Annotated in this window: 50 protein-coding genes and 1 pseudogene; 29 read left to right on the top strand and 22 right to left on the bottom strand. The window is 75.7% G+C overall.

Features of this window, described 5'->3' with window-relative positions:
* The 6 genes from ACRYMY_RS12590 to ACRYMY_RS12565 form a co-directional block, all read left to right on the top strand.
* Window positions 1–463: alpha-L-arabinofuranosidase C-terminal domain-containing protein (locus ACRYMY_RS12590; protein WP_432547596.1), on the top strand; the 463-nt coding region annotated here is incomplete at its 5' end.
* 109 nt (window positions 464–572) lie between these two features.
* Entirely contained in the window at window positions 573–1,886 is a 1,314-nt protein-coding gene (locus tag ACRYMY_RS12585; RefSeq protein ID WP_432547595.1) for an ABC transporter substrate-binding protein, read from the top strand.
* Window positions 1,886–2,836, top strand: coding sequence for a carbohydrate ABC transporter permease (locus tag ACRYMY_RS12580; RefSeq protein ID WP_432547594.1), 951 nt, complete (start codon window positions 1,886–1,888; stop codon window positions 2,834–2,836). Before ACRYMY_RS12585 ends, ACRYMY_RS12580 begins: the two co-directional genes overlap by 1 nt.
* 2 nt (window positions 2,837–2,838) lie before the next feature.
* Window positions 2,839–3,732 (top strand): carbohydrate ABC transporter permease, encoded by an 894-nt coding sequence (locus ACRYMY_RS12575; protein ID WP_432547593.1) that lies wholly within the window; start codon window positions 2,839–2,841, stop codon window positions 3,730–3,732.
* Between the two features lie 55 nt (window positions 3,733–3,787).
* On the top strand, window positions 3,788–4,651 hold the full coding sequence (locus ACRYMY_RS12570) for a phytanoyl-CoA dioxygenase family protein (protein ID WP_432547592.1): 864 nt from the start codon (window positions 3,788–3,790) through the stop codon (window positions 4,649–4,651).
* Complete coding sequence (locus tag ACRYMY_RS12565) at window positions 4,648–5,502, top strand: alpha/beta hydrolase (protein ID WP_432547591.1); 855 nt, start codon at window positions 4,648–4,650, stop codon at window positions 5,500–5,502. The genes ACRYMY_RS12570 and ACRYMY_RS12565 overlap by 4 nt, the downstream gene beginning before the upstream one ends.
* Window positions 5,503–5,682: 180 nt before the next feature.
* Here ACRYMY_RS12565 and ACRYMY_RS12560 read toward each other — a convergent pair whose 3' ends face one another.
* Entirely contained in the window at window positions 5,683–6,165 is a 483-nt protein-coding gene (locus ACRYMY_RS12560) for a MarR family winged helix-turn-helix transcriptional regulator (protein WP_432547590.1), read from the bottom strand.
* 128 nt (window positions 6,166–6,293) lie between these two features.
* On the opposite strand from ACRYMY_RS12560, the gene ACRYMY_RS12555 reads away from it, so the two are divergent.
* Complete coding sequence (locus tag ACRYMY_RS12555; protein ID WP_432547589.1) at window positions 6,294–7,235, top strand: alpha/beta hydrolase; 942 nt, start codon at window positions 6,294–6,296, stop codon at window positions 7,233–7,235.
* A 3-nt stretch (window positions 7,236–7,238) separates the two neighbouring features.
* On the opposite strand, the gene ACRYMY_RS12550 is transcribed toward ACRYMY_RS12555, so the two are convergent.
* Window positions 7,239–8,732, bottom strand: coding sequence for an NAD-dependent succinate-semialdehyde dehydrogenase (locus ACRYMY_RS12550; protein ID WP_432547588.1), 1,494 nt, complete (start codon window positions 8,730–8,732; stop codon window positions 7,239–7,241).
* Entirely contained in the window at window positions 8,729–10,153 is a 1,425-nt protein-coding gene (gabT, locus tag ACRYMY_RS12545; protein ID WP_432547587.1) for a 4-aminobutyrate--2-oxoglutarate transaminase, read from the bottom strand. The genes ACRYMY_RS12550 and gabT overlap by 4 nt, the downstream gene beginning before the upstream one ends.
* Before the next feature lie 116 nt (window positions 10,154–10,269).
* Here gabT and ACRYMY_RS12540 point away from each other — a divergent pair, with 116 nt between their 5' ends.
* The 3 genes from ACRYMY_RS12540 (at window position 10,270) to ACRYMY_RS12530 (ending at window position 13,591) form a co-directional block, all read left to right on the top strand.
* Window positions 10,270–11,715 (top strand): PucR family transcriptional regulator, encoded by a 1,446-nt coding sequence (locus tag ACRYMY_RS12540; protein ID WP_432547586.1) that lies wholly within the window; start codon window positions 10,270–10,272, stop codon window positions 11,713–11,715.
* Window positions 11,716–11,890: 175 nt separating this feature from the next.
* Window positions 11,891–12,895 carry an agmatine deiminase family protein gene (locus ACRYMY_RS12535; RefSeq protein WP_432547600.1) on the top strand — a complete coding sequence of 335 codons (1,005 nt, stop codon included), beginning with the start codon at window positions 11,891–11,893 and terminating at the stop codon, window positions 12,893–12,895.
* A gap of 12 nt (window positions 12,896–12,907) precedes the next feature.
* Window positions 12,908–13,591 carry a TetR/AcrR family transcriptional regulator C-terminal domain-containing protein gene (locus tag ACRYMY_RS12530; RefSeq protein WP_432547585.1) on the top strand — a complete coding sequence of 228 codons (684 nt, stop codon included), beginning with the start codon at window positions 12,908–12,910 and terminating at the stop codon, window positions 13,589–13,591.
* Here the strand turns inward: ACRYMY_RS12530 and ACRYMY_RS12525 are convergent.
* From ACRYMY_RS12525 to ACRYMY_RS12510, 4 genes are read right to left on the bottom strand one after another with little or no spacing between them, the layout of a single operon-like run.
* On the bottom strand, window positions 13,569–15,005 hold the full coding sequence (locus tag ACRYMY_RS12525) for an aminobutyraldehyde dehydrogenase (protein ID WP_432547584.1): 1,437 nt from the start codon (window positions 15,003–15,005) through the stop codon (window positions 13,569–13,571). The two genes, ACRYMY_RS12530 and ACRYMY_RS12525, sit on opposite strands and share 23 nt — an antisense overlap.
* Complete coding sequence (locus ACRYMY_RS12520; RefSeq protein ID WP_432547583.1) at window positions 15,002–16,612, bottom strand: APC family permease; 1,611 nt, start codon at window positions 16,610–16,612, stop codon at window positions 15,002–15,004. The genes ACRYMY_RS12525 and ACRYMY_RS12520 overlap by 4 nt, the downstream gene beginning before the upstream one ends.
* On the bottom strand, window positions 16,609–17,457 hold the full coding sequence (locus ACRYMY_RS12515; protein ID WP_432547582.1) for a universal stress protein: 849 nt from the start codon (window positions 17,455–17,457) through the stop codon (window positions 16,609–16,611). The genes ACRYMY_RS12520 and ACRYMY_RS12515 overlap by 4 nt, the downstream gene beginning before the upstream one ends.
* The gene (locus tag ACRYMY_RS12510; RefSeq protein WP_432547581.1) at window positions 17,454–18,863 is read right to left on the bottom strand and encodes a flavin monoamine oxidase family protein; all 1,410 of its coding nucleotides are present in this window, start codon (window positions 18,861–18,863) and stop codon (window positions 17,454–17,456) included. The genes ACRYMY_RS12515 and ACRYMY_RS12510 overlap by 4 nt, the downstream gene beginning before the upstream one ends.
* Window positions 18,864–19,045: 182 nt before the next feature.
* Between ACRYMY_RS12510 and ACRYMY_RS12505 the strand changes: the two genes are divergently transcribed.
* A complete protein-coding gene (locus ACRYMY_RS12505) occupies window positions 19,046–19,768 on the top strand; it encodes a TetR/AcrR family transcriptional regulator (protein ID WP_432547580.1) in 723 nt (240 codons plus the stop codon).
* A 20-nt stretch (window positions 19,769–19,788) separates the two neighbouring features.
* Window positions 19,789–20,595 carry a TSUP family transporter gene (locus ACRYMY_RS12500; protein ID WP_432547599.1) on the top strand — a complete coding sequence of 269 codons (807 nt, stop codon included), beginning with the start codon at window positions 19,789–19,791 and terminating at the stop codon, window positions 20,593–20,595.
* A 10-nt stretch (window positions 20,596–20,605) separates the two neighbouring features.
* Here ACRYMY_RS12500 and ACRYMY_RS12495 read toward each other — a convergent pair whose 3' ends face one another.
* Window positions 20,606–21,337: a glutamine amidotransferase gene (locus tag ACRYMY_RS12495; RefSeq protein WP_432547579.1), complete on the bottom strand. Its 732-nt coding sequence runs from the start codon at window positions 21,335–21,337 to the stop codon at window positions 20,606–20,608.
* A 62-nt stretch (window positions 21,338–21,399) separates the two neighbouring features.
* Window positions 21,400–21,708, bottom strand: a complete 309-nt coding sequence (locus tag ACRYMY_RS12490) for a DUF86 domain-containing protein (RefSeq protein ID WP_432547578.1) — start codon at window positions 21,706–21,708, stop codon at window positions 21,400–21,402.
* A gap of 319 nt (window positions 21,709–22,027) precedes the next feature.
* Between ACRYMY_RS12490 and ACRYMY_RS12485 the strand changes: the two genes are divergently transcribed.
* The 5 genes and pseudogenes from ACRYMY_RS12485 to ACRYMY_RS12465 form a co-directional block, all read left to right on the top strand.
* Complete coding sequence (locus tag ACRYMY_RS12485; RefSeq protein ID WP_432547577.1) at window positions 22,028–22,432, top strand: TOBE domain-containing protein; 405 nt, start codon at window positions 22,028–22,030, stop codon at window positions 22,430–22,432.
* Between the two features lies 1 nt (window position 22,433).
* Window positions 22,434–23,195: a molybdate ABC transporter substrate-binding protein gene (gene modA / locus ACRYMY_RS12480; protein WP_432547576.1), complete on the top strand. Its 762-nt coding sequence runs from the start codon at window positions 22,434–22,436 to the stop codon at window positions 23,193–23,195.
* Window positions 23,192–24,019, top strand: coding sequence for an ABC transporter permease (locus ACRYMY_RS12475; RefSeq protein WP_432547575.1), 828 nt, complete (start codon window positions 23,192–23,194; stop codon window positions 24,017–24,019). Before modA ends, ACRYMY_RS12475 begins: the two co-directional genes overlap by 4 nt.
* 29 nt (window positions 24,020–24,048) lie before the next feature.
* Window positions 24,049–25,140, top strand: coding sequence for an ABC transporter ATP-binding protein (locus ACRYMY_RS12470; RefSeq protein WP_432547574.1), 1,092 nt, complete (start codon window positions 24,049–24,051; stop codon window positions 25,138–25,140).
* 109 nt (window positions 25,141–25,249) lie between these two features.
* Window positions 25,250–26,350 (top strand): annotated as a pseudogene (locus ACRYMY_RS12465) (S8 family serine peptidase); the annotation flags it as partial.
* 17 nt (window positions 26,351–26,367) lie between these two features.
* Here ACRYMY_RS12465 and ACRYMY_RS12460 read toward each other — a convergent pair.
* Entirely contained in the window at window positions 26,368–26,973 is a 606-nt protein-coding gene (locus ACRYMY_RS12460) for a hypothetical protein (protein ID WP_432547598.1), read from the bottom strand.
* Window positions 26,974–27,171: 198 nt separating this feature from the next.
* Here ACRYMY_RS12460 and ACRYMY_RS12455 point away from each other — a divergent pair, with 198 nt between their 5' ends.
* Window positions 27,172–29,652 (top strand): putative bifunctional diguanylate cyclase/phosphodiesterase, encoded by a 2,481-nt coding sequence (locus ACRYMY_RS12455; protein WP_432547573.1) that lies wholly within the window; start codon window positions 27,172–27,174, stop codon window positions 29,650–29,652.
* A gap of 6 nt (window positions 29,653–29,658) precedes the next feature.
* Here ACRYMY_RS12455 and ACRYMY_RS12450 read toward each other — a convergent pair whose 3' ends face one another.
* Entirely contained in the window at window positions 29,659–30,498 is an 840-nt protein-coding gene (locus ACRYMY_RS12450; RefSeq protein ID WP_432547572.1) for an alpha/beta hydrolase, read from the bottom strand.
* Window positions 30,491–31,159 carry an SGNH/GDSL hydrolase family protein gene (locus ACRYMY_RS12445; protein WP_432547571.1) on the bottom strand — a complete coding sequence of 223 codons (669 nt, stop codon included), beginning with the start codon at window positions 31,157–31,159 and terminating at the stop codon, window positions 30,491–30,493. Before ACRYMY_RS12445 ends, ACRYMY_RS12450 begins: the two co-directional genes overlap by 8 nt.
* Window positions 31,160–31,281: 122 nt before the next feature.
* On the opposite strand from ACRYMY_RS12445, the gene ACRYMY_RS12440 reads away from it, so the two are divergent.
* A complete protein-coding gene (locus tag ACRYMY_RS12440) occupies window positions 31,282–31,674 on the top strand; it encodes a small multi-drug export protein (RefSeq protein WP_432547570.1) in 393 nt (130 codons plus the stop codon).
* Between the two features lie 14 nt (window positions 31,675–31,688).
* Here the strand turns inward: ACRYMY_RS12440 and ACRYMY_RS12435 are convergent, their stop codons facing one another.
* Window positions 31,689–32,027, bottom strand: a complete 339-nt coding sequence (locus tag ACRYMY_RS12435) for a YnfA family protein (RefSeq protein ID WP_432547569.1) — start codon at window positions 32,025–32,027, stop codon at window positions 31,689–31,691.
* Window positions 32,028–32,139: 112 nt separating this feature from the next.
* On the opposite strand from ACRYMY_RS12435, the gene map reads away from it, so the two are divergent.
* Window positions 32,140–32,904, top strand: a complete 765-nt coding sequence (gene map / locus ACRYMY_RS12430) for a type I methionyl aminopeptidase (protein ID WP_432547568.1) — start codon at window positions 32,140–32,142, stop codon at window positions 32,902–32,904.
* Between the two features lie 27 nt (window positions 32,905–32,931).
* Here map and ACRYMY_RS12425 read toward each other — a convergent pair whose 3' ends face one another.
* The gene (locus tag ACRYMY_RS12425; RefSeq protein WP_432547567.1) at window positions 32,932–33,708 is read right to left on the bottom strand and encodes a calcium-binding protein; all 777 of its coding nucleotides are present in this window, start codon (window positions 33,706–33,708) and stop codon (window positions 32,932–32,934) included.
* A gap of 193 nt (window positions 33,709–33,901) precedes the next feature.
* Between ACRYMY_RS12425 and ACRYMY_RS12420 the strand changes: the two genes are divergently transcribed.
* The gene (locus ACRYMY_RS12420) at window positions 33,902–35,374 is read left to right on the top strand and encodes a glycoside hydrolase family protein (protein WP_432547566.1); all 1,473 of its coding nucleotides are present in this window, start codon (window positions 33,902–33,904) and stop codon (window positions 35,372–35,374) included.
* Between the two features lie 28 nt (window positions 35,375–35,402).
* Here ACRYMY_RS12420 and ACRYMY_RS12415 read toward each other — a convergent pair whose 3' ends face one another.
* A complete protein-coding gene (locus ACRYMY_RS12415; protein ID WP_432547565.1) occupies window positions 35,403–37,178 on the bottom strand; it encodes a DUF2334 domain-containing protein in 1,776 nt (591 codons plus the stop codon).
* 471 nt (window positions 37,179–37,649) lie between these two features.
* On the opposite strand from ACRYMY_RS12415, the gene ACRYMY_RS12410 reads away from it, so the two are divergent.
* The 3 genes from ACRYMY_RS12410 to ACRYMY_RS12400 are packed head-to-tail and all read left to right on the top strand — an operon-like array spanning window position 37,650 to window position 40,693.
* A complete protein-coding gene (locus tag ACRYMY_RS12410) occupies window positions 37,650–38,147 on the top strand; it encodes a hypothetical protein (RefSeq protein ID WP_432547564.1) in 498 nt (165 codons plus the stop codon).
* 12 nt (window positions 38,148–38,159) lie between these two features.
* Entirely contained in the window at window positions 38,160–39,410 is a 1,251-nt protein-coding gene (gene wecB / locus ACRYMY_RS12405; RefSeq protein ID WP_432547563.1) for a non-hydrolyzing UDP-N-acetylglucosamine 2-epimerase, read from the top strand.
* Window positions 39,407–40,693, top strand: a complete 1,287-nt coding sequence (locus ACRYMY_RS12400; protein WP_432547562.1) for a glycosyltransferase family 2 protein — start codon at window positions 39,407–39,409, stop codon at window positions 40,691–40,693. The genes wecB and ACRYMY_RS12400 overlap by 4 nt, the downstream gene beginning before the upstream one ends.
* A 39-nt stretch (window positions 40,694–40,732) precedes the next feature.
* Here the strand turns inward: ACRYMY_RS12400 and nrdF are convergent, their stop codons facing one another.
* The 5 genes from nrdF to ACRYMY_RS12375 form a co-directional block, all read right to left on the bottom strand.
* On the bottom strand, window positions 40,733–41,704 hold the full coding sequence (gene nrdF / locus ACRYMY_RS12395; RefSeq protein WP_432547561.1) for a class 1b ribonucleoside-diphosphate reductase subunit beta: 972 nt from the start codon (window positions 41,702–41,704) through the stop codon (window positions 40,733–40,735).
* Window positions 41,705–41,845: 141 nt separating this feature from the next.
* Window positions 41,846–44,014, bottom strand: a complete 2,169-nt coding sequence (nrdE, locus tag ACRYMY_RS12390) for a class 1b ribonucleoside-diphosphate reductase subunit alpha (RefSeq protein WP_432547560.1) — start codon at window positions 44,012–44,014, stop codon at window positions 41,846–41,848.
* Window positions 44,011–44,406: a class Ib ribonucleoside-diphosphate reductase assembly flavoprotein NrdI gene (gene nrdI / locus ACRYMY_RS12385; protein WP_432547559.1), complete on the bottom strand. Its 396-nt coding sequence runs from the start codon at window positions 44,404–44,406 to the stop codon at window positions 44,011–44,013. Before nrdI ends, nrdE begins: the two co-directional genes overlap by 4 nt.
* Window positions 44,403–44,648 carry a glutaredoxin-like protein NrdH gene (gene nrdH / locus ACRYMY_RS12380; RefSeq protein WP_432547558.1) on the bottom strand — a complete coding sequence of 82 codons (246 nt, stop codon included), beginning with the start codon at window positions 44,646–44,648 and terminating at the stop codon, window positions 44,403–44,405. Before nrdH ends, nrdI begins: the two co-directional genes overlap by 4 nt.
* A 421-nt stretch (window positions 44,649–45,069) precedes the next feature.
* A complete protein-coding gene (locus tag ACRYMY_RS12375; RefSeq protein WP_432547557.1) occupies window positions 45,070–45,528 on the bottom strand; it encodes an Lrp/AsnC family transcriptional regulator in 459 nt (152 codons plus the stop codon).
* A gap of 102 nt (window positions 45,529–45,630) precedes the next feature.
* Between ACRYMY_RS12375 and ACRYMY_RS12370 the strand changes: the two genes are divergently transcribed.
* Window positions 45,631–47,388 (top strand): alpha-keto acid decarboxylase family protein, encoded by a 1,758-nt coding sequence (locus ACRYMY_RS12370; protein ID WP_432547556.1) that lies wholly within the window; start codon window positions 45,631–45,633, stop codon window positions 47,386–47,388.
* A 12-nt stretch (window positions 47,389–47,400) separates the two neighbouring features.
* On the opposite strand, the gene ACRYMY_RS12365 is transcribed toward ACRYMY_RS12370, so the two are convergent.
* Together ACRYMY_RS12365 and ACRYMY_RS12360 are read right to left on the bottom strand one after the other, a co-directional pair.
* The gene (locus tag ACRYMY_RS12365) at window positions 47,401–48,183 is read right to left on the bottom strand and encodes a LamG domain-containing protein (RefSeq protein WP_432547555.1); all 783 of its coding nucleotides are present in this window, start codon (window positions 48,181–48,183) and stop codon (window positions 47,401–47,403) included.
* 86 nt (window positions 48,184–48,269) lie between these two features.
* Complete coding sequence (locus ACRYMY_RS12360; RefSeq protein ID WP_432547554.1) at window positions 48,270–48,974, bottom strand: hypothetical protein; 705 nt, start codon at window positions 48,972–48,974, stop codon at window positions 48,270–48,272.
* A gap of 105 nt (window positions 48,975–49,079) precedes the next feature.
* Between ACRYMY_RS12360 and ACRYMY_RS12355 the strand changes: the two genes are divergently transcribed.
* From ACRYMY_RS12355 to ACRYMY_RS12340, 4 genes are all read left to right on the top strand, one after another.
* Window positions 49,080–50,003: an exopolyphosphatase gene (locus ACRYMY_RS12355; protein WP_432547553.1), complete on the top strand. Its 924-nt coding sequence runs from the start codon at window positions 49,080–49,082 to the stop codon at window positions 50,001–50,003.
* Between the two features lie 97 nt (window positions 50,004–50,100).
* The gene (locus ACRYMY_RS12350; RefSeq protein WP_432547552.1) at window positions 50,101–51,441 is read left to right on the top strand and encodes a glucarate dehydratase family protein; all 1,341 of its coding nucleotides are present in this window, start codon (window positions 50,101–50,103) and stop codon (window positions 51,439–51,441) included.
* A 109-nt stretch (window positions 51,442–51,550) separates the two neighbouring features.
* Window positions 51,551–52,465: a 5-dehydro-4-deoxyglucarate dehydratase gene (gene kdgD / locus ACRYMY_RS12345; protein WP_432547551.1), complete on the top strand. Its 915-nt coding sequence runs from the start codon at window positions 51,551–51,553 to the stop codon at window positions 52,463–52,465.
* A gap of 62 nt (window positions 52,466–52,527) precedes the next feature.
* Window positions 52,528–54,093, top strand: a complete 1,566-nt coding sequence (locus tag ACRYMY_RS12340; RefSeq protein WP_432547597.1) for an aldehyde dehydrogenase (NADP(+)) — start codon at window positions 52,528–52,530, stop codon at window positions 54,091–54,093.
* Window positions 54,094–54,257 lie beyond the last annotated feature (164 nt).

Genomic DNA, 54,257 nt, shown 5'->3' with positions numbered 1-54,257 from the left:
CATCGCCCAGACCCTCAACGTGCTGCAGGCGATGATCCTGACCGACGGGGACGCGCTGGTCCTGACGCCCAGCTACCACGTGTTCGCGATGAACAAGGGCCACCACGACGCCGACTCCCTGCCCCTGGCGGTGCGCGGGCAGGTCCCCGTGCAGCGGGTGGGCGAGCAGGAGCTGCAGACCTTCTCCGGCTCGGCCAGCACCAAGGACGGCCGCGTCCTCGTCTCCCTGAGCAACCTGGACGCCGAGGAGCCGCTGGAGGTCCGGATCGACGTGCGCGGCAGCGCCGTCCTCTCCCCCACCGCGCGCCTGCTGGCCGCCGACGACGTCCGCGCCCACAACACCGCGGACGCCACCCCCGTGCAGCCGCGCGACCTCGACGGCCTGCACGTCGACGACGGGCAGCTGCGGCTGACCCTGCCGCCGCACTCCTTCGCCACCGTGAGCTTCGCGACCGGCGCCTGAGCCCCCCGCACGACCGGCACGACCCCGCTCCACCGCACGCCCGACCGCACACCCGGCACCGAGCGCCGTCCTCGCGCTCCGGCACGACTCCCCAAGGGAGGGGACCCACGTGAACGCGCAGTCTCCGCTGTCCTCGAAGATGATCGCCGCGGCCCTGACCCGCCGCCGCATGCTGGCCCTGTCCGCCCTCGCCGGCGGCACCGCCCTGACGGCCACCGCCTGCTCCTCCAGCTCCTCCGGGTCCAGCGACCCCAACAGCTTCACCTTCTGGTCCTTCACGGGCATCAACCAGGGCGACTCGGTCGAGACCTACAAGGAGCTCGCACCCGACATCACCGTCCGCCTCACCGAGGTCGGCAGCACCCAGGAGACCGCGCAGGCCCTCACGACCGCCCTGGCGGGCGGCAACGTGCCGGACCTCGTCCTGATCCAGGCCGGCGACATGCCCAAGTTCATGAAGAACCCCGGCAACTTCACCGACCTGGCCACCCTGGGCGCCGACGAGATCCAGGGCGACTACGTGGACTGGGTGATCGAGCAGGTCATCACCCCCGAGGGGCAGATCATCGGCATCCCCACCGACGTCGGCGGCATGGGCGTGGCCTACCGCATCGACCTCATGGAGGCCGCGGGCCTGCCGACGAACCGCGACGAGGTCAGCGCCCTGTGGCCGACGTGGGAGGACTTCATCGCCACCGGCCAGCGCTACACCGAGGCCACCGGCAACGCCTTCATCGACAACGCCGCCACCACCGTCTTCCTGCAGGCCGTCTCCCAGGGCACGGAGCAGTACTACTCCCGCGACGGCGACCTGGTCTACGAGACCAACCCGACCGTCCGCGAGTCCTTCGACCTCGGTCTGCAGGCCATCGCCGCCGGCATCACCGCCCGCCTGGAGAGCTTCACCGAGGGCTGGAGCGCCGGCATGGCGCAGGGCGCCTTCGCGGCCGTGGCGGCGCCGTCGTGGATGCTCGGCTCCATCCGCTCCAACGCCCCCGACACCGAGGGCATGTGGGACATCGCGACGATCCCCGGTGGCAGCGGCAACTGGGGCGGCAGCTACCTGAGCATCCCGGCACGGGCGGCGAACCCGCAGGCGGCGTGGGACTACATCGCGACGATGCAGTCCCCCGAGCAGCAGCTCCAGCACTTCCTGAACTCCGGCTCCCTGCCCACCACGCCGGAGAACTACGTCAAGCCCGAGCTGATCGAGCTGACCGACCCGTTCTTCAACGACGCCCCCACCGGCCAGATCTTCACCCAGGCCGTCCTCGGCCTCGAGCCCTTCCTCAACGGCGAGTTCAACTCCGAGATCAGCAACGAACTGCTCAACGCCCTCAACGGCGTCGAGAGCGACGGCGCGCCGGCCGACGCCGCCTGGGACACCGCCATCAGCAACATCAAGACGGCGATCGGCGCCTGATGACCGCCACGCTGACGCCGGGGCGGCTGCGCAAGCCGCCCCGGCCCACGGCCACCCGGCCGGTGGAGCGCCGGTGGGAGAAGCTGGCGCCCTACGGCTACGTGGCGCCGTTCTACGTCCTGTTCCTGATCTTCGGCCTCTTCCCGCTGCTGTTCACCTTCTACGTGGCGCTGTTCGACTGGAACCCGATCGGCGAGCAGACCTTCGTCGGGCTGCAGAACTTCCGCGACCTGGCGAACGACCCGCGCTTCTGGAACGCGCTGCGCAACACCTTCAGCATCTGGATCATCTCGACCGTCCCCCAGCTGCTGCTGGCGCTGGTCCTCGCGCAGGTCCTCAACAGCGCCTTCCTGCGCTTCGCCAGCTTCTTCCGCATGGCGATGCTGCTGCCGTACATCACCTCGGTGGCGGCCACGACCATCGTCTTCGCGCAGCTGTTCAACCGCGACTACGGCCTGCTCAACTGGTTCCTGGGCTTCTTCGGCGTCGAGAACATCGACTTCATGTCCACCGCGCTGGGCAGCCACCTGCTCATCTCGGCGATGGTCATCTGGCGCTGGTTCGGCTACAACACGCTGCTCTACCTGGCGTCCCTGCAGGCCGTCCCGCGCGACCTGTACGAGGCGGCGGCCGTGGACGGGGCCGGCCCGGTCAAGCAGTTCTTCCACATCACGCTGCCCTCGCTGCGGCCGGTGATCATCTTCACCGTGATCATGTCGACCATCGGCGGCCTGCAGATCTTCACCGAGCCGCTGCTGCTGTCCAACGGCCTCCTGACGTGCGGCACGGCGCGCCAGTGCCAGACGCTGTCGCTGTTCCTCTTCGAGCAGGGCTTCGGCTCGTTCAAGTTCGGGTACGGCTCGGCCATCGGCGTCGCGCTCTTCGCGATCATCGTCGTGGTCGCGTTCGTCAACTTCGTCCTGTCCAGCCGCGTGGGGAAGAAGGCCTGAGGATGACCATCACCACCGAGCCCCCGCGCAACGGTCCGGCCCCGTCCCGGCCGGCGCGGAAGCCGCGCCGCAAGGGCATCGTCCGCGTCCGCTGGTACACCTACGTCGTCCTCGGCCTGGCGGCCGCGGCGTGCATCTTCCCGATCTACTGGATGTTCGTCGTGTCCTCGGTCGGCTCGGCGGCCGCGACCCAGCTGCCGCCGCGCGTCGTGCCCGGCGGCAACTTCCCCGCCCTGGTCCAGCTCGTCTTCGAGACGGTGCCGTTCCTGCGGTCGCTGTTCAACAGCCTCGTCGTCGCCGCCTTCATCGCGGTCGGGCAGGCGTTCCTGTGCTCGCTGGCCGGCTTCGCCTTCGCGAAGATGACCTTCTGGGGCCGCGACGTCCTCTTCCTCGTCCTCGTGCTGACGATGACCGTGCCGGCGCAGCTGGCCGTCATCCCGCAGTACATGGTCATCTCCCGGCTGGGCTGGGTGGACACGCTGCAGGCCCTCATCGTGCCGGGCCTGGTGAGCGCGTTCGGCATCTTCTGGATGCGCCAGCACATCAGCGCCACCATCAGCGACGAGCTGCTGCAGGCCGCCCGCATGGACGGCTGCAACTCCTGGCAGATCTACGCGCGGATCGCCTTCCCCGTGGTGCGCCCGGCCGCCGCCGTCCTGGGCCTGCTCGGCTTCGTCAACGCCTGGAACGACTTCCTGTGGCCGTTCATCGTGCTGAAGTCCCCCGACATGTACACCGCGCAGATCGCCATCAAGGCGCTGCAGAGCAACCTGTCGGTCGACCTCGGCCTGGCCATGGCCGGCTCCTTCCTGGTGACCGTGCCGCTGCTGGTGCTGTTCGCCTTCTTCGGACGCCAGATGGTGTCCGGCATCATGGACGGCGCGTTCAAGGGCTGACACCATCCTCCCCTCTGACCGCTGTCACCGTCGAGAGCACCTGAGGAGCACCACCGTGAGCCAGACCACCGCAGAGCTGAGCGACGAGCAGGTCGAGCACTTCCTCGACAAGGGCTACGTCGTGCTCGAGGGCTGCTTCGACGCCGAGCGGGCCCGGCCCGTCGTGGAGCGCGCCTGGCAGCGCCTGGGCGTGGACCCCGACGACCCGTCGACGTGGACGCGCCCGCGCGTGCACCTGCCGTCGGAGCAGCACGTGGACGCCGCCGAGTTCGCCCCCCGCGCCTACCGCGCGGCGTGCCAGCTGCTCGGCGGCGAGGAGCGGGTGCGCACGCCCTGGCACTGGTCCGACGGCATCATCGCCAACCTGGGCGTCGGCGCGGACCGCCCCTTCGAGGAGCCGTCGGCGGCCGTGCCCGGCTGGCACAAGGACGGCGACTTCTTCCGCCACTTCCTCGACTCCCCCGAGCAGGGGCTGCTGACGATCGTGCTGTGGACCGACGTGCACTCGCGCGGCGGCGGCACGTTCGTGGCCACCGACTCCGTCGGGGTGGTCGCCCGGTTCCTCGCCGAGCACCCCGAGGGCGTCCTGCCGGACGACCTGCAGCAGACGAAGCTGATCCGGCAGTGCCGGGAGTTCACCGAGCTGACGGGCAAGCAGGGCGACGTGGTGCTGCTGCACCCCTTCGTCCTGCACGCCACGTCGCAGAACGTCCTGCGGGCCCAGCGGCTCATCACCAACCCGCCGCTGAGCCTGCGCGAGCCGATGGACTTCGGCCGGTCCGACCCCTCCCCCGTGGAGCGGGCCGTGCTGCGCGGGCTCGGCGTGGACCGGCTGGACTTCCGGCCCACCGCCCCGCGCGAGGACGTGGTGCCCGAGCGGCTGCTCGCCCACCGCGAGGGCCGGGCGGTCAGCCGGTGAGCGCGGGCGCGCCGGCGGTCCCGGCGCCGTCGCGCGTGGTGCGGCGCCTGGACCCGGTGGTGCTGGGCGAGCCGGACGAGCCGGACGCCGCGGTCGTGTTCGACGACCCGGACCACCCCGGTGAGCGGCTCGTGCGCGGTGTCACCGTCCCGACCCTGACGCCGTTCCTGCCGGCCCCCGGCGCGGGGGACGGCACGGCAGTGGTCGTCGCCCCCGGCGGCGCGCTGCACCTGCTCGCCATCGACAACGAGGGCGAGCACGTCGCCGGGCGCCTGGCCGCCCGCGGCACCGCGGCCTTCGTCCTGCGCTACCGCCTCGTGCCCACCCCCGCGGACGCCGCCGGGTTCGAGGCCGTCCTGCACGCCAACGTCGGCGACCGCGGGCGCATGGCCGAGGTGTCCCGCGAGCGCCGCGCACCCGCTCTGGCCGACGGCGAGGCCGCCCTGCGCGCCGTGCGCGAGCGCGCCGGCGAGTGGGAGGTGGACCCCGCGCGGGTGGGGATGCTCGGCTTCTCCGCCGGGGCGTACGTGTCGCTGGTGACGACGCTGGACACCGCGCCCGGTCGGCGCCCGGCGTTCCTGGCGCCGGTGTACCCCGCCTGGTGGGGCGAGGTCGAGGTGCCCGCGGACGCGCCGCCGCTGTTCCTGGCGTGGGCGGACGACGACGAGCTGGGCGAGACGATCGTCGGTTCCTGCGTGCGCCTGCACGCCGCGTGGCGCCGCGCCGGCCTGCCGGTGGAGGCGCACGCCTACGCCCGCGGCGGCCACGGGTTCGGCGTGCGCGCGGCGGGCCTGCCCTCGGACGCCTGGTTCGACGCGTTCACGCGCTGGACGGCGTCGGTCACCGCTTGAGGGGCTCACCGCCGAGCAGGTCCTCGACGGCCGCGGAGACCGGTTCGCGGCCGTCTCGCCTCCCAGCCACCTGCTGACGATCGACCCGCCCGGCCCGGTGCCGGTGCTCCCGGGCGACGGGTCCACCGCGGGCCGCGACGAGCTGGCGGCCGCGGACGGCGGGAACGGGGCGCGAGGCCGTCAGCGGCCCGTCGTCGCCCTCGTCCGCGCGGCGCCGGCGGCCGGCTCCTGCACGGCGAGCAGGTCCAGCAGGGCGAGCAGCGAGGTCTCCACGACCCGCAGGTCGTCCGCACCGACGGCCCGGCGCCAGAGCTCGCGCAGGTCGTCGAAGGCGGCGCCGCCGACGGCGGACATCTCGTGCCCGCGCGGCGTGACGGTCAGCCGCTTGCGGCGGCCGTCGACGGCGTCGGGCGCGCGCTCGACGTAGCCGAGCTCCTCGAGGGCCTCGACGGTCTTGGCGGCGGCCTGCCGGGACACGCCGAGGGCGCGGGCCAGCGACGAGGCGTCACCCGCGCCCTGGTCGACGGCCCGCAGGGCGAACTCGTGCGTCGCCGTCACACCCGGGTGCCCGGCCGCAGCCAGCTCGGTGACGACCCGGTCGGTCATGGCCTCGAACCCTTCCAGCAGCAGCAGGGCCAGGCGCGCCCCGAGGGAGGTCTCCACCCGGGCAGGGTGCCACGGCGGGTGCCGGGCGGGGCAGCACCGCCGCGCGGTGTTGACAACCTTGTTGCTCATCAGCAGGATGACAACCCGGTTGCCGATCTGCAGCAGCCTCCAGTCCAGGAGGACCCATGACCAGCACGAGCACCTCCCCCGCCGGCGCCACGACCGCCGGGGTCGTGCACCACCGCGTCGCCGTCGGCGGCGGCACGACCCTGCACTGCGTCACCGCCGGCGACCACGGATCGCCGGTCCTGTTCGTCCACGGGTTCCCCGAGACCTGGTGGACGTTCCACGAGCTCATCCCGCTGCTGGCCACCGAGCACCGCGTCGTCGCACCCGACCTGCGGGGTCTGGGCGACTCCGGCGGCGACCCCGGCGCGACGAGCGGCACAGCCGCCGCGGAGGACCTGCACGCGCTCGTCGGGGCGCTGGGCCTCGGGCCGGTGCACGTGCTCGGGCAGGACGTCTCCGGGCCGGTGGTGTTCCGGCTGGCCACCACCCACCCCGAGGACGTCCTGAGCCTCACGGCCGTCGAGACGGCGCTGCCCGGGTTCGGGTTCGAGGCCCTGGCCGACGTCGCCCGCGGCGGCGCCTGGCACGTGGGGGTCATCGCCTCGCCGGGCGCCGCCGAGCTCGTCCTCACCGGCCGCGAGCGCCGCTTCCTCGCCGAGCAGTGGTTCCCCGCGATGACCCGGGTGACCGGCGCTGTCACCGTCGAGGACCTGGAGGAGTTCACCCGGGCCCTCTCGCGGCCCGGTGCGTGGCGCGCGTGGCACGGCCTGTACTCCTCCGCGCTCGCCGAGGGCGAGGAGTTCCGGGCGCTGGTGGCCGACGGGGCGCTGCGGGCCCCGGTCCTGGCCGTCGACGGGGCGAGCGCTCCGCACACGGCCACCACGATGTCGCGCGTGAGCGCCGGCCCCGTCTCCCGCGTCGCCCTCGCGGACGCCGGCCACCACGTCGCCCTGGAGGCACCGGCGGCGCTGGCCGCGGCCGTGTCGACGTTCACCGCCGGCGTCGACGCCCGCCGGTCCGCGGGGGCGGCGGCCGGCGCGCGCGGCACCAGCGCGTGAGACTCACAGCCCGAGGCCGACGTACTTCGTCTCCAGGTACTCCTCGATGCCCTCGGCACCGCCCTCGCGGCCGAAACCGGAGGCCTTCACCCCGCCGAACGGCGCGGCGGCGGTGGAGACGATCCCGGCGTTGAGGCCGACCATGCCGGTGTCCAGCTCGTCGGCCACCCGCAGCCCGCGGCGCAGCGACTCGGTGAACACGTAGGCGACCAGGCCGTGCTCGGTGTCGTTCGCCCGCGCCAGGGCCTCCTCCTCGGTGTCGAAGACGCCCACGGGCGCGACCGGCCCGAACGTCTCCTCGGTGAGCAGCCGCGCGCCGGGCGGGACGTCGGTGAGGACGGTGGGGGCGTAGAACCACCCCCGCTCCCCCACCGGTCCGCCGCCGGTGAGGACGCGGGCGCCGGCGTCCACGGCCTCGCGCACGCGGGCCGCGACGTCGTCGCGGGCGCGGGCGTCGATCAGCGGGCCGACCTCGACGCCCTCCTCGGTGCCGCGGCCCACGGGCATCGCGGCCAGGCGGTCGGCGAGGCGGCGGGTGAACTCCGCCGCGACGCCGCGCTGGACGAGGAACCGGTTGGCCGCCGTGCACGCCTCGCCGGTGTTGCGCATCTTGGCCAGGACCGCGCCCTCCACGGCGGCGTCCAGGTCGGCGTCGTCGAAGACGAGGAACGGCGCGTTGCCGCCCAGCTCCATCGACACCCGCAGCAGCCGGTCGGCGGACTGGCGCACGAGCTGGCGGCCCACCGGGGTGGAGCCGGTGAACGTCAGCTTGCGCAGCCGCGGGTCGGCGACGAGCGGGCCCGTCACCTCCCGCGTGCGGGTGGTGGTGACGACGTTGACCACGCCGTCGGGGACCCCGGCCTCCGCGAGCACCTGCGCCAGCAGCAGCGAGGTGAGGGGCGTCTGGGTGGCGGGCTTGAGGACGACGGTGCAGCCGGCGGCCAGCGCGGGCGCGACCTTGCGGGTGCCCATGGCCAGGGGGAAGTTCCACGGCGTGATGGCCAGCACGGGACCGACGGGCCCCTTGGAGGTCAGCAGCCGCGACCCGCCGGCGGGGTTGTCGGAGTACCGGCCCGCCAGGCGCGGGGCCTCCTCGGAGAACCAGCGCAGGAACTCGGCGCCGTAGGCGACCTCGCCGCGCGCCTGCGCCAGCGGCTTGCCCATCTCCAGCGTCATCAGCAGCGCGAAGTCCTCGGTGCGCGCGACGACGGCCTCGTAGGCGCGGCGCAGCACCTCCGCCCGCTCTCGGGTCGGGGTGCGGGCCCAGCCGCGCTGGGCGGTGGCGGCGGCGGCGAGGGCGTCGGCCCCGTCGGCGGGCTCGGCGTCGGCCACGCTGGTCAGGACCGCGCCCGTGGCGGGGTCCTCCACCTCGACCGTCCGCCCGCTGCCGCGCCAGCGCCCGCCGACGAACAGGCCGGTCGGCACGCGCGAGAGCAGGTCCCGCTCGCGCCGCTCCTGCGCGCCGGAGCCCGCGCGCTGGTCCACCGCTGCGCTCACCGGGCACCCCCGGCCGGCAGGACGTCCTCGCCGAGGTCGGCGAACACCGCCTCCAGCACGTCGAACGCCTCCTCCAGCAGGGCGTCGGGGCACGTCAGCGGCGGCAGGAACCGCAGCACGTTGCCCCACGTGCCGCAGGTGAGGACGACGACGCCGCGGCGCACGGCCTCGCGGGCCACCGCGGCCGCCAGCGCCGGGTGCGGGTCGCGGGTGCCGGGGCGCACCAGCTCGGCGGCGACCATCGCGCCGCGCCCGCGCACGTCGCCCACGCGGGCGTCGCGCGCGGCCAGCCGCTGCAGGCGGGCGGTCAGCAGGTCGCCCACCGCCGTGGCGCGGGCGAGCAGGTCGCCGTCGCGCACCTCCCGCAGCGCGCCGAGGGCGGCCGCGCACGCGGCGGGGTTGCCGCCGTAGGTGCCGCCGAGGCCGCCGGGCACGGGCGCGTCCATGATCTCGGCGCGGCCGGTGAGGGCCGACAGCGGCAGGCCGCCGGCGATGCCCTTGGCGCTGGTGACGAGGTCGGGCACGACGCCCTCGTGCTCGCAGGCGAACATCCTGCCCGTGCGGGCGAAGCCCGTCTGCACCTCGTCGGCGACGAGCACGATGCCGGTCCGGCGCGCCCAGGCGACGATCTCGGGCAAGAACCCGGGCGCGGGCACGACGAACCCGCCCTCGCCCTGCACGGGCTCGACGACCACCGCGGCCACGCGGTGCGCGCCGACCTGCTTCTCGACGTGGTCGATCGCGCGGCGCGCGGCGGCCGGGCCGTCGATCGGGCGGCCGTCGGCGTCGCGGCCCTCGCGGAACGGGTACGACAGCGGCGCCCGGTACACCTCGGGGGCGAAGGGGCCGAACCCGTCCTTGTAGGGGGAGTTCTTGGCCGTCATGGCCATCGTGAGGTTGGTGCGCCCGTGGTAGGCGTGGTCGAAGACGACGACGGCCTGCCGGCCGGTGTGGGCGCGGGCGACCTTGACGGCGTTCTCCACCGCCTCGGCACCGGAGGTGAACAGCGCGGACTTCTTCGCGTGGTCGCCGGGGGTCAGCTCGGCCAGCAGCTCGGCCACCTGCACGTAGGCCTCGTAGGGCGTGACCATGAAGCAGGTGTGGGTGAACCGCTGCACCTGCTCGACGACGGCGTCGACGACCTGCGGGGCGGCGTTGCCGACGGTGGTGACGGCGATGCCGGAACCGAGGTCGACGTAGGAGTTGCCGTCCACGTCGACAACCACGCCGCCGCCCGCGGCGGCCGCGTAGAACGGCGTGCTGGAACCGACGGCCGCGGAGACGACGGCGGAGCGGCGGGCCGCCAGCTCACGCGAGCGCGGGCCGGGGACCTCGGTGACCAGGCGGCGCACCTGCGGCAGCCCGGGACCTCCGGTGGTCGGGGCGGCCGGGGCCGGCGGTGCGGTGGGGGTGCTCGTCACGGGTTCCTCCTCCTCCGGCGCGGTGCGCGGGACCCGCCGACGGTAGGACGGCCCCGCGGGGCGCGGAACCGTCCACTCTGCACACTCGCGGGCGCTCGACGGTGCACACTGGCGCGGTGGTGAGCGTGCGGGACCTGCTGGCCGAGGAGGCGCTGGACCTGCGGCTGCTGGCCGGGGACGCGGACGCGGCGGTGCGCTGGGTGGCCACCAGCGAGCTGGAGGACCCCGCGCCGTTCCTCGAGGGCGGCGAGGTGCTGCTGACGACCGGGTTGCGCGCGGGCCGGGGGCGGCGCGACTGGGCGGCGTGGACGGCGCGGCTGGCGGCCGCGCGCGTGGCGGCGGTCGGGTTCGGCACCGGGCTCAGCCACGCCGCCGTGCCCGGCCCGCTCGTCGCCGCGGCCGGCGAGCACGGCCTGGCGCTGCTGGAGGTGCCCGCCCCGACGCCCTTCATCGCCGTCTCCTCGGCGGTGGCCGAGCTGCTGCGCCGGGCCGACGAGGCCGCGGACGAGGCCGCGCTGCGGGCCGCGCGCGAGCTGGCGCGGGACGCCGGCGCCGGGGACGGCGGTGCGCGCCTGCTGCGCCGGCTGGGGCGCGCGGTCGGCGGGTCCGCGTGGCTGCTGGACGGCGAGGGGGCGGTGCGCACCGGGGAGGGCCCCGTCCCGCCGGAGGCCGCGACGGCCGCGGCCCGGCTGCGCCCGCGGGGTCTGCTGGCCGCCTCGGTCGACTCCTCCCCCGAGCGCACGCTGCTGGTGCGGCCGGTGGGCCTGCGCGGCGCGCCCGGCGCCCACCTGGTGGTGCGCACCGGTCCGCACGTGCCGCGCGCCGTGCACGGCACCGTCGACACGGCGGTGGCCCTGCTGGGGCTGGTGCTCGACGAGGACGCCCGCCGGGCCGCCGCCGACGAGCGCCTGGTCGCGGTGGGCGCCGGACTGCTGCTGGCCGGTGCGGCCGACGCCGCCGGGGCCGTGCTGGCGGCCGCGGGCCGCGAGGTGCCCGTCCGCGCGCTGGTCCTGCGCACCTCCGCGCCGCGACGCCCGCCGGCGCTGCCCGCGGACGCCCTCGCGGTGCCCGCGCCCGACGGAGGGCTGCGCGTGCTCGTCCCCGGCCCGCTGGAACCGGTCGTGGGCGCGCTGCGCCGCAGCGGGTGCCGGGTGGGCGTGGGTCCGGCCGTCGCCCCGGCCGAGCCGGTCGCGCTGACGGCGGCGCTCGCCGACGCGGCCGCCGCGCTGGAGCGCACGGGCCCGGACCGCGCGGTCGTGCGCTGGGACGACCCGGTGCCCGGCGGGCTGGCCGAGGCCCTGGGCAGCCCGGCGCTGCGGGCCTGGGCCGCCGGGGTGCTCGCCCCCCTGTCCGCCCTGGACGACGCCGAGCGCGAGCGCCTGAGCGCGACGCTGCGGACGTTCCTGGTCCACCACGGGCAGCGGCAGCCGACCGCGCAGGCGCTCGGCGTGCACCGCAACACGGTGCGCCAGCGGCTGGCGCGGGTGTCGGCGCTGCTGGGCCGCTCGCTGGAGGACCCCACCGACCGCGCGGAGCTGTGGCTGGCGCTCGCCAACGCCTGACCGCGGCGGGCGGGGCCGCCGCCCGGGCCCGGGTCAGGAGTTCCCGCAGCTGAACCGACAGGTTGTCGGTTACTGTTCGCCGGACCCGCGCGGAACCCCCGGAGTTCCGCGGACCCGTCCCGGAGGTGCCGCCGTGAGCGCGACCACGACCGGGCCGGCGAGCGCACCGGTGCGCATGCCGGCCGAGCACGAACCCCACGCCGGCACCTGGATGGCGTTCCCCCGCCCGAACCCCACGTTCGGCGAGGAGGGCGGTCCGGACCTCGCGCGGGCGCGGCGCGCCTGGAGCGCCGTGGCCGCCGCCGTGGTGCGGTTCGAGCCCGTCACGGTGCTGGTGGACCCGGGTTCGGCGCGGCTCGCGCGCGAACTGCTCGACCCGCGGGTGCGCGTGGTCGAGGTGCCGCTGGACGACGCGTGGCTGCGCGACTCCGGGCCCACCTGGGTGCGCGGTCCGCAGGGCCTGCACGCGGTGGACTGGCGGTTCAACGGCTGGGGCGCGCAGCCGTGGGCGCGCTGGGAGCGCGACGCCCTGGTCGCCGGCGCCGTCGCCGGCCTGGCCGGGACCCCCGTCGTCGCCTCGCCCCTGACGCAGGAGGGCGGCGCGTTCCACGTCGACGGCGAGGGCACCGTCCTGCTGACGGACACCGTGCAGCTGGACCCGGACCGCAACCCCGGCTGGACGCGCGAGCGGGTGGAGGCCGAGGTGCACGCGCGCCTGGGGACGACGACCGCGATCTGGCTGCCGCGCGGGCTGACCGCCGACTACGGCGAGTTCGGCACCCGCGGGCACGTGGACATCGTCGCCGCGTTCGCCGGCCCCGGCCGCGTCCTCGTGCACACCCAGCCCGACCCCGGGCACCCCGACCACGCCGTGACGCAGGAGGTCACCGAGCTGCTGCGGCAGGCGGTCGACGCGCGCGGGCGTCGCCTGGAGGTCGTGGAACTGCTCGCCCCGGAGACGACCGAGGTCGACGGGGAGCTGGTCGACTTCTCCTACGTCAACCACTACGTGGGCAACGGCGTCGTCGTGCTGTGCGGTTTCGACGACCCCCGCGACGAGGACGCGGTGCGCGTCCTGCGCGGCGTGCACCCGGACCGCGAGGTGGTCCAGGTCGACGCGCGCGACGTGTTCGCCTTCGGCGGCGGGATCCACTGCGTCACCCAGCAGCAGCCGGCCTGAGGGGCGGGCACGGTGCCCAGGCCCACCACGGCGCTGCTGTCGCGCCCGCGCATCCTCACCGCGGCGCTGGAGCTCGTCGACACCACCGGCACGTTCACGATGCCCCGGCTGGCGGCGCGGCTCTCGGTCAGCACCTCCTCGCTGTACCACCACGTCCCCGGCGGCCGGGAGGAGGTGGTCGAGGGGCTGCGCGGCCTGCTGTGCGAGGGGGCGATGCCCGCCGGGACGGAACCCGGCGAGGGGTGGCGGGAGTTCGCCGGGCGCTGGGCGCGCGGCTACCGGGCGGCCATGGCCGCGCACCCGCGGGTCGTGCCGCTGCTGACCGCGCAGACGGTCAGCGACCCGGCGACCCTGGCCGGCTACGAGGCGCTCGCGCGGGTCCTGCACGCCGACGGCTTCGCCGACGAGGACCTGCTGCACGCCGTCACCGTGCTCGACTGCCTCGTGCTGGGCTCGGCCCTGGACGCGGGCGCTCCCGTGGACGTCTGGGCCGACGCCGGCGACCCCGCCTCGGCGCTGTCGCGGGCGATCGCCGCCACCCGCGTCCAGCCCGGCGACCGCTCGCAGCGCTCGTTCGAGATCGGGCTGGAGGCCCTCCTGGACGGCCTCGCCCGGTCGCGGGCACCGGGACGGCCCGCCCGCCCCGCGCGCGGCGGGGCGGGCGGGCGGCGCGTCAGGACCCCAGGTCCGCCATGACGTGCTTGACGCGGGTGTAGTCCTCGAACCCGTACACCGACAGGTCCTTGCCGTAGCCGGAGCGCTTGAACCCGCCGTGCGGCATCTCCGCGACCAGCGGGATGTGCGTGTTGATCCACACGCAGCCGAAGTCCAGGGCGGCCGAGACGCGCATGGCGCGCCCGAAGTCCTTCGTCCACACGCTGGAGGCCAGGCCGTAGCGGGTGCCGTTCGCCCAGGCCAGCGCCTGCTCCTCGTCGCTGAAGCGCTGCACGGAGATGACCGGCCCGAACACCTCCTCCTGCACCAGCTCGTCGTCCTGGCGCAGGCCGGACACGACGGTGGGGCGGTAGTAGAACCCCTCGGCCAGGGGGCCGTCGGCGCGCGAGCCGCCCGCGCCGAGGACGGCGTGGTCGGGCAGCCGGTCGACGAACCCGGCGACGCGGGCCAGGTGGGCGGCGCTGTTGACCGGGCCCAGGGCGGCGTCCGGGTCGTCGGGCAGGCCGGGGGTCGTGGCGCGGGCCTGCTCGGCCAGGGCCGCCACGACGTCGTCGTGCACGCGCGGGCCGGCCAGCACGCGCGTGGCGGCCGTGCAGTCCTGCCCGGCGTTGAAGTAGCCGGCCGCGGCGATCGCCTCGGCGGCCGCGGCCACGTCGGCGTCGTCGAACACGATGACGGGCGCCTTGCCGCCCAGCTCCAGGTGCACGCGCTTGACGTCGCGGCTGGCGGAGGCCGCGACCTCCGTACCGGCGCGCACGGACCCGGTGATGGCGACCAGCTCGGGCACGGGGTGCTCCACGAGCGCCCGGCCCGTGTCGCGGTCGCCGCACACGACGTTCAGCACGCCCGGCGGCAGCACCTCGGCAGCCACCTGCGCCAGCAGCACCGTGGAGGCCGGGGTGGTGTCGGAGGGCTTGAGCACGACGGTGTTGCCCGCCGCGATCGCCGGGGCGATCTTCCACACCGCCATCATCAGCGGGTAGTTCCACGGCGTGACCTGCCCGACGACACCGATGGGCTCGCGGCGCACCCAGGAGGTGTGCCCCTCCAGGTACTCCCCCGCCGACCGGCCCTCCAGGACGCGGGCGGCGCCGGCGAAGAACCGCAGCTGGTCCACGGCCGGCGGCAGCTCCTCGCTGCGGGTCAGGGCGACCGGCTTGCCGGTGTTCTCCACCTCGACGGCGACGAACTCCTCCGCGCGGGCCTCCACCGCGTCGGCCAGGTCCAGCAGCATCTTCTGCCGGGCAGCCGGCGTGGTGCGCCGGAAGGTCGTCGCGGCGCGCGAGGCGGCCGCGTACGCGGCGTCCACGTCGGCGGCCGAGGACAGCGGGGCCCTCGCGTACGCGCGGCCCGTGGCGGGGTTCACGACCTCGGTGGTGCGCCCGTCGGCGGCGGGCACCAGCTCGCCGTCGACGAGGTTGCGCAGTTCCTTCACTCCGGGACTCCTTCGCGGGTGGGTTCGGGTCGGGGGCCGGGGGCACCGCCGACGGGGGCACCGGCGGACCCGGGCCCGTCGGGACCACCGGTGCCGTCGGTCCCGTCGGTGGTGGAGCGGCCGACCGCGAGGGTCTCGCCGCGGAAGAACGCCGGGCGGCGCACCCGCTGGACGGCCATGACGACGCCGCCCAGGGCCAGGACGCCGACGCCGAGCAGGAACACCAGGCCGACGCCCCCGACCTGCGAGCCGGAGCCGTAGGAGGGGTCCATCGAGTCCACGGACGTCTGCACGAAGAACACCAGCAGCAGGACGCCGCCCAGCCCGGGCGCGAGGCCGGTGCTGAGGAAGTGCCGCGGCCGGCCCCCCCACGTGCCGCGGAAGTACCACACGCACGCCAGCGCGGTCACGCCGTAGTAGAAGCAGACCATCATGCCCAGCGCCGTGATGGTGTCCCACAGGACGTCCTCGGACAGGATCCGCATCACCACGTAGAACGCCGAGGCGATGACGCCGGCGGCGACCGTCGCGTACCCGGGGGACTGGAACCGCGGGGTCACGCGCGCGTACTCGCGCGGCAGGGCCCCGTAGTGGCCCATCGCCAGCATGGTGCGGGCCGGGGACAGGAACGTCGACTGCAGCGACGCCGCCGAGGACGCCAGCACCGACAGCGACAGCAGGACCGCCGCGGGCCCCATCACCGGGCCAGCCAGGACCGCGAACACGTTCTCCTGGTCACCGCCGCCCAGCCCCAGGCCGTCCTCACCGGTGCCCGTGTACGACAGGACCGCGACCGCGACCGTCAGGTACAGCACGACGATGACGCCGATCGTCGCCAGCGCCGCGCGACCGGGCGTGGTGCGCGAGCCCTGCGTCTCCTCGTTCATCGTCAGGACGACGTCCCAGCCCCAGTAGACGAACACCGACAGCGAGACGCCGGCGGCGAAGGCGGAGAACGAGTCCACGGCCAGCGGGTCGAACCAGCCGGCGCTCAGCGCCAGACCGCCCGGGGCGTCGCCGCCGGCGACCCGCGCGAACGCGGCGACGCAGAACCACACGAGGACGACGAGCTGGAAGCCCACGAGGACGTACTGGACGGCCTTCGTCGTCTCCAGCCCGCGGTAGGCCACCCAGCAGGCCAGCGCCATGAACACCAGGCAGGTGGCGATGTTCACCGGGACGTTCGCGGCCAGGTCGGCGACGGACTCGTCCCCGGTGACCTGCGCGAGCATGAGGTACAGGAAGTCCACCGCGATGCCGGCGAGGTTCGACAGGACCAGGACGGTCGCGGCCAACAGGCCCCAGCCGCCCATCCACCCGATCCACGGCCCGAACGCGCGCGAGCTCCAGGTGAACGTCGTGCCCGAGTCCGGCATGGCGCTGTTCAGCGCCCGGTACCCGAAGGCGACCAGCAGCATGGGCACGAAACCCACGAGGAAGATCGCCGGCATCTGCTCGCCCACCGCCGAGGCCGTGGGCCCCAGCGTGCCGGTGAGGGCGTAGGCGGGGGCGATCGTCGAGACGCCGATGACGACGGCGCCCAGCAGCCCGACGCGCCCCGTGCCGAGCCCCTTGGCCGAGCGCTCGGCCTCGGCCGGCGCGCTCACCGCTCGCCCCGGGGCACGACGGCGACGGGGACGGGCACGTGGCGCAGCATCCGCGCCGCGGTCGGCCCCAGGAACGTCTGGCGGCCGCGCGCCAGCCGCGAGGAGCCGACCAGCAGCAGGCCGTCGGGTTCCCACTCGATCGAGGCCACGGCTTCGGCCATCGTCCTCCCCTTCCCCAGCTCGACGCTGAGCCTGGTGGACCCGAGCCGTTCCCGGGTCCCGTCCACGAGCCGCTCCACCCGTCCGCGCGCCGCCTCGTCGGCACCGGCGCGCGCGTCGAGCTCCAGCAGGCTGACGACGTGCAGCGGCAGCCCGGTGCGCTCGGCCGCCTCCGCGGCCTCGGCCAGGACGGCCTGCGCGCCGGGGCGGGTGCCGACCGCGACGTACAGGTGCCGCAGGACCTCCGGCACGCGGTCGCCGGCCAGCACCACCGGCACGGGCGAGGAGTGCAGCAGCGTGCGCGCCACCGGCCCGACCCCGAAGGGGTTCGGGCCCGCGGGGGCGCCGACGACGACGGCCGAGGCGCCCAGCTCCTCCACGGCCTCCAGCAGCCCCTCGGGCACCGAACCGGCGCTGCGCAGGTGCGAGCGGGCGTCGACCCGCTCGGGCAGGCGGCCCAGCGCCTCCTCCAGCCAGCCGCGCGCCTGCTCGGCGACGAGGCCGCTGACGTCGCCGACGGGCGGGTACGGCTGGCCGAACGGGTCGTCCGAGCGCAGCACGAGGACGACGTCCAGTCCGGCGCCGAGGGAGGTGGCCAGCGCGGCGCCCAGCCGCAGCGCCTGCTCCCCGCGCTCGCCCCCGTCGTGGGCGACGACGTAGCGCCGCCCCGCCGCGGGCGGGTTCACCGCGCGCCGACCGGGTCGCCCCCGGGCACGCGCGCGCCCAGGGCGGCGGCCACGTCCGCGGCCGCGGCCCGGCCGCTGCGCAGCGCGCCGTCGACGTGCTGGTACCCCTCGGCGGCCAGGTCCGAGCAGGCCCAGTGGACGGTGCCGACCGGCGTGCGCTGGTCGGCGCCGTAGCGGGACAGCCCACCCAGGTCGAAGCTGGCGGCGTACGCGCCGCGCGTCCACTCCTCGCTGCCCCAGTCGGACTCGTAGTAGACGACCGGGTCCAGGGCCCGCTCGCCCAGGTACTGCGCGACGCTCTCCAGGACCCGGCGGCGGCGCTCGTCGGCCGGCAGCGCGAACAGCGCGTCGGCCCGCTCGTCGGAGACGAAACCCACCAGGGTGCCGCGCTCCTCGCCGTGACCGGTGTTGTCGTAGACCTCCTGCACGAGGCTCGTGGGGCCGAAACCCGTGCCGGACAGGCCGTCCTCGCGCCAGAACGGCGTCTCGTACACGGCGTGCACCTTGATGACCAGGCCCATCGACAGGTGCTGGTGCAGCTGGTGCTGGCGGCGCGGCAGCGGCGGGTCGAAGCTGATGCGCGCGTACAGGTTCGGCGGGACGGCGACGACGACGCGGCGCGCGCGGACCACGACGCGGTCCGAGCGCACGACGACGCCGCGGGTGCCGTCGGGCAGGAGCGCGTCGCGCTCGACGGTGCGCACGGGCGTGGACAGGTGCACGGGGCCGGCCAGGCGGCGGGCCAGTTCCTGGGAGACCGACTGCATGCCGCCGACGACGCGGCGGTCGAGGATGAAGTCCTCGTCGGTGAGGTTGCTGAACGAGCCCGCGGAGGCGGCCATGAGCACGGCCTGCAGGGCGGAGAACGCGTGCGCGGGCTTGGTGAGCATGCCCCCGGCGATGAACATGCCGACGGTGGCGCACGCCTCCTCGTCGGCCGAGTTCTCGCGCAGCCAGTGGTGGAAGGAGACGGTGTCCAGCTCGCGCGCCCTCGGGTGCTCCCACGGGGCGGCGGGGCCGACCTCGGCGGCCAGCTCGTCCAGCAGCGCGGTCAGCCGCTCGACCTCGGCGGCCGTGGAGGCGGCCACCGGCAGCGCGTCGCCGCGGTACCGGCGGGCGGTGCCGTCGGGGGTCACGTAGACGCCGTCGCCGTCGCGGTAGCGCGGGAACGTCTCCATCCCGAGCTCGTCGAGGAGGCCGAGCAGCTCGGTCTGGTCCGGGGACACCCACTGGCCGCCGACCTCCAGGACGGCGCCGTCGACGACGTCGGTGTGGGTGCGCCCGCCGACGCGGTCGCGGGCCTCCAGGACGACGACGTCCAGGCCCGCGCGCTCCAGGTGGCGGGCCGCGGCCAGGCCGGCGGGGCCGGCGCCGACGACCACGACGTCGGTCTCGACCTCGGTCACCGGGGGTGGGGTGGGGGCTGCGCTGTCAGGGGACACGTCCGCTCCGGTCGTCTCGCGCTGCTGCCGGGCCGGTGGGCGGGCGCCGCACCGGAAGTGATGGGTGTTCATTTACGGGGCGGGGGCATCCCGGTGTCAAGGGCCCCGCGCGACCCGGCCGGCGCCGCGTCCGGCAGCATGCGTGGGTGCCCAGCGCCTCCCGGCCCCCGGCGCGGCGCCGCGGGCGGGGCCGGCCCACCCGCCCCGTCCTGTCCCCCGAGCGCATCACCGACGCCGCCGTGCAGCTCGTCGAGGAGCGCGGCCACGACGCCCTGACGATGGCCGCCCTGGCCCGCGAGCTCGGCGTGGCCCCCTCGGCGCTCTACAACCACGTCGAGACCAAGCAGGACGTCCTGCGCCGCGTGCAGGACCACGTCAACCGCGACGTGGACTGCTCCGCCTTCGGCGTCCTGACCTGGGACGCGGCCCTGGCCGCCTGGGCGCGCTCCTACCGCGACGCCTACGCGCGGCACCGCCCGCTCGTGCAGGTCATCGCCGTCACCCCCGTGCGCGGGGCGCCCGCCACCGTGGCCATGTACGAGCGGGTCGCGGCCGGCCTGCGCGCGGGCGGCTGGCCGCCGGAGCTGGTCACCGACGTCGTCGTGGCCGTGGAGTCCTTCGTCCTCGGCTCGGCGCTGGACACCGGCGCCCCGCCGGACATCTTCGACACCGGCGAGCTGGCCGCCTCCGCCCCCGAGTTCACCGCCTCGGTGCGCGCGCGCCCCGGCGGCGACACGGCCGCGGCCGCCTTCGAGCTGGGGCTGGACGCCCTGCTGACGGGCCTGCGCGCACGGCTGGCGCGCGCGGGGGCCGCCGGCGGACCCGCCCCCGAGCCTCCCGCCCCCGACGAGACGAGTCCCCCCGCGTGAACCCCCTGGACCTGCTCGGCCTGCCCGCGGGCGTCGAGCTCAGCCCCACCACGGCCGCCCTGCTCCTGCTGGCCGCGTTCGCCGCCGGCTGGGTGGACGCCGTCGTCGGCGGCGGCGGGCTCGTGCAGCTGCCCGCCCTGCTCCTCGTGCCCGGCCTGAGCCCGGTGCAGGCGCTGGCGACCAACAAGCTCGGCTCGGTGTTCGGCACGGCGACCAGCACCCTGACGTACCTGCGGCGGGTGCGCCCGGACCTGCGCACGGTCCTGCCGATGGCCGCGGTCGCCCTGGGCGGGGCGTTCGCGGGGGCGTCGGTCGCGGCCTCGCTGCCGGCGGACGTGTTCAAACCCGTCATCGTCGGCGCGCTGGTCGTCGTGGCCGTCTGGACGGCGCTGCGGCCCACGATGGGCGAGCTGACGAGCCTGCGGTTCTCCGGCGGCGCCCACTACGGCGTCGCCGTCGCCGTGGGCGCGCTCGTCGGGTTCTACGACGGGGTCCTGGGCCCGGGCACGGGCAGCTTCCTCGTCATCGCCCTCGTCGGCCTCGTCGGGTACGACTTCCTGCGCGCCAGCGCGAAGGCCAAGGCCGTGAACCTCGCCACGAACATCGGGGCCCTGCTGTTCTTCGCCCCGCACGGGTCGGTCGTGTGGGTGCTCGGGCTGCTGCTGGGCGTGTGCAACGTCGCCGGCAGCTACCTGGGCTCGCGGATGGCGATCTCGCACGGCACCCGGTTCGTGCGCGCGGTGTTCCTCGTCGTCGTCACGGCCCTCGTGCTGCGCCTGGGGCACGACGTGTGGGTGGAGAACCTGCGGCCGCTGCTCGGCGGCTGAGGCGCCGCCCTCAGCGGCGGTAGCGGTCCACGAAGCGCCGCAGCACCCGCTGGGCGGCCTCGGCGCGCGCCCCGCGCACCCGCGCCACGACGTCGTCGAACTCCTCGGGGCGGAAGTAGCCCTCGTCCCGGTAGGCGGTGACGCGCTGCACGATCCCCTCGGCGTCCAGCTCCGGGTGGAACTGGGTGGCGTAGAGGTTGCGCCCCACCCGGAACGCCTGCACCGGGCAGGACGGGGAGGTCGCCAGGACGACGGCGTGCGGCGGCGGCACGCGCAGCGCCTCCTTGTGCCCGACGAAGGCGTCGAACGTCGCCGGCAGGTCGCCGAAGACGGGGTCGGCGCGCCCGGCGTCCGTCAGCGACACGGGCACGGTGCCGATGGGCTCGCCGAACGCGCGGTCCACGACGCCGCCCTGGTGCACGCCCAGCGTCCCGATGCCGTAGCAGGCGCCGAGGAACGGCACGTCACCGGCGACGACCCGGTCCAGGAGCAGGGCCAGCTCGCGCTCCACGCGCCGCTGCGCCGCGGACTTGGCCTCCTCCGGATCGCTCGTGCAGAAGGGGCTGCCGCCGACGACGATGCCGGAGACCCCGGCCAGGTCCAGCTCCGGCATCGGGTCGCGCTCCAGGCGCACCCGCACCAGCTCCCCCGGGCCCAGGCCGCCGTAGCGGGCGACGGCGGCGGCCTCCGCGTCGGCGACGGCGTCGTCCTCGCGGGTGGCCAGCAGGAGGAACGGCTTCACGCTGGCGGACCGTACCCGCGCGCGGGCCCGGCCACCGGTCGAACCGGTCGACCGCGCGGGGGTCAGCCCCCGCCGCGGGTGGCGGTGTACGCGGCGACCTCGCCCACGTAGCGGCGGTAGCCGTCGAGCAGGCGCGGCACCGAGGCGGCCAGCACGGCGAGGTCGAGGTCCGCGTCCTGGTGGACGAGGACGTCCCGCAGCCCCGCGGAGGGGGCCAGCTCCCGCGCCGGCTCGTCCGTCAGCGCACCGGCCCGTGCCGCCAGACCGAAGGACGAGCGGTAGTCCGCCGGGGCGCGGCCCAGCGCGGTCGCCGCGACGTGCGCGTCGACGTCGACGGCGAGGTCGACGACGCGGCTGACCAGGCGCTCCACGGCGCCCGTCACCGGCCGCGCGGCGCAGCTCCTCCAGCGCCTGGACCACCGTCACCGCACGCGGTCGAGCCTAGGACCCGGTCCCGTGTCCCGTGCGGCCGCCGCGCGCGGTCTCCGCACCGGCCCGACAGCGGTGGCGGTGCAGCCGGCCGTACGGGATCGCGACCGTCGTCGGACGACACACCGTCCCCGGGGCGTCCTCGTACGGCGTGTCGGGCGATGACGGTCGCGATCCCGTACGCGGCACCCGGACCGACGCCCGACCGCACCTGCGGCGCCGTCCGACCCAGCGGGCCGCGGACGCGGTTAGCCTGGCCGGGTGACGACGGTCCTGCGGGTGCGCGAGGCGGCCCGGCTGATGGGGGTCAGCGACGACACGGTGCGCCGCTGGATCGACGCCGGGCGGCTGCCGGCGGCCACCGACGCGGCGGGCCGGCTCACCGTGGACGGTGCCGACCTCGCCCGCCTGGCCGAGGAGTCCGCCACCGGCGACGACGGCCCCCGCACGAGCGTGGCCCGCTCGGCGCGCAACAGCTTCACGGGCCTGGTCACCCGCGTGGTGAAGGACACCGTGATGGCGCAGGTGGAGGTCCAGGCCGGGCCGTTCCGGGTCGTCTCGCTGATGAGCCGGGAAGCCGCCGACGAGCTGGCGCTGGAACCCGGCGTGGTGGCCGTGGCCAGCGTCAAGGCCACCAACGTCGTCGTCGAGATCCCGGGGTCCTGACGTGCGCCGCGCGCTCACCGCCGCCGCGGCGGTGGTGCTCCTGCTCGCCGGCTGCGGAGCGGCCCCCGGCGCCGCGCGCGACGGCGAGCAGGACGGCGAGCTGCTCGTGCTGGCCGCCGCCTCCCTCACCGGCACGTTCGAGGAGCTCGGCCGCCGCTTCGAGGCGCAGGAGCCCGGCACGGCCGTGACGTTCAGCTTCGGCGCCTCCTCCGCGCTGGCGACCCAGGTGCGCCAGGGCGTGCCCGCCGACGTGCTCGCCACCGCCTCGGAGCCGGTGATGGCCGCCGTGGCCGGGGAAGGGCTGGTCGGTGAGCCGGTCGCGTTCGCGCGCAACGAGACCGCGATCGCGGTCCCGCCCGGCAACCCCGCCGGTGTGGGGGGCGTCGCCGACCTGGCCAGCCCCGGGGTGCGGGTGGCGCTGTGCCAGGCGCAGGTGCCGTGCGGCGCGGCGGCGCAGGAGGTGTTCCGCGCCGCCGGGGTCGACGTGCGCCCGGTCACCGAGGAGTCGGACGTCAAGGCCACCCTCGCCAAGGTCGTGCTCGGCGAGGTGGACGCCGCCCTCGTGTACGTCACCGACGTGCGCGCGGCCGGGGACGCCGTCGAGGCGGTCGCGGTGCCCGCCGACGTGAACGCCTCGACCACGTACCCGGTCGCGACGCTGTCGGGCAGCGCGCGCCCGGAGCTCGCGCAGCGGTTCGTCGACCTGGTGCTGTCCGAGGAGGGCCGGGAGGTGCTGCGCGGCGCGGGTTTCGGCACGCCGTGAGCGGGCGCCCGGAGGCCGCGCGCCGCCCCGCCCACGAGCGGGTGCCGGTGCCCCTGCGCGCCCCGGCGGCCGTCGCGACCGCGTTCCTGCTGCTCCCGCTGGCGGGGATGGTCGCCCTCGCGCCGTGGGCGGACCTGCCGCGCCTGCTGACCGCGACGCAGGCCGTGCAGGCGCTGCGCCTGTCGCTGGTGACGGCGACCGCCGCGACGGCGGTGGCCGTCGTCCTGGGCGTGCCGCTGGCGTTCGTGCTGGCGCGCTCGCGCTCGCGGGCCGTTCCCGCGCTGCGGGCGCTGGTGACGCTGCCGCTGGTCCTGCCGCCCGTCGTCGGCGGGGTGGCGCTGCTGCTCGCCTACGGCCGCAACGGGATCGTCGGCCGGTGGGGCTGGGAGTGGTTCGGCGTGCAGGTGCCGTTCACCACGGCCGCCGTCGTCGTGGCGCAGACGTTCGTCGCGATGCCGTTCCTCGTCGTGTCGGTGGAGGGGGCGCTGCGCTCGGCCGACGCCGGGCTGGAGGAGGCCGCCGCGACGCTCGGCGCGGGCCCCGCCACGACGTTCCGCCGCGTCACCCTGCCCCTGGTGGCGCCGGGCCTGGCCGCCGGCGCCGTCCTGTGCTGGGCGCGCGCCCTCGGGGAGTTCGGCGCCACCGTCACCTTCGCCGGGAACCTGCCCGGCGTCACCCAGGCCATGCCGTCCGCGGTGTACCGGGCGTTCGAGACCGACCCGCCGTCGGCGGTCGCGCTGAGCCTGGTGCTGCTGGCGGTGTCCGTCGCCGTCCTGCTGCTGCTGCGCGACCGGTGGCTGCGGCCCGGCGGCACCGCCGCGTGAACGTCCCCGGCGACGGTCCCGCGCCTGGCTTGGACGCCGACCTGGACGTGCGGCGCGGGGAGTTCTCCCTGCGGGCGCGCCTGCGGGCCGGGCCGGGCGAGGTGCTGGCCGTGGTCGGCCCCAACGGCGCCGGCAAGTCGACGGCGCTGCGCGCCCTGGCCGGGCTGGTCCCGTTGCGGGCCGGGCGGATCGAGGTCGGCGGGCAGGTGTGGGACGCCCCCGCGGACGGGGTGCTCGCCGCGCCCGCCGAGCGCCGGGCCGGGGTGGTGTTCCAGGACCACCGGCTGTTCCCGCACCTGAGCGTCCTGGACAACGTGGCGTTCTCGCGGCGCTCGCGCGGGCACCGCCGGCGCGCGGCCCGCCGGCACGCGGACGAGGTGCTCGAGCGGCTGGGCATCGCCGCGCTGCGCGGGCGCCGGCCGCGGGAGCTGTCGGGCGGGCAGGCGCAGCGCGTGGCGCTCGCGCGGGCGCTGGCCGCCGACCCGGCCCTGCTGCTGCTGGACGAACCGCTGGCCGCGCTCGACGCGGGCGCGCGCCGGCAGGTGCGCGGGGAGCTGCAGCGGTGGCTGCGCGCCTTCGACGGCCCCTCGGTCCTCGTCACGCACGACCCGCTGGAGGCCGTGGTGCTCGCCGACCACGTCGTCGTGCTGGAGGACGGCCGGGTGGTGCAGGACGGCACGCCCGCCGAGGTGGCGGCGCGGCCGGCCACGGCGTACGTCGCCGACCTCGTGGGGGTCGCGCTGTGGTCCGGGCGCGTGGTGGGCGCCGGGCGCGTCGCCCTCGACGACGGGCCGCTCCTGCCGTGCCGCACGGGCGGCCTGGCCGTCGGTGACCGGGCGCTCGTCGCGGCGCGCCCGGCCGACCTCGACGTCCACCCCGTCGGCGCCGGCGGTGACCCGACCGAGCCGGTGGACCCGGCCCGCACCGCGTGGCCGGGCACCGTCACCGCGGTGGAGCCGCGCACCGAGGTGGTGCGGGTGGACGTCGACGGGGCCCCGCGCGCCGCGGTCGACCTGGCGCCGGCGCGCGCCGCCGCGCTGGGACTGGCCCCCGGCCACCGCGTGCTCGTGTCCGCCGACCCGGCGCGCCTGCACGCCTACGCTCCGAGCGCGGGACGCTGAGCCGTCCGGACCGCCAGCGCGGTCCGAACGGGTGATCGCGGTGACGTCCCGCCCACGACGGTGCCCGTCCGTGGTCACCTGGTGGCGCAACGATCAACTACTCACAGTGATGAGGTGCTACGGCATGGGTGTGGTCTGGACGGGCAAGGGACGAGCCACCGCAGTGGTCGCCGGCATCGCCGTGGCGGTCACCCCGGCGCTCGCGGCCCCCGCGCAGGCGGGGACCACCGCGGCGTCGGTGCGCTCCTACGACGCCACCACCGACGCGGGGTCCCTGCGCACGATCGCCGCCGCGGTCGGCGCCACCGACGTCCACGCGCAGCGCGACGCGGCCGGCCGCGCCCTCACCGGCGAGGGGGTCACCGTCGCCGTCCTCGACTCCGGCGTCGCCCCCGTCCCGGGCCTCGACGCCCCCGGCAAGCTCGTCCAGGGCCCCGACCTGTCGCTGGAGGCCGACCTGCCCGTCGACCTCGGCCCGGACACCTTCGGCCACGGCACCCACCTGGCCGGCATCGTCGCCGCCGACGCGACCGGCTCGGCCGACCCCGACGCCGCCGAGGGCATCGCCCCCGGCGCGCAGGTCCTCGGACTCAAGCTCGGCGACAGCGCCGGCAGCACCGACGTCAGCCAGGTCGTCGCCGCCCTCGACTGGGTCGTGCAGCACCGCGCCGACGGCGACCTCGACGTGCGCGTCGTCAACCTGTCCTACGGCACCGACTCCCTGCAGCCCTACGAGGTGGACCCGCTGGCCGCCGCCGCCGAGAACGCCTGGCGCCACGGCATCGTCGTCGTCGCCTCCGCCGGCAACGGCGGCACCGCCCCCGGCCGGCTGACCAACCCCGCCATCGACCCCTACGTCATCGCCGTCGGCGCCACCGACGCCGGCGGGGACGTCGACGGCTGGGACGACCCGGCCGTCGCCTCCTTCTCCCAGCGCGGCACCGCCGAGCGCCACGTCGACCTCGTCGCCCCCGGCCGCTCCGTGACCTCCCTGCGCGTGCCCGGCTCCACCGTCGACCGCGAGCACCCCGAGGGCCTCGTCGACGGCGACGAGACCGGCGCCCTCTTCCGCGGCAGCGGCACCTCCCAGGCCGCCGCCGTCGTCAGCGGCGCCGCCGCGCTCCTGCTGCAGGCCGACCCGACCCTGACCCCCGACGAGGTCAAGGCCGCGCTCGTGTCCACCGCCGACCCGCTGGCCGGCACCGACGCGGTCGACCAGGGCGCCGGTCAGCTCGACGTCGCCGCCGCCCTCGACGCGCTGCCCGCCGTCAAGGCCGCCGACGTGCAGCAGCGCTTCCCCGAGGCCACCGGCACCGGCAGCCTCGACGCCGCCCGCGGCACCTCCCACCTCGTCGACCCGCTGAACGGCGACGTCCTCGCCGGCGAGGTCGACGTCCACGGCAGCCCGTTCGACGCCGCCGCCTGGGCCACCGCCTCCCGCGCCGGCACCGCCTGGGACGGCGGCCGCTGGAACGGCGCGCAGTGGACGGGCAACGGCTGGGCCGTGGCTCCCGAGCGGGCTGACTGGTCCACCGCCCGCTGGAGCACCGCCCGCTGGAGCACCGCTCGCTGGTCCACCGCCCGCTGGTCCACCGCCCGCTGGAGCACCGCCCGCTGGAGCACCGCCCGCTGGTCCACCGCCCGCTGGTCCACCGCCCGCTGGTCCACCGCCCGCTGGAGCACCGCCCGCTGGTCCACCGCCCGCTGGTCCACCGCCCGCTGGTCCACCGCCCGCTGGTCCACCGCCCGCTGGTCCACCGCCCGCTGGAGCACCGCCCGCTGGAGCACCGCCCGCTGGAGCACCGCCCGCTGGAGCACCGCCCGCTGGAGCACCGCCCGCTGGAGCACCGCCCGCTGGAGCACCGCCCGCTGGAGCTGACGAGCCGAGCACCTCGTCGAAACGCACGGGTGCCGCTAGGTTCCCCCTGGTCCGTACGGGGGAACTTGGCGGCACCCGTTCCCACGTCGCTACAGCGATACTCGACGCCCGACGAGATCACTCCGAGGTGACGGAGGAGCGGAGGTGGGGACGTGGGTCGAGCGGTCTCAGCGATCCCACCGCGCACTGTCGCGACAGTAGGCCTCACCGTCGTCATCGCCCTCGCCGCGACCCTGCTCTGGTCTCACGTCCCCGAGCACCCGGTCCTGCCCGGGAGCACCGGCACGAGCGCGGTCGTCGTCCTGATCGTCCTCTTCGGCGCCTTCTTCGTGACGGAGCTCGGCCAAGCCCTGGTCGAGGTCCGCGACCAGGCCTACTCCTTCTCCCTCTCCGGCATCCCCCTCCTGCTCGGCGTGCTGTCGTGCGACCCGCAGCACCTCATCGCCGTCCGGGTCGGAGCAGCCGTGTGCGCCTTCGCGGTCCAGCGCGCCTCACCGGTCAAGTTCGCTTTCAACACCGCCTCCTACGCGCTCGACTGCGTCCTCCTCCTGGTCCTCGTCGGCCAGTTCGCCGGGACAGCTCCCGCGTTGACCTGGAACGTCGCCGCCGCCTGCTACCTGGCCATGGCCGTCGGTGACCTGGTGACCAGCCTGCTCGTGCTGCTCGTCATCCGGATCAACAGCGGACGGATGCGCTTCGCCGACGTCTTCCACGCGCTGGTTCCCGCAGCGGTGTTCGTCGTCATCAACGTCGTCGTCGCGTGCACCGCGGTCGTCCTGTGGCAGGACGGCCCGCTCGGCGTCGCCCTCCTGGCGGCGCTGACGGCGACGACGGCCGCCGCCTACCGCGGCTACCTGGTGCTGCGCCGGCGCCACCAGTCCCTGCAGACGGTGCAGGAGTTCATCGACGCGGCTTCCGTCGCAGCCGCCGCGCGGGACGGGAACCTCGTGGCCCAGCTCCTGGAGCACGCGCGCACGGTGCTGCGCGCGCGCCGCGTCGAGCTGGTCGTGGGCCCGGCCGGGAAGGTCCGCCACCACGTCGTCCAGGAGGACGGCGACGACCACGCGCCCGCGCCCGCGGACCTGCTGGACGAGCTGCTGGCCGACGGCGGCGCGCACCTGCTCGACGCGTCGGGCCCGCCGGCCGCCGCGCGGCTGCTGTCCACCGCCGGCGCCGGGGACGCCCTCCTCGTGCCGGTCCCGGCCGGCGGTGTGCCGGCGCGGCTGCTCGTCGTGGACCGGGTCGGCGACACCACCTCGTTCGACCGCGACGACCTGCGGCTGCTGCAGGCGTTCGCCGGTCACCTGGGGGTGCGGCTGCAGAACGACCGCCTCGTGGACCGGCTGCAGCACGACGCCACCCACGACGAGCTGACCGGCCTGGGCAACCGGGCCCTGCTGCAGCAGCGGCTGGCCGAGGCCGTGCCGCGCGGGCCCGTCGCGGTGCTGCTGCTGGACCTCGACCGCTTCAAGGAGGTCAACGACACCCTCGGCCACCCCGCCGGCGACGAGCTGCTGCAGGTCGTCGCGCGGCGGCTGCGGTCGGTCGCCCCGCCCGGCAGCACCGTGGTGCGCCTGGGCGGCGACGAGTTCGCGGTCCTGGTCACCGGCGGGGACGTGCGCGAGGCCGCCGAGCAGCTCGCCGTGGCCGTCGCGGAGGCGGTGCGACCGCCCGTGGCGCTCGCGGACGCGACGGTGAGCACGGCCGTCAGCACCGGCATCGCGGTCAGCGCGCCCGGCGAGCGGCCCGCGGACGTCCTGCGCCACGCCGACACCGCGATGTACGCGGCGAAGACGGCCGGCGGCGGGTACCGCGTGTGGGAGCCGGACCTGGACAGCGGCCGCGCGGAGCGCCTGTCGCTGCTGGCGGACCTGCACACGGCCGTGGAGCGCGGCGACGAGGCGCTGGGCCTGCACTACCAGCCGAAGGTGGACCTGCGCACGGGTGCCGTCACCGGGGTCGAGGCGCTCGTGCGCTGGACGCACCCGCGGCTGGGGCCCCTGTCCCCCGCCGCGTTCGTCCCCCTCGTGGAGTCCACGGGGCTCGTGCACCCCTTCACCCGGCACGTCCTCGCGGTGGCGCTGCGGCAGTGCCGCGAGTGGCTGGACGCCGGGCTGGACCTGTCGGTGGCGGTGAACCTGTCGGCCCGCAACCTGGGCGACGCGGACCTGCCCCGCCGGGTCGGGGAGGCGCTCGCCCGCGCCGGCGTGCCCGCCGACCGGCTCGTGCTGGAGATCACCGAGAGCGCCGTCATGGGCGACCCCCGCCAGAGCGTGCAGGTGCTGCGCCGCCTCGCCGACAGCGGCGTCACCCTGTCGCTGGACGACTTCGGCACCGGGCACAGCAGCCTGTCGTACCTGCAGCGGCTGCCCGTGCACGAGGTGAAGGTGGACCGCTCGTTCGTGGCGGAGCTGACCGCCGAGGACCCCGCCGCCCGCCGCGTCGCCCACGCCCTCGTCGAGGGCATCACCGGCCTGGCGCGCGCCCTGGAGCTGCGGGTCGTCGCCGAGGGCGTGGAGGACCGCGCGACCCTCGACGTCCTGCGCGCCCTGGGCTGCGACGTCGTGCAGGGCTGGCACACCGGCCGGCCCGTGCCGGGCGGGGAGATCGGACGGCAGGTCGTCGCCGGCTGAGCGCCCTCAGCGGGCCGGCAGGCGCTCGTCCAGCCAGGCGACGACGTCGGCGAGGACCCGCTCGCGCTCCGGCTCGTGGTGCGGTTCGTGGAACAGGCCCGGGTAGCGGTGCACGGTGACGTCGCGCGAGGCGGCGCAGCGGCGCACCACCTCGGACGCCGCGGGTGGGACGAGCCGGTCGGCGTCGCCGTGCAGGACGAGCAGCGGCAGCGTCGTCGTGGCCAGGCGCGCGGGCAGCGCCTCGATAGCTCGGACGGTCTCCGCGGCCGTGCGGGCCCGCACCCGCCCCGCCACGGTCAGCGGGTCCGCGCGGTAGGCGCGCACCACGTCCGGGTCGCGGCTGACGGCGTCCACGTCCAGCTCGCGCACGCCCAGACCGGGGGCCACCCGCGCCAGCAGGCGCACCAGGCGCCGCTGCAGCGGCGGCACGTCGTCCAGCGACAGCGCCGGCGCGGACAGCACCCCGCCGACCACCGCCGGGTGGGGGGCGCCCGACAGGTGGGTGGCGGCGACGAGCCCGCCCAGGCTGTGCCCGAGGACGACCACCGGTGTGCCCGGGTGAGCGGCCACCGCGTGGTCGACGAGCGCGTCCACCCCGGCCACGGTCGCCGCCAGCGAACCGACGTCCCCGCGCCGCCCCGGCGAGCGCCCGTGCCCCGGGTGGTCGACGGCGTGCACGGCGTACCCGGCGCGGTTCAGGGCGGCGGCCACCCCGGCGTAGCGGCCGCCGTGCTCGTGCAGGCCGTGGACGACGACCACGGCGCCGCGCGGGTCCGGCACCGGCCACGAGCGGCGGAACTGCCCGGTGCTCGTCCAGCCCGTCTCCTCCCCCGGGTCCTCAGCCACCCAGGACCTCCCGCACGCGGGCCGCGAGCGCGACGCCGAGGGCCTCGTTGTCCCGCGGCGCCAGGTGGATGCCGTCGACGCCCGTCGTGGCCGTCGCGGTGCCGGCGTCGAAGAACGCCGCCCCGTGGTGGGCGGCGGCCGCGGCGTACAGCTCCGGCAGCGCCAGCGTCTTCTCCCGCGCCCCCTCGAACAGGGCCCGGAACCACGGGCCGGTGACCTCCCCCAGCGGCGGCGGCGCCACCAGCAGCGCGCGCGGGGCCGGGTAGGCGGTGCCGATGCCGCCCGCCGACGCGGTGACCTGCCCCAGCAGGGTCGCGGCGCCCACGGCGATGTCGAACGGGGAGCGGTGGAAGTGCGCCTTGGTGTCGTTGGTGCCGAGCATGACGACGACGAGGTCCAGGGGCAGGTGGCTGGCCAGCGCCGCGGGCAGGTACGCCGAGCCGTTCAGCCGCGGGTCCATCGGGTCGTCGGCCGTGGTGGTGCGGCCGTTGAGGCCCTCCTCGACGACGAGGTACCCGTCTCCCAGGGCCTGCGCCATCACCCCGGTCCAGCGCAGCTCACGCGGGTACCGCTCGCTGGGCACGCCGTGCTCGACGGGCCGCCACCCCCAGGTGAGGGAGTCGCCGAAGCACAGGACGGTCTTGCGGGGCTGCTCGGGCACGTCGTCGTCCTCTCGCGCGCGGCGGCCCCGGCGGCCGCCGCGGCGATCCTCGCACCGGCGCGGCCGGGCCGGGCTCGCCTCCCGCGCGCGGTGGCGAGACTCGCGGGGACGGGAGGGGAGGCGTGCAGCCGGGTGGTCTGGCAGGGGTGTTCGCCGGTGGTGCGCTGCCGTGGCTGGAGGCGGTGGTCGTGGTGCCCGTGGGCATCCTCAGCGGCCTCGACCCCGTCGCGGTGGTCCTGGCCGGGCTGGCGGGGAACCTGCTGACGGTGGCGGTGGCCGCCTACGCCGGTGCCCGGTTGCGGGCGTGGTGGCTCGCCCGCCGCGGGCGGGAGCGGCCGTCGGCGCGCGCCGGGGCCCGCTCCTCGGCGCGGCGCGAGCGCTCGCAGCGGGTCTTCGCCCGCTGGGGGATGCCGGGCCGGGCGACGGCGTGGGTGGGCGCGGGGACGGTGCTGTGGTGCGTGGTGGCCGCGGTCCTCGCCGTCGACGGCTCCACGCTGCTGGGCGGGGGCGGCTGAGGGCGCGGCCCGCGTCAGGCGGCCGGGCGCGGCGCGTACATGATCATCGCGACGCCGGCCAGGCAGACGAGAGCGCCCGCCACGTCCCAGCGGTCGGGCCGGAAGCCGTCGAGCGCCGCCCCCCACAGCAGCGACCCGGCGACGAACACCCCGCCGTAGGCGGCGAGGACCCGGCCGAAGTTCGCGTCCGGCTGCAGGGTCGCGACGAACCCGTACAGGCCGAGCGCGAGGACCCCCGCCCCGATCCACACCCAGCCGCGGTGCTCGCGCACCCCCTGCCAGACCAGCCAGGCCCCGCCGATCTCGCACAGCGCGGCCAGGGCGAACAGGGGCACCGAGCGGGCGACGTCCACCCCCCAGACGCTAGCGAGCGCGCGATCGCTGCGGCGCCAGCGGGCGGGCGACCGCGGCGGCGCGCGCCGTAGCATCGCGGGGCCGCACCGTCGACCCCCGGAGGACACCACCGTGATCGAGCTGCTCACCCCCGCCGAGGTGCGCCGGGCGCAGGCCAGCGGGCGCTTCGTCGCCGGCGTGCTGCGCGACGTGCGCGAGCGCGCGGGGGTCGGGACGAACCTGCTGGAGATCGACGCGTGGGTGCAGCGGATGATCGCCGACGCGGGCGCCGTGTCCTGCTACGTCGACTACGCGCCGTCCTTCGGGCGGGGCCCGTTCGGCCACCACATCTGCACCTCGGTCAACGACGCCGTCCTGCACGGCAAGCCGTTCGACTACGCCCTGGCCGACGGGGACCTGCTGACGCTGGACTTCGCCGCCTCCCTGGACGGGGTCGTCACCGACTCCGCCGTCAGCTTCACCGTCGGCGAGCGCGCCGACGCCGAGGACGTGCGGATGATCGAGACGACGCGGCGGGCGCTGGAGGCGGGCATCGCCGCCGCGGTGCCGGGCGCCCGCACCGGGGACCTCTCCCACGCGATCGGCGCCGTGCTGACGGGGGCGGGGTACTCCGTCAACACGCAGTTCGGCGGGCACGGTGTCGGCTCGACGATGCACCAGGACCCGCACGTCGCGAACGCGGGGCGCCCCGGCCGCGGCTACCGGCTGCAGCCGGGCCTGCTGCTGGCGATCGAGCCGTGGATCATGGCCGACACCGACGAGCTGGTCACCGACGCCGACGGGTGGACGCTGCGCAGCGCCACCGGCGCGAGGACCGCGCACAGCGAGCACACCGTGGCGATCACCGAGGACGGGCCGCTCGTCCTCACCGCCTGAACCCCCGGCCGGTGGTGCGGCCGCGCGTCAGCGGCGGGCCGGCTGCGCGCGCATCCCGGTGAACTCCACGACGGCGTCCTCGGAGTACATCCCGACGGCACCGGTCAGGTAGGGGTCCTCCTCGTCCGTGTACGTCACCACGTGCCGGCCGTCGACCCACACGTCGACCGTCGCGGCGAGCTGGCGCACCCGCACGCGGTGCGGCACGCCCTCCTCGGCCGGGGCGCCGCCGGTGGCCAGGAACCGCTGGCCGCCCTCGAACCGCGGATCGAGCTTCCCGAGCTCCCAGCCGTTGGGCTTGAGCGTGAAGTAGTAGGCGCGGTCGTGGTCGGTGTACGCCCACAGCACCCACCCGACCTCCCACGGGTTCGGCGCGCCGACCCGGGTCCGCTCCAGGGTGTGCATGGTGACGGTCCAGTCGACGTCGTCGTAGTGGGCCGCCGACACCACGAGCCCCGCGTGGGTCTCCTCGGGCCGCGCCGCCGGGCGGGGCGACAGCCGCAGCGCCCCGTCGTCGAACGTGGTGCTGCCCTCGCCGTTGAAGACCGCCAGCCACTCCCCGTGCTCGGAGCCGTCCACCCACACCTCCGGCCCGGCGCCCCAGCCCGGCGGCCCGGTGCGCCAGACCACGGCGGCGGCCGCGGCGAGGGCGAGCGCGAGCACCGCGCACAGCAGCAGGGGGGTGCGCCGGCGCGCCGCGCGCCGCGGCGGGGCGGGCCGCACGACGTGCAGCGCGCCGGTGTCGGCGTCCTCCTCGGGGGCGCGGCCGCGGTCGAGGCGGCCAGGTGCTCGGCTGGGCGGCACCGCGGCATCGTGGCACGGGCGCGCTCCGGCGGGAACCGGTTCGGGGTTCCCGGTCACCGTCCGGTCCACCGCCGCGGCCGCGGACCGGGCCCGGGCGAACCCCGGCGGCGGGCCTCCGGGCGTGCCATGCTCGCGGGCACGACGGCGCCGCGGGAGGTGCTGTCCGCACCGGGTCGGAGCACCGGGAGGTCGCGTGCAGCGCTCCTCGCGGGCGGTCGTGGCCGCCCTCGTCCTCGTCCTGGCGTGCTCGTGCGCGCCGGACCCCGGACCGCCCGCCCGGGACTCCGCGGTCACCCCCGCGGGGCGCCTCGAGCTCTCGGTGCACGACGCGGACGGGCGCCTGCTCGACCTCGCCGCCGTCCGGGACCTGCAGTCGGCCGGGACGGGCGAGGACGGCGAGGACGACCTGCTGCTGCACGGCGACGACCTGACCGTGGTGTCGGCGTGGCCGGTGGAACCCGGCCGCGCGTCGTTCGCCCTCGAGCGGCCCGCGGGCGAGGTGACCCTGGCGACGGCGTGGCCCTCCGCCTCCGGGTACGTGATGCTCCTGCTGGACCTGCCCGCGCCCGGCAGCTACGAGTTCACGACGCTCATCGCGCAGCAGGCCCTGGACGACCTCGACGGCCTGGTCTCCCGCCGCCCGGGCCCGGTGCCCGCCGCGGTGGAGCGCGAGCGCGAGCGGGCCCGCGAGCTGCGCGCGGCCGCGCTCGCCGCCCCGGACGCGGCCCGCGAGGGCGCGCTGTCCGCGCGGGCGTTCGACGCGGCCGTCGCCGCCCAGGTGCAGCTGCTGGGCGGGCCGGCGGCGGTGCCCGCGCCCGGGCGGCAGGTGGCCGTCACGTTCGAGGACCCCTCGCGCCACGACGCCCTGGTGGGGGTGCGCGAGCTGGCCGGCGCCGGCGCGCGCGAGCCGTGGGTGCGCCTCGTCTTCGACGCGGCGCGCCCGGCGTCCTCGTACCGCGCCGACGTGGACGCGGCGCGCGCCGCGGGCGTCCACGTGCTGGGGCAGTTCCTGGACTCCACGCAGTCGGGGGCGGTGGACGCGGCGGGCTGGCGCCGGCGCGTGGCCGAGTACGTGGGGGCGCTGCCGGGCGTGGCGGCGTGGGAGGTCGGCAACGAGGTCAACGGCGGGTGGGTGGTCCCGGACGCCGCCGAGCGCGCCGTCTGGGCCGCGCGGTACGTGAAGGAGAACTCCACCGCCCGCACCGTCCTCACCCTGTACTGGCAGCTGGGGGAGGACGACCCGGAGGACTCGCTGTTCCAGTGGGCCGCGGACCACCTGCCCGCCGCGGACCTGGCCGACGTGGACGACCTGGCCCTGTCGGTGTACCCGGAGGAGCACCCGCTGGGCCCGGCGGTCGACCGGGTGCTGCGGACCCTGCAGCGCGCCTACCCCGACCAGCGGCTGCTGGTCGGCGAGCTGGGGTACGGCGGACCGGACCTGGAACCCCGCTGGTGGTGGGGTTCGCGCGACCCGGCCGGGGGGAAGGTGGAGGTGGCGCGCTGGTACTCGGCCGTCGCCGCCTCGCACCCGCTCACCGGCGGCGGGACGTACTGGTGGTACTACCTCGACGACGCCCTGCCGCCCTCGCCCGTGTGGGCCGCGCTCGCCGGCCGCGCGCCGGGGGCGGTCGCCCGGCGCGCCCGCCCCCGCCTCGGGAACCTCTGAGGAGCGGCTCCCGGGGCGGGGGCGGCGCTCACACCGCCGAGGGCGCCACGAACGTGTAGCCCAGCCCCTTGAACCCGGTGATCGTCTCGCGCAGGTACGCCGTGCCGAGGTAGGGGTGGTAGAAGAAGCTCGCGACGTTGTCCCGCACCACGAGGTTCGCGCGCGCGGTGGCCACCAGGTCGGCGGGGAACCGGGCCGGGTGGTTGTTGAACGCCTCGGGCTCGACGTTGCCGCAGGACTCGGGCAGGACCTTGGTCCCGTACAGGTCCCGCACGGCGTAGGGGAAGTACTGGCCGTTCAGCCGCTTGTGGTCGACGGCACCGCTGAACAGCCCGCCGAAGTACAGGCCGCGCTCGTAGCGGGTGCCGAAGCGGGAGGCCACGGCCCGGTAGTCGGTGGCGCTGCCGGCGTAGTGCGGGAACTCGAAGATGGTCGGGGTCCGCAGCCCGGCCTGGCTGAACTGCTGCAGCGCGGAGGTGATCCGGCCGGTCGCCCACGCCGTGGAGTCCCCCGGCACCGGTCCGTCGTAGATCACGCTGTCGTTCGCGTCGACGTGGGCGGCGAAGAACTCGAAGTCGTTCGCGCTCACGCCGTCGTACGGGTTGTCCAGCGTCCCGAACTGGTGGGTGTACCCGTGGACGAGCAGCGTCCCGCCCTTGGACTGCATGTACTTCAGGGCGCTGACCACCTGCGGGCGCGAGGTGAGGGGGTAGTCCTGCGCGACGCCGCCGCTGTAGGTGCCGCGCGGGTCGACGTAGCGGGTGTAGAGCGCGACGCTGAACGGGACGCGCTCGGAGGACAGGTGGTCCGCCACGGCGCGCAGCTCCGCCGGGTCGGCGTCCGGTCCGACGTCCTCGATGCGCACCAGCGCCCGCCGCCGCGTCGGTGTCGACGGTGCCAGCGCGTCGAAGAGCAGGTCGCAGAAGGCCAGGTACCGGTCTCCGTGGTCGACGTAGGAGAACGGCACCTCGCCCAGGTAGGTGAGGTTCCCGGAGCGGGTGGCCCACGGGATCGTGGACCCGTCGGCGCGGGTGGCGGTGGCCAGGAGCGAGGCCTTCGCCGGGTCGGTGACGTCCACCCCCATGATCCCGCCCTGGTTCTGCGGGTCGCGGCTCAGCCGCTGCCCCTTGTAGGTCACCGCGGCGACCGGCGCGAAGTCGTACTGCGTCCACGTCCAGCCGGTGCGCGTGGCGAACGCGGGGTCGGCGGCCGTGAGCTGCCAGATGTTGCTGTACATCCACACGACCGGCTTGGCGGTGGCCAGGACGTCGGCGAGGAACGCGGCCGGCAGGGGTTCGTCGTAGGTGGACCCGATGTAGACGACGGCCGTGTAGGACGACAGCGTCCCGGCCGTGTAGGAGACGACGGGCATGGCCGTCCAGGAGCCGAACCGGGAGGCCAGGTTGGCCGTCTGCTGCGCGTACAGCTCCCCCAACCACCCCCAGGTTCCGGTGCTGTCGTACAGCACGAGCGTCGTCGCGGCCGTGCTCAAGCCGGCGCCGGTGACGGGTGCCGGGGCGGCGAGCGTGGTGGCCGTCGGGGCGGACAGCGCAGTGGCCCCGACGGGGCGGGGTTCGGGGCGCAGGCGCGGCGGGCGCGGCGGGGAGGGCAGCCGGCGCTGGCGCTCGACGCCGCGCAACCGGGCCCGCCGGCCGGGGCGCCGGCCCGGTGGCGCGGCCGCTGCGCCGGCGGGCACGCCTGCGCCGGCGAGCGCGGCGGCGAGCGCGGCGGTGCGCAGGGCAGCGCGCCGGGAGAACCCGGGGGTACCACGGTCGGGGCGGCGGGGGTCGTCATCGGGGTGCACGGGACCTCCTGTGGTCCGGGCGACGGGGATCGAGCCGGAGGTGACGATGCGTGGTCACCATCGACCACGGAGAGTGAGGCAGGATGCGGAGCGGTGGGGCTGCTCGCCGGTGCGGTCCAGCGACGGGACAGGGATAGCACGCTCGTGGCCCGATCAACCAGGAGTTCCCGGCGAACCTTCAGAGCATCGACCGACGGTGACCACCGAGAACTCAGCGTGCGACAACCTTCAGAGGATCACCCTTGTGGGTGATCAGCACGGGAAAACGCGCACCGGTTCAGGACGTCCCCCGGTGATCGGAACCTGGCCTCGGGTTTCCGTCGCACCGACCGGCCACGTTGAGTAGGTACCTCGTCACTATTTACACAGGGTCACGACGAGTTTCCCCGAAACCCCTCCCCCTCCACGCTCCGTTGCGCCACAGTGCCCCCGTCGAACCACGGCGCTCGGACCTACCGCGGGAGGGCACCGGTGTCCACGACCGCTGAACCATGGATCCTCGCCCTGGGTGGGACCACCCACCGCGCCGATGTCGTCACCGACCACCTGCTGCCCGCCGTGGGCGTCGCCTTCGCCCTGTACCTCACCGCCGCCGCGACCCTCGCCCTCGTGACCGTCGCCCTGAAGCTGTCCCGACGCGCAGCCGCGCACCGGGCCGCCCACGCCGTCCGGACGAGCCGGGTCGGCATCCCCCTCCCGGCCGCCCGCACCGCCGGAACCGCCGGAGCTCCACCGGGCGGCGCGGGCGCCCGGCACCGCGGGCGTCACCAGACGCCCTCCCGGCACCCCGTCCTGCACGACCTGCGCACGGCGGCGCGGGGGGTCGCCGCCGGCCGCCTGCTGCGCACCCCCCGCCGGGCCGGCGAGGAGGTGCTGGACCTGCGCACCGACCCGGTGGCGTCGCGCCCCCGCCCGCACCCGCGCACCGCCGCGCCGTCGGGCGGGCACCTGACCGAAGACCACTCCTGACCGGAGGTCGTCATGAGCCGCACCCCTGTTCCCGGAGCACCCGCCCGGCGGTACCGCACCGCCGTCGTCCTCGGCACGCGGCCCGAGGCGGTCAAGCTCGCCCCCGTCGTCCGGGCCATGCGGAGTTCACCGGACCTCGAGCCGGTCGTCGTCACCACCGGGCAGCACCGCGAGCTGGTCGCCGACGTCCTGCCCCAGCTCGGTGTCGAGGCCGACGTGGCGCTGGACGTCATGCGCCCCCGCCAGCCGCTGAGCTCGCTGACGGCGCGCCTGTGCGAGGGGCTCGGCGAGGTCCTGCGCGCCGGCGCGTTCGACGCGGTGGTCGTGCAGGGCGACACCACCACCGCGCTGTGCGGCGCGCTGTGCGGCTTCTACGCCGACGTCCCCGTCGCGCACGTGGAGGCGGGCCTGCGCTCCGGCTCGCGCGGCGACCCCTTCCCCGAGGAGGTCAACCGCCGCGTCATCACCCACCTCAGCACGTGGCACTTCGCGCCGACCCTGCCCGCCGGCGTCAACCTGCTGCGCGAGGGGGTGCGGGAGCAGGACGTCGAGGTCACCGGCAACACCGTCGTGGACAACCTGCTGTGGGTCGTGCGGCACGGCCTGGGCACCTCGGCGTTCACGCCCCGCCCGGAGGGGGCAGCCGCGCCCCGGCGCGTCCTGCTGACCCTGCACCGGCGGGAGAACCAGGGCGAGGTCATGACGGGCCTGGCGCGCGCGGTGGCGCGGCTGGCGGACCTGCGCGACGTGGAGGTCGTGCTGCCCGTCCATCCCAGCCCCGCGGTGCGCGAGTCGCTGCTGCCCGTGCTGGCCGGGCACCCGGGCGTGGTGGTCACCGAACCGCTGGACTACCTGCACTTCACCGCCACGCTGGCGGAGGCCGACCTCGTCCTCACCGACTCCGGCGGCGTGCAGGAGGAGGCCCCGTCCCTGGACGTGCCCGTGCTCGTGCTGCGGCGCACCACCGAGCGGGCCGAGGGGGTGCGCGCCGGCACCGCGGCGCTCGTCGGCACCGACCCCGACGTGGTCCTGGAGCGCGCGCTGGAACTGCTGGACGACCCGCAGGCGCACGCGCGGATGGCCGCCGCGGAGAACCCCTTCGGCGACGGGCTCGCCTCCGAGCGCGTGGTGCGGCGGCTGGCCGCGGACCTGGCGCGCCGGGACGCCGCCCCGGTGCCGGTCCCGCTGCGCACCGCCCCGACCGCCCCGCCGACCGTCGCGGCCGGGCCGGCTCTCGTGGGCGGGTTCCAGGCCGCCCGGTGAACCCGCTGCTGCCCATCACGCTGACGATCGTCCTGTTCCTGGGGCACAGCGGCGTGATGTTCGCCCTGTCGCGCACCACCCGCGCCCGCACGGCCGACCCGCCGCGCGAGCTGGTGTTCGTGGTCCTCGTGCCCTGCCTGGACGAGGGGGTGGTCATCGACCGCAGCCTCGCGCGGCTGCGGGCCTCCGCGCCCGGCAACGTCCTCGTGCTCGTCGTCGACGACGGCTCCACCGACGCCACCGCCGACCTCGTGCTCGCCCACGCCCGCGAGGACCCCCGCGTGCACCTGCTGCGCCGGCGGCCGCCGCACGCGCGCCGGGGCAAGGGCGAGGCGCTGAACGCCGCCTACCGGCACGTCTGCGACTCCGACATCGTCGCCGGCCACGACCCCCGGGACGTCGTCGTGGTCGTCCTCGACGCCGACGGCCGGCCCGCGCCGGGGATGTTCGAGGAGGCCGCGCGCAGCTTCGCCGATCCCCGCTGCGGCGGCGCGCAGGTGGGGGTGCGCATGTACAACGTGGAGGAGTCGCTGCTGGCGCGCATGCAGGACCTGGAGTTCGTGGCGTTCACCGAGGTCTACCAGCGGGCCCGCACCCGGGTGGGCAGCGTCGGGCTGGGCGGCAACGGGCAGTTCACCCGCCTGAGCGCGCTGCAGCAGCTGGGCCGCGCGCCGTGGACGCCGTGCCTGACCGAGGACCTGGACCTCGGCCTGCGCCTGCTGGCGCTCGGCTGGCGCAACGACTTCTGCCCGGGCACCTACGTGGCCCAGCAGGCGGTGCTGTCGCCGCGCCGCCTGGTGCGCCAGCGCTCGCGGTGGTTCCAGGGCCACCTGCAGTGCCTGCGCCGGGTGCCGCTGGTGGTGAGCTCACCCCTGGGGGTGCGCACGAGCCTGGACCTGCTGCACCACCTGACGGCGCCGTTCGTCATCCTCCTGACGAGCGTCCTGCCGCCGCTGCTGCTCGGCTGGGTGGTCCTGTCGCTGCTGGACACCGGCCACCCGCTCGTGGCGTTCCTGGCCACCGAGCCGCTGGTGCTGCTCGGCTTCTACGCCATCACGTTCGCCCTGGCGCCCGTGCTGGGCTACGTGTACTGGACGCGCACGCCCGTGCCCCTGCGCACGGCGATGGCCTACGCGCACCTGTACGTGCTGTACGCGTGGCTGTGGTACCTCGCCGGCTGGTGGGCGGTGCTGCGGGTGGCCCGCGGTCAGCGCACGTGGGCCAAGACGGCCCGCACCCGCAGCGCGGAGACCCTCGTGGTCGACGAGCAGCCGGCCGCGTGAGGGTCCCGCCGGGACCCCCGCGCGGCCGGCGGGCTCAGCTCAGAACTCCCAGTCCTCGTCCTCGGTGGCCACGGCCTTGCCGATGACGTAGCTGGAGCCGGAGCCGGAGAAGAAGTCGTGGTTCTCGTCGGCGTTGGGCGACAGCGCCGACAGGATCGCCGCGTCCACCTTCGTGGCGTCGGCGGGGAACATGCCCTCGTAGCCGAGGTTCATCAGCGCCTTGTTGGCGTTGTAGTGCAGGAACGTCTTGACGTCCTCGGTGAGGCCGACGTTGTCGTACAGGTCGGCCGTGTACTTGCACTCGTTGTCGTACAGCTCGAAGAGCAGGTCGAAGGTGTAGTCCTTCATCTCCTGCCGCTTGGCCTCGTCGACGCGCTCCAGGCCGCGCTGGTACTTGTAGCCGATGTAGTACCCGTGCACGGCCTCGTCGCGGATGATCAGCCGGATGAGGTCGGCGGTGTTCGTCAGCTGCGCGCGGGACGAGAAGTGCATCGGCAGGAAGAAGCCGGAGTAGAACAGGAAGCTCTCCAGCAGCGTGGAGGCGACCTTGCGCTTGAGCGGGTCGTCGCCGTGGTAGTACTCCAGCACGATCGACGCCTTGCGCTGCAGCGCCTCGTTCTGCTCCGACCAGGTGAAGGCCTCGTCGATCTCCTGCGTGGAGGCCAGCGTGGAGAAGATCGAGGAGTAGCTGCGCGCGTGCACCGACTCCATGAACGCGATGTTCGTGTAGACGGCCTCCTCGTGCGGGGTGATCGCGTCGGGGATCAGCGAGACCGCGCCGACGGTGCCCTGGATGGTGTCCAGCAGCGTCAGGCCGGTGAAGACCCGCATCGTCAGGGTGCGCTCGGTGGGGGTGAGCCGCGCCCACGACTGCACGTCGTTGGACAGCGGGACCTTCTCCGGCAGCCAGAAGTTGGAGGTCAGACGGTTCCAGACCTCCAGGTCCTTCTCGTCCGGCACCCGGTTCCAGTTGATCGCGTTCACGCGGTCGATGAGCTTGAGCTTGTCCACGGTTCCTTCTCCGTCGTCGTGTCGACCGCCCGGACGGGCTGCGGGTGCGGCTGGCTGGTGCGGGTGGTGCGCACCGCACCGCCGGGTTCTCGCGGGTGCCGGCGGTGCGGTGCGTCTAGGGGTGGCGGGCGGGGCCGGCCGTCACAGCATGCAGCTGACGCAGCCCTGGACCTCGGTGCCCTCGAGCGCCATCTGCCGGATGCGGATGTAGTAGATCGTCTTGATGCCCTTGCGCCAGGCGTAGATCTGCGCGCGGTTGATGTCGCGCGTGGTCGCGGTGTCCTTGAAGAACAGCGTCAGGGACAGGCCCTGGTCGACGTGCTCGGTGGCCGCCGCGTACGTGTCGATGATCTTCTCGGGGCCGATCTCGTACGCGTCCTCGTAGTACTCCAGGTTCTCGTTCGTCATGAACGGCGCCGGGTAGTACACGCGACCGAGCTTGCCCTCCTTGCGGATCTCGATCTTCGACGCGATCGGGTGGATCGACGACGTCGAGTTGTTGATGTAGCTGATCGAGCCCGTGGGCGGGACGGCCTGCAGGTTCTGGTTGAACAGCCCGTGCTCGGCGACGGCGGCCTTGAGGTCCCGCCAGTCCTGCGGCGTCGGCAGGTCGACGCCGGCGCGGGCGAACAGCTCGGCGGCGCGCTCGGTGCGCGGCGCCCACGAGCGCTCGGTGTACTTGTCGAAGAAGGACCCGTCGGCGTAGGCGGAGCGCTCGAAGCCCTCGAAGACCTCCCCGCGCTCGGCGGCGATGAGGTTGGAGGCGCGCAGCGCGTGGTACAGCACGGCGGCGAAGTAGGCGCTGGTGAAGTCCACGGCCTCGGGGCTGCCGTAGCGCACGTGCTCGCGCGCCAGGTAGCCGTGCAGGTTCATCTGCCCCAGGCCGATGGCGTGCGAGCGGGCGTTGCCGTTCGCGATCGAGGGCACGGAGCGGATGTCGCTGGCGACCGAGACGGCCGTCAGGGCCCGCACGGCGGTCTCGACGCTGCGGCCCAGGTCCCCGCCGTCCATCGTCAGCGCGATGTTGAGCGAGCCGAGGTTGCAGGAGATGTCCTTGCCGACGACCTCGTAGCCGAGGTCCTCGCCCAGCCTGCTCGGGGTGTTGACCTGCAGGATCTCCGAGCACAGGTTCGACATGTTGATGCGGCCGTCGATCGGGTTGGCCCGGTTCACCGTGTCCTCGAAGACGATGTACGGGTAGCCCGACTCGAACTGCAGCTCGGCCAGCGTCTGGAAGAACTCGCGCGCGTTGATCGTCGTCTTGCGGATGCGGTCGTCGGCGACCATCTCGCGGTACTTCTCGCTGACCGCCACGTCGCCGAAGGGCACCCCGTAGACGCGCTCGACGTCGTAGGGGGAGAACAGGTGCATCGGCTCGTTGTTCTTGGCGAGCTCGAAGGTGATGTCCGGCACCACGACGCCCAGGCTCAGGGTCTTGATGCGGATCTTCTCGTCGGCGTTCTCGCGCTTGGTGTCGAGGAAGCGCAGGATGTCGGGGTGGTGCGCCGACAGGTACACCGCGCCGGCGCCCTGGCGGGCCCCGAGCTGGTTGGCGTAGGAGAAGGAGTCCTCCAGCAGCTTCATCACCGGGATGACGCCGGAGGACTGGTTCTCGATGCGCTTGATCGGCGCGCCGTACTCGCGGATGTTGCTCAGCAGCAGCGCCACGCCGCCGCCGCGCTTGGACAGCTGCAGCGCGGAGTTGATGCTGCGGCCGATGGACTCCATGTCGTCCTCGATGCGCAGCAGGAAGCAGGAGACGAGCTCCCCGCGCGAGGCCTTGCCGGCGTTGAGGAAGGTCGGCGTGGCCGGCTGGAAGCGCCCGGCCATGACCTCGTCGACGATGGCCGTGGCCAGCGCCTCGTCGCCGTCGGCGAGGGTGAGGGCCGTCATGACGGCGCGGTCCTCGAAGTTCTCCAGGTACCGGCTGCCGTCGAAGGTCTTCAGCGCGTAGCTCGTGTAGAACTTGAAGGCGCCCAGGAAGGTCTGGAACCGGAAGCGCGCCGCGTGCGCGCGGTCGGTGACGTCGCGGACGAACTCGTAGCGGTAGCGGTCCAGGACCTCGCGCTCGTAGTAGCCCTCGGCGACCATGTGGTCCAGGCGCTCGCGCAGGTCCCCGAAGCGCACCGTGCGCGGGTTCACGTGCTGCAGGAAGTACTGCCGCGCGGCCTCGCGGTCGGCCTCGAACTGGATGCGCCCCTCGGCGTCCCAGAGGTTCAGCAGCGCGTTGAGCGTGTGGTAGCCCGGCGCGGGGGCGGCCTGGGCGGGGACGGCGCCCGGCGTGGAGGGGGCGTCGGAGGTGAGGGTCACAGCGTGTCCAATCCGTCGCGCACCCGACGCACGTCGTCCGGGGTGCCGAAGAGCTCGAAGCGGTGGAGGAGGGGCACGCGGCACTTGGCGGCGACGATGTCGCCGGCCACGGCGTAGTGCACCCCGAAGTTGGTGTTGCCCGCCCCGACCACGCCCCGGATGAGGGCGCGGTTGGCCGGGTCGTTGAGGAAGCGGATGACCTGCTTGGGGACCGCTCCCGCACCTCCCCCGCCGCCGTAGGTGGGCAGGACCAGGACGTAGGGGGCGGTGACCGCCAGCGGCTCGTCGCCGGCGCGCAGCGGGAGGCGGCGCGCGGGGACGTCGAGCTTGCCGACGAACCGGTGGGTGTTGCCGGAGACGCTCGAGAAGTAGACGATCTCCGGCCCGGTCACGCCGGGACGGCCGTGAGGCGGTCGGCCAGGCCGTCGATGCGGTCGGGGCGGAAGCCCGACCAGTGGTCCTCGCCGGCCACGACGACCGGCGCCTGCACGTACCCGAGGGACTTGACCAGCTCGTGGGCGCGCTCGTCGGCGGTCACGTCGACGACCTCGTAGGCCAGCCCCTTGGAGTCCAGCGCACGGTAGGTCATGCGGCACTGCACGCAGGACGGGGTGCTGTAGACGGTGATGCTCATGGGGGTGGTCCTTCCCTCGGGGCCCTCGCGGTGACGCTGTCGCGACCCGTCCTGCTGGGTGTGCCCCGACACTACCCCTGGGGGCCGACATGTCCACTCACCACAAGATGGTGTGTCACACCGGTGTCATTCACATCCCCTGGGGACGAGGCTGTGGACGGTCCGCGGCGGTCGCGTTCCCGCAGGTCAGGGGCCCGTGGAGTGACGCCCAGGAGGCGCTTTACTACTGAGAGTCACAGTTGGGACACGACGCGGAGACGGCGTGTCGCGCTCCGCTCGGCGTGTCGCGGCCCTCGGGAGCCGGCCGGCGGGGACCCGGGCGGAGAGGGCTGTGGACGGCCCTGTGGGCAGTGGTGTGCGCGGCCGGTGGACGGCCTGTGGACCGTCCCGTCCTGTGGACAGCCCTGTGGATCCTTGGGGCTCAGCTCCGCAGGAGGTGGTCCATCCGGTGCGCCAAGAGCTCGCGCAGCACGATCGAGGTGGAGGTGCGCCGGATGCCGCGGCACGCGGTGATGCGCTGGGTGATCTCGTAGACGTGGTCGGCGTCGCGGGCGGCGACCTGGATGAGCAGGTCGTCGTCGCCGGAGATGCCCAGGCACTCCACGACCTCGGGGATGAGCGCCACGTCGGCGATCATCTGCGCGAACTCCGCCTGGTCCACCTCGGCCGTCACGACCGCCCGCATCGGCAGCCCGACCCGCTCGGGCGGCACCCGCACCGAGTGCGGCCGCAGGACCCCCTCGCGGGCCAGCCGCTCCAGCCGCGCGTGGACCGTGCCGCGCGCCAGGCCCAGGTCGAGCGAGAGCCGCTGCACCGTGGCGCGCGGGTCGCGGTCCAGCGCCAGCAGGATGCGCCGGTCGGTGCCGTCCAGACCCGTCACGACGACCAGCCTAGAGCTCCTGGACGGGCGGGACTGGTCGATCTGACCAGCCGGGACGACGGCTGTTGCGCACCGCGCCCCGCGGTGTCTGTCATCCCGGGCATGACGACCAGCACGGGCACCAGCACGAGCACCAGCACGAGCACGACGGGGACCGCCGGCGCGGGTGCGCCGGCCGGCACGGTGACGGTGGGCGCCTACCTGGCGCACCGCCTGCGGCAGCTGGGCGTGCGGCACCTGTTCGGGCTGCCCGGCGACTTCAACCTCGCGCTGCTCGACGAGCTGCTCGCGCCCGGTGCGCCGGACGGGGAGCCGGCGCTGCGCTGGATCGGCTCGGCCAACGAGCTGAACGCCGGGTACGCCGCCGACGGGTACGCGCGGATCCGGCGCGGGCCGGCCGCCGTCGTGACGACCTTCGGCGTGGGCGAGCTGTCGCTGGTCAACGCCCTGGCCGGCAGCTTCGCCGAGGACGTGCCGGTGGTGTCCGTCGTCGGCATGCCGGCCACCGGCGCGCAGGCGGCCGGCGCGCTGCTGCACCACTCCCTCGCCGACGGCGACTTCGACCACTTCGTGCGCGTGGCCGGGGAGGTGACGGCCTCGGCGACCGTGCTGCGCGCGCAGGGCGCGGCCACCGCGATCGACCGCGCGCTGCTGACGGCCGTCGGCACCTCCAAGCCCGTCTACCTCGGCGTGCCCGCCGACGTGGCTGTGGCCCGGGTCTCAGCCGCCCCGCTGGCGCGGCCGCTGCGGGTGCTGCGCAGCGACTCCGGCAGCGCCGCCGAGCTGGCCGCCGCGCTGCGCGCCCACCTGGCCGGCGCCCCGGAGGTGACCGTGCTGGCCGGCCCGCGCCTGCACCGGCGCCACCTGGAGGAGCGGATGCGGGCGGTCGCGAGCTGCGACGGGGTGCGGGTGGCCACCCAGTCGGCGTCCAAGGCACTGCTGGACGAGTCGCACCCGGCGAACCTCGGCGTGTACGCGGGCCGGTTCACCACCTCCGAGGAGACCCGCCGGCGCGTCGACACGGCCTCCCCGCTCGTGCTGGCCGGCGCCGTCATGACCGACTTCCTCACCGGCTCCTTCACCCACGGCTTCGACCCCGACGCGGCGGTGGACCTGCAGCTGGACCACGCCCGCGTGGCCGGCGACGTCTTCTACGGCGTCTACCTCGACGACTCCCTGCGCCTGCTGCACGAGGCGCTGCTCGAGCGCTCCCCCGCACCGGCGCCGCTGCCGCGCCAGGAGCCGCGGCCCGCCCCGGCACCGGTGGCCGCGGACGAGCGGCCGCTGACCCACGCCGCGTTCTGGCCGGCGCTGCAGCGCTGGCTGCGCCCGGGCACCCTCCTCGTCGCCGAGGCGGGCACCTCGTTCTACGGCGCGGTGGAGATGACGCTGCCCGACGGCTGCGACCTGCTGGGCCAGCCCGTGTGGTCCTCCATCGGGTACACGCTGCCCGCGACGCTCGGGGCGCTGCTGGCCGACCCCGGCCGCGAGACGGTGCTCGTCATCGGCGACGGGTCGGCGCAGCTGACGGTGCAGGAGCTGGGCCGGCTGCTGCAGCCGGGCCTGGCGCCGAAGGCGCCGACGGTGCTCGTCCTCAACAACGACGGCTACACCGTCGAGCGGGCCATCCGCAGCCCCGAGGCCGTCTACCAGGACGTCGTGGCGTGGGACTGGACGGCGCTGCCCGCGGCGCTGGGCTCGCCGGGGACCCTCGTGCGCCGCGTCACGACCGTCGGCGAGCTGGTGCGCGTGCTGGAGGAGCGGCGCGCCGAGCCGTCGCGGGCGCTGTTCGTCGAGGTGGTCCTGCCCCGCGACGACGCCCCCGACCTGCTGCACCGCCTGGCGCGCAGCGTGCGCTGAGGCGCCGGGCGCTCAGGTCGCCACGACCGCGTGGACGAGGGCGGCGCCCGAGCTGCCGGGGCGCGTGCCGAACAGGCTGACCACGAGTTGCAGGGGGTAGCGGAGGACCTGGGGCGAGGTGAAGACGACCTCCTCCTCGCAGGCCACGACGACGCCGCCGCCGTCCCAGCGCGCCGACCAGGTGTGCGCCGCCCCCGCCCCGACCGGGACGACGACCTCCCGCACGTCGGTGACCAGGCGCGGGTCGTGGTGGGCCTTGACGCCCGTGCGGGCCGTCGTGGTCGAATCCGTCACGGCCTCGCCGTCCACCTCGAACAGGCACACCTCCCCGCTGTCGCGCTCGTCGAGGTGCTCGGTGCCCACCAGCCAGACGGCGAGGGTGCAGCCGTCGTCGCGGCCGGCGGTGACGGTGACGTCGACCTGCCCGGCGCGGGGGGCCCGCAGCAGCCGCAGCGGGGTGGGCGTGCGGACCACCAGGCCGTCGGGGCGGTGGCGGTGCGTGCCCCGGGTCGAGCCCGCCGGGCCGCTGAACAGGGCGGTCTGCAGGCTGGACACCCGCAGCGGGGCGTCCTCGGGCCGCCAGTCGGGCTGGTCGGCGTCCACCCGCAGGCGCAGTCCGCCGGGCCCGTCGGGCCCGTCCGCGACGAGGTCGTAGCGGGCGTGGGAGCGCTCGGGCGTCGTCCAGTGCGGCAGGTAGTGGTCCACCCACCGCGCGGGGTCGAGCCGGGGACCGGCGAAGTCCTCGACGAACCCGGCCGCCGACCGGTCCAGCCGCTGCCACCGCGTGCCCGTCACGTCCGCCTCCCCGGGGTCCGCCCGCGCTGCCGGCGGGATCGTGGCAGGCGGTGCGCCCGCGCGGGCGGGATAACGCGGTCAGCGGGTCAGCGGGCCGGCAGCCAGCGGGCCAGGCGGCGCGCGGCGGCCGCGTCCAGGCCGGCGGCCAGCGCCGCCCCCACCAGCAGCCCGGCCGCCGACGTGCCCGCGGGCGCGGGCGCCGGGCCGCCGGGGGCGCACAGGTCGGCGAACTCGCGCAGCAGCGGCTGCACCCGGCGCCGCTCGTGGGCGGGCGCGAAGCCGTGCGGACCGAGCGCGCACGCCGCGGTCACGACGTCGCGCACGCGCGGGTCGAGCAGGGCCCGGGCCCGCTCCAGGGGGCGGCTGAGGTCGCGCGCGCCGACGGCGAGCGCCCACCCGCGCCGCCAGCCGGCCGGCGCGTCCGGGGGCAGGGGCGCGACGTCGAGCAGGCAGACGGGGGCGCCCGCGGCCAGCGCGAGGGCGAAGGCGAGGTCGTCCGGGCCGGGGTCGTGCACGAGGACGGGCCGGTGCCCGGCGTCCCGGTCGGGCCCGGTGAGCCCGGCGGGCGGGCGGCGGGCGCGGCGGGTGGTCACGGCGTGGGCGCGCGCGAAGGCCAGCAGCTCGGGGTGGGCGCGCTCGTCGCCGCGGGCGGGCACGACGAGGACGCCGTGCAGGCCGCGGGCGAAGCACTGCTCGTCGACCCAGTCGACCGCGGCCGCCAGGTGCCCGGCCAGGGGTGCGCTGGAGGGCAGCCACGCCGTCGGCTGCACCAGCGGGGCGGGCACCTGCACGCGGCCAGCGTGCCACCCCGGCGGTGCGCGGGGGCACGGCTCAAGGGGCGGGCGGGGCCTGCCGATGAGCACGGGACCGCCCGTCCTCGTCCTGGGAGCGCCCCCGTGCCGTACCGCCTCGTCACCCGCAGCGACTTCGACGGCCTCGTGTGCGCCGTGCTCCTGCGCCAGCTCGACCTGGTCGACGAGATCACCTTCGTGCACCCCAAGGACGTGCAGGACGGCGTCGTGGAGATCACGGAGCGGGACGTGCTGACGAACCTGCCGTACGACCCGCGCGCGCACCTGGTCTTCGACCACCACCACTCCGAGACGCTGCGCACGCGCGGCGCCGCGAACCACGTCATCGACCCGGACGCGCCGTCGGCGGCGCGCGTGGTGTTCGACCACTTCGGCGGGGCGGCGCGGTTCCCGAAGGTGTCGGAGGAGCTGATGCGGGCGGTCGACCAGGCGGACTCGGCGGCGTACGACGTCTCCGAGGTCCTGGAGCCGGAGGGCTGGACGCTGCTGAACTTCCTCATGGACAGCCGCACGGGCCTGGGCCGGTTCCGCGACTTCCGCATCTCCAACTACCAGCTGATGATGCAGCTGATCGAGGCGTGCGCGGAGTACCAGGACGTCGAGGAGATCCTCGCGCTGCCGGACGTGGCGGAGCGGGTGGAGCTGTACCGGGCGCAGGCGGAGCTGTTCCGCGCGCAGCTGGAGCGGGTGACGACGCTGCACGGGGACGTGGCGGTGGTGGACCTGCGCGAGGAGGAGGTCATCCACGCCGGCAACCGGTTCCTGGTGTACGCGCTGTTCCCGCAGGCGCGGGTGTCGGTGCACGTGATGTGGGGCCGCGGGAAGCAGAACACGGTGTTCGCGGTGGGCAAGTCGATCGTGGACCGCAGCTCGCCGGTGGACGTGGGCGCGGTGTGCCTGTCGCACGGCGGTGGCGGGCACCTGGCGGCGGGCACCTGCCAGGTGCCGCACACCGACGCCGCGCGCGTGGAGGTCGAGCTGGTGGAGGCGCTGCGAACGGCCCGCTGACACGGGGTCCTCCTCGTCGTCCGCGGGCTGGGCGTCGTCCACCTGCGTGGACGTGTGGCACGATGCCGTCGCCGCTCCCGCCGACGAGGAGGACGCCATGACGGCGACCGACCACACCGCTCCCGCCGCCCGCCACCGCCGGGCCGCGCGCCCCGGCGGCACGAGGATCACCGGGGTCACCGTCACCCCCGTCGCCTTCCGCGACCTGCCGCTGCTCAACAACGTCGGCGTGCACGAGCCGTACGCGCTGCGCACGGTCGTCGAGGTGCGCACCGAGGACGAGCACGGCGGCGAGGCCGTCACCGGCCTGGGCGAGACGTACGGCGACGAGGGCCACCTGGAGCGCGTGCGCCGCGCCGCCGACGCCGTCGTCGGCACGGACGTCTTCGACGTGCACGGCCTCGAGCGCGCCGTCGCCGGGGCGCTCGCGGGCGACTCCGGCGCGGGCGGGCACGGCATGGGCGGGCAGGTGACCACCTCCAGCACGCTGGCGCGCGTGGTCTCCCCCTTCGAGGTGGCCGCCCTGGACGTGCAGGGCCGGCTGCTCGGGCGGCCGGTCAGCGACCTGCTCGGCGGGGCGGTCCGCGACGCGGTGCCCTACAGCGCCTACCTGTTCTACAAGTGGGCCGGCCACCCCGGGCAGCCCGAGGACGAGTGGGGCGCGGCGCTGGACCCCGAGGGCCTGGTCGCCCAGGCCCGGCGGATCGTCGACGGGTTCGGCTTCGGCGCCATCAAGCTCAAGGGCGGCGTGCTGCCCCCGGAGCAGGAGGTCGAGGCCGTCCTGGCGCTGCGCGAGGCCTTCCCCGACCTGCCGCTGCGCCTGGACCCCAACGGGGCGTGGACCCCGGACACGTCCGTGCGCGTGGCGCAGGCGCTGGCGGGGGTCGTGGAGTACCTGGAGGACCCCACCCCCTCGATCGAGGGGATGGCCGAGGTCGCCCGGCGGGTGGACGTGCCGCTGGCGACGAACATGTGCGTGGTCGCCTTCGAGCACCTGCGCCCGGCCGTGGCCGCGGACGCCGTGCAGGTCGTGCTGTCGGACCACCACTTCTGGGGCGGGCTGCGCCGCTCGCAGGACCTGGCGCGCGTGTGCGAGGTCTTCAGGATGGGCCTGTCGATGCACTCCAACTCGCACCTGGGCATCAGCCTGGCGGCGATGACGCACCTGGCGGCGGCGACGCCGAACCTGGACTACGCCTGCGACACGCACTGGCCGTGGAAGCGGCCCGAGGACGACGTCGTGGTGCCGGGCGCGCTGGGGTTCGCCGACGGCGCCGTGGCGGTGCCCACCTCCCCCGGCCTGGGCGTGGAGCTGGACCGCGACGCCCTGGGGCGCCTGCACGAGGCGTGGCGGACGTGCGGGCTGCGCCGGCGCGACGACACGGGGTACATGCGGACCGTGGAGCCGGGGTTCACCCCGAACACCGCCCACTGGTGACCCACCTGTCCACGTCCGTGGACGGTGTTCCGCTGTGTGGCAGTGGTCTGCTACCGTCGGGCCCGTCAGCCGAGGCGCCGCCGCCTCACCCGACCCGGGAGCCGCCGCCATGACCCAGTACGCCCCGGCCGACCTGCGCGATGCCCTCGCCTCCGGCCTGCTCTCCTTCCCCGTCACCCACACCCGCCCCGACCTGTCCTTCGACGAGGACGCCTACCGGGCGCACGTCGCCCACCTGGACGGGTTCGGCGCGGCCGGGCTGTTCGCCGCCGGCGGCACGGGCGAGTTCCCCGCGCTGACCCAGGCCGAGGTCGAGCGCGTCGTGCGCGCCACCGTCGCCGAGACCGGCGACTCCCTGCCCGTCGTGGGACCGGCCGGCTACGGCACCTCCACGGCCGTCGAGATGGCCCGCGCCGTCGAGGCCGCCGGCGCCGACGGCGTCTTCCTGCTGCCGCCCTACCTCAACGAGGTCGGCCAGGAGGGCCTGTACCGGCACGTCGCCGCCGTCTGCCGCGCCACGTCCCTGGGCGTCGTCGTCTACCACCGCGCCAACGCGAGGTTCTCGGCCGGGACCGTCGACCGCCTCGTGGCGGAGTTCGACAACTTCGTCGGGTTCAAGGACGGGATCTGCGACATCGACCTCATGGCGCGGATCAACGTGGTCCACGGCGACCGCCTCGTGCGCATCGGCGGCCTGCCGACCGCCGAGACCTACGCGCTGCCCTACCTCGAGCTCGGCGCCTCCACCTACTCCTCGGCCATCTTCAACTTCGCCCCGGAGTGGGCGAGCGCCTTCTACCGGGCCGTCCGCGCCCGTGACCGCGACACGGTCACCGAGAGCCTGCGAGACTTCGTGCTGCCCTACCTCGAGATCCGCGACCGCGCCCCGGGGTACGCCGTCTCGATCGTCAAGGCCGGGATGACGGCCGCGGGGCGGCCCGCCGGCGCGGTGCGCCCGCCGCTGACGGACCTGGACGACGCGGAGCTCGCGGAACTGACCGACCTCGTCAAGAAGGTGATCTGAGAGTGCCCACGCAGACGACCGGCACGAACGGGCTGAGCGTCGAGACCCGCCTCACGGGCGAGATGTTCCTCGGCGCCGCGCGGGTGCGCGGCACCGCCGGCGAGGTGCGGGCCACCGACCCGCGCACCGGTGAGGACCTCGAGCCCGCCTTCGGGCTGGGCACCCGCGAGGACGTCGACCGCGCCGCCCGCCTGGCCCGCGCCGCGTTCCGCACCTACCGCGCCACCGCCCCCGAGGCGCGCGCCGCGTTCCTGGAGGACGTCGCCGCCCGGATCGAGGCCGTCGCCGAGCCGCTCGTGGCCCGCGTGCGGGCCGAGACCGGCATCGCCGAGGCCCGCGTGCGCGGGGAACTGGCCCGCACCCTCGGCCAGCTGCGGCTGTTCGCCCGCGTCGTGCGCGGCGGCGCCTTCCACGGCGTGCGCCTGGAGTCCCGGCTGCCCGACCGGAAGCCCCTTCCGCGCCCGGACCTGCGCCAGCGCAAGGTGCCCCTGGGGCCGGTCGCGGTGTTCGGCGCCAGCAACTTCCCGCTCGCCTTCTCCGTCGCCGGCGGCGACACCGCCTCGGCCCTGGCCGCCGGCTGCCCCGTCGTCGTCAAGGCGCACTCCAGCCACCCCGGCACCTCCGAGCTCGTCGCGACCGCCGTCGCCGACGCCGTCGCCGCGGCCGGCCTGCCGGAGGGCGTGTTCTCGATGGTGTTCGGCTCCGGCCGCGAGGTCGGGCAGGCGCTGGCCGCCCACCCGGACATCGCCGCCGTCGGGTTCACCGGGTCGCGCTCCGGCGGGCTCGCGCTCGTCGAGACGGCCAACGCCCGGCCCGTGCCGATCCCCGTGTACGCCGAGATGTCCAGCGTGAACCCGGTCGTGCTGCTGCCCGGCGCGCTCGCCGAGCGCGGCGCCGCGATCGGCGAGGCGTTCGTCGCCTCGCTGACGATGGGCGTGGGGCAGCTGTGCACCAACCCCGGCCTCGTGTTCGCCGTCGAGGGCCCCGGGCTGCAGGAGTTCCTCGACGCGGCCGCGGGCGCGGTGCGCGCCAGCGCCGCCCAGCCGATGCTCAGCGCCACCATCTGCTCCGCCTACGACTCCGGCGTCAAGGCGCTGCGCGACCACCCGCGGGTCGAGGAGGTCGCCACCGGCAGCGGCGACGAGGAGATCGCCTCGGCGGGCGTGACGAACCTGTTCACCACCACGGCCGAGGCGTTCCTGGCCGACGAGGCGCTGCGCGAGGAGGTGTTCGGGTCGACCTCGCTCGTCGTGCGCGCCCCGGACACCGCGGCGCTGGCCGCGCTCGTCGACAGTCTGGAGGGGCAGCTCACCGCGACGCTGCAGCTGACCGACGACGACACCGCCACCGCCCGGGAGCTGCTGCCGGTGCTGGAGGAGAGGGCCGGGCGCATCGTCGCCAACGGCTGGCCCACCGGCGTCGACGTCGGCGAGGCGATGGTGCACGGCGGGCCGTTCCCCGCCACCTCCGACGGGCGCTCCACGTCCGTCGGGACGCTGGCGATCGAGCGGTTCTTGCGGCCCGTGGCCTACCAGGACCTCCCGGCGGCCCTGCTGCCGGACCCGGTCGCCGACGGCAACCCCCTGGGCATCGTGCGGCAGGTCGACGGTGAGCTCCGCACCTCCTGAGACGAGCTCCGCCGCGCCCACCACCCGCCTCGACCTGCGGGAGCGGTCCGCCGCCGCGGGCCGCTCCCCCGGGGGGGGGGGGGGGGGGGGGGGGGGGGGGGGGGGGGGGGGGGGGGGGGGGGGGGGGGGGGGGGGGGGGGGGGGGGGGGGGGGGGGGGGGGGGG

Origin of the sequence: Kineococcus haloalkalitolerans (assembly GCF_050871905.1) — a bacterium.
Lineage (GTDB): Bacteria > Actinomycetota > Actinomycetes > Actinomycetales > Kineococcaceae > Kineococcus.
Note: the sequence above shows the minus strand (reverse complement) of the source record. Positions and strands in the feature narration are given on the sequence as shown.

Coding starts and splice junctions, on each gene's coding strand:
- ACRYMY_RS12580 (WP_432547594.1), top strand. CDS start 1,886: ATGACCGCCACGCTGACGCCGGGGCGGCTGCGCAAGCCGCCCCGGCCC.
- ACRYMY_RS12575 (WP_432547593.1), top strand. CDS start 2,839: ATGACCATCACCACCGAGCCCCCGCGCAACGGTCCGGCCCCGTCCCGG.
- ACRYMY_RS12555 (WP_432547589.1), top strand. CDS start 6,294: ATGACCAGCACGAGCACCTCCCCCGCCGGCGCCACGACCGCCGGGGTC.
- ACRYMY_RS12535 (WP_432547600.1), top strand. CDS start 11,891: ATGCCGGCCGAGCACGAACCCCACGCCGGCACCTGGATGGCGTTCCCC.
- wecB (WP_432547563.1), top strand. CDS start 38,160: ATGAGCCGCACCCCTGTTCCCGGAGCACCCGCCCGGCGGTACCGCACC.
- nrdH (WP_432547558.1), bottom strand. CDS start 44,648: ATGAGCATCACCGTCTACAGCACCCCGTCCTGCGTGCAGTGCCGCATG.
- ACRYMY_RS12370 (WP_432547556.1), top strand. CDS start 45,631: ATGACGACCAGCACGGGCACCAGCACGAGCACCAGCACGAGCACGACG.
- ACRYMY_RS12350 (WP_432547552.1), top strand. CDS start 50,101: ATGACGGCGACCGACCACACCGCTCCCGCCGCCCGCCACCGCCGGGCC.
- kdgD (WP_432547551.1), top strand. CDS start 51,551: ATGACCCAGTACGCCCCGGCCGACCTGCGCGATGCCCTCGCCTCCGGC.
- ACRYMY_RS12340 (WP_432547597.1), top strand. CDS start 52,528: ATGTTCCTCGGCGCCGCGCGGGTGCGCGGCACCGCCGGCGAGGTGCGG.